Source organism: Indolivaga capnocytophagoides DSM 22835 (assembly GCF_000426485.1).
Classification (GTDB): domain Bacteria; phylum Bacteroidota; class Bacteroidia; order Bacteroidales; family Dysgonomonadaceae; genus Dysgonomonas_A; species Dysgonomonas_A capnocytophagoides.
This window is the reverse complement of the sequence record NZ_AUFL01000018.1, coordinates 1-57671: the sequence shown is the minus strand read 5'-3', so window position 1 is coordinate 57671 and position 57671 is coordinate 1. Positions and strand designations below refer to the sequence as shown.

General features: G+C 37.6%; 53 protein-coding genes and 1 rRNA gene (1 of these 54 running past the window's edge). 28 read left to right on the top strand and 26 right to left on the bottom strand.

Annotated features, from left to right (window positions below; translation table 11 throughout):
* From speA to lepA, 3 genes are all read right to left on the bottom strand, one after another.
* Window positions 1-1003: the 5' portion of a biosynthetic arginine decarboxylase gene (speA, locus tag K322_RS0110755; RefSeq protein WP_026626899.1), read on the bottom strand. Its footprint begins 890 nt before the window's first position; only the first 1003 of its 1893 coding nucleotides appear in the window; it begins with the start codon at window positions 1001-1003; its stop codon lies off the left edge, out of view.
* 72 nt (window positions 1004-1075) lie between these two features.
* Window positions 1076-1585: a flavin reductase gene (locus K322_RS0110750; RefSeq protein ID WP_026626898.1), complete on the bottom strand. Its 510-nt coding sequence runs from the start codon at window positions 1583-1585 to the stop codon at window positions 1076-1078.
* A gap of 158 nt (window positions 1586-1743) precedes the next feature.
* The gene (gene lepA / locus K322_RS0110745; RefSeq protein ID WP_026626897.1) at window positions 1744-3531 is read right to left on the bottom strand and encodes a translation elongation factor 4; all 1788 of its coding nucleotides are present in this window, start codon (window positions 3529-3531) and stop codon (window positions 1744-1746) included.
* Between the two features lie 408 nt (window positions 3532-3939).
* Here lepA and K322_RS0110740 point away from each other — a divergent pair, with 408 nt between their 5' ends.
* Complete coding sequence (locus tag K322_RS0110740) at window positions 3940-4557, top strand: YhcH/YjgK/YiaL family protein (protein WP_035331906.1); 618 nt, start codon at window positions 3940-3942, stop codon at window positions 4555-4557.
* A 62-nt stretch (window positions 4558-4619) separates the two neighbouring features.
* Here K322_RS0110740 and K322_RS0110735 read toward each other — a convergent pair whose 3' ends face one another.
* From K322_RS0110735 to K322_RS19190, 8 genes are all read right to left on the bottom strand, one after another.
* Complete coding sequence (locus K322_RS0110735; protein WP_026626895.1) at window positions 4620-5444, bottom strand: ROK family protein; 825 nt, start codon at window positions 5442-5444, stop codon at window positions 4620-4622.
* Between the two features lie 519 nt (window positions 5445-5963).
* Window positions 5964-8087, bottom strand: a complete 2124-nt coding sequence (locus tag K322_RS0110730) for a M3 family metallopeptidase (protein ID WP_026626894.1) — start codon at window positions 8085-8087, stop codon at window positions 5964-5966.
* Between the two features lie 101 nt (window positions 8088-8188).
* Window positions 8189-8695, bottom strand: a complete 507-nt coding sequence (locus K322_RS0110725) for a hypothetical protein (protein ID WP_026626893.1) — start codon at window positions 8693-8695, stop codon at window positions 8189-8191.
* 60 nt (window positions 8696-8755) lie between these two features.
* Complete coding sequence (gene era, locus K322_RS0110720; RefSeq protein ID WP_026626892.1) at window positions 8756-9637, bottom strand: GTPase Era; 882 nt, start codon at window positions 9635-9637, stop codon at window positions 8756-8758.
* A gap of 220 nt (window positions 9638-9857) precedes the next feature.
* Window positions 9858-10856 carry a beta-ketoacyl-ACP synthase III gene (locus K322_RS0110715; RefSeq protein ID WP_026626891.1) on the bottom strand — a complete coding sequence of 333 codons (999 nt, stop codon included), beginning with the start codon at window positions 10854-10856 and terminating at the stop codon, window positions 9858-9860.
* Between the two features lie 67 nt (window positions 10857-10923).
* Window positions 10924-11109, bottom strand: coding sequence for a 50S ribosomal protein L32 (rpmF, locus tag K322_RS19195; protein WP_035331904.1), 186 nt, complete (start codon window positions 11107-11109; stop codon window positions 10924-10926).
* 77 nt (window positions 11110-11186) lie between these two features.
* On the bottom strand, window positions 11187-11765 hold the full coding sequence (locus tag K322_RS0110710) for a YceD family protein (protein WP_026626890.1): 579 nt from the start codon (window positions 11763-11765) through the stop codon (window positions 11187-11189).
* 213 nt (window positions 11766-11978) lie between these two features.
* Window positions 11979-13337, bottom strand: coding sequence for an MATE family efflux transporter (locus K322_RS19190; RefSeq protein ID WP_035331901.1), 1359 nt, complete (start codon window positions 13335-13337; stop codon window positions 11979-11981).
* Between the two features lie 341 nt (window positions 13338-13678).
* Here K322_RS19190 and K322_RS0110700 point away from each other — a divergent pair, with 341 nt between their 5' ends.
* Window positions 13679-14266: a DUF4294 domain-containing protein gene (locus K322_RS0110700; RefSeq protein WP_084158563.1), complete on the top strand. Its 588-nt coding sequence runs from the start codon at window positions 13679-13681 to the stop codon at window positions 14264-14266.
* Window positions 14267-14431: 165 nt separating this feature from the next.
* On the top strand, window positions 14432-15040 hold the full coding sequence (gene udk / locus K322_RS0110695) for a uridine kinase (RefSeq protein WP_026626888.1): 609 nt from the start codon (window positions 14432-14434) through the stop codon (window positions 15038-15040).
* Between the two features lie 8 nt (window positions 15041-15048).
* Here udk and K322_RS0110690 read toward each other — a convergent pair whose 3' ends face one another.
* The 3 genes from K322_RS0110690 to K322_RS20315 form a co-directional block, all read right to left on the bottom strand.
* Window positions 15049-15489, bottom strand: a complete 441-nt coding sequence (locus K322_RS0110690) for a putative signal transducing protein (protein WP_035331899.1) — start codon at window positions 15487-15489, stop codon at window positions 15049-15051.
* Window positions 15490-15543: 54 nt separating this feature from the next.
* On the bottom strand, window positions 15544-16626 hold the full coding sequence (locus K322_RS0110685) for a hypothetical protein (protein ID WP_026626886.1): 1083 nt from the start codon (window positions 16624-16626) through the stop codon (window positions 15544-15546).
* Window positions 16627-16721: 95 nt separating this feature from the next.
* Complete coding sequence (locus K322_RS20315; protein ID WP_051290757.1) at window positions 16722-17438, bottom strand: hypothetical protein; 717 nt, start codon at window positions 17436-17438, stop codon at window positions 16722-16724.
* Between the two features lie 279 nt (window positions 17439-17717).
* Here K322_RS20315 and K322_RS0110675 point away from each other — a divergent pair, with 279 nt between their 5' ends.
* The 8 genes from K322_RS0110675 to K322_RS0110645 all read left to right on the top strand — a co-directional run bounded on the left by K322_RS0110675 (window position 17718) and on the right by K322_RS0110645 (window position 25145).
* The gene (locus K322_RS0110675) at window positions 17718-18143 is read left to right on the top strand and encodes a MarR family winged helix-turn-helix transcriptional regulator (protein WP_026626885.1); all 426 of its coding nucleotides are present in this window, start codon (window positions 17718-17720) and stop codon (window positions 18141-18143) included.
* Complete coding sequence (locus tag K322_RS0110670; protein ID WP_026626884.1) at window positions 18140-18637, top strand: DUF2269 family protein; 498 nt, start codon at window positions 18140-18142, stop codon at window positions 18635-18637. Before K322_RS0110675 ends, K322_RS0110670 begins: the two co-directional genes overlap by 4 nt.
* Window positions 18638-19389: 752 nt before the next feature.
* Window positions 19390-20034, top strand: coding sequence for a hypothetical protein (locus K322_RS0110665; protein WP_026626883.1), 645 nt, complete (start codon window positions 19390-19392; stop codon window positions 20032-20034).
* A gap of 9 nt (window positions 20035-20043) precedes the next feature.
* Window positions 20044-21597, top strand: a complete 1554-nt coding sequence (locus K322_RS0110660) for a hypothetical protein (RefSeq protein ID WP_026626882.1) — start codon at window positions 20044-20046, stop codon at window positions 21595-21597.
* Window positions 21598-21608: 11 nt separating this feature from the next.
* Window positions 21609-22265: a hypothetical protein gene (locus tag K322_RS0110655; RefSeq protein WP_026626881.1), complete on the top strand. Its 657-nt coding sequence runs from the start codon at window positions 21609-21611 to the stop codon at window positions 22263-22265.
* Between the two features lie 283 nt (window positions 22266-22548).
* The gene (locus K322_RS0110650) at window positions 22549-24708 is read left to right on the top strand and encodes an elongation factor G (RefSeq protein WP_026626880.1); all 2160 of its coding nucleotides are present in this window, start codon (window positions 22549-22551) and stop codon (window positions 24706-24708) included.
* The gene (locus K322_RS20850) at window positions 24680-24868 is read left to right on the top strand and encodes a hypothetical protein (RefSeq protein ID WP_134436712.1); all 189 of its coding nucleotides are present in this window, start codon (window positions 24680-24682) and stop codon (window positions 24866-24868) included. Before K322_RS0110650 ends, K322_RS20850 begins: the two co-directional genes overlap by 29 nt.
* 46 nt (window positions 24869-24914) lie before the next feature.
* Entirely contained in the window at window positions 24915-25145 is a 231-nt protein-coding gene (locus K322_RS0110645) for a hypothetical protein (protein ID WP_026626879.1), read from the top strand.
* Between the two features lie 499 nt (window positions 25146-25644).
* On the opposite strand, the gene K322_RS20845 is transcribed toward K322_RS0110645, so the two are convergent.
* Window positions 25645-25803 (bottom strand): hypothetical protein, encoded by a 159-nt coding sequence (locus K322_RS20845; protein WP_157279428.1) that lies wholly within the window; start codon window positions 25801-25803, stop codon window positions 25645-25647.
* Window positions 25804-26104: 301 nt separating this feature from the next.
* On the opposite strand from K322_RS20845, the gene K322_RS20310 reads away from it, so the two are divergent.
* The 11 genes from K322_RS20310 to K322_RS0110585 all read left to right on the top strand — a co-directional run bounded on the left by K322_RS20310 (window position 26105) and on the right by K322_RS0110585 (window position 36153).
* Window positions 26105-26929 (top strand): hypothetical protein, encoded by an 825-nt coding sequence (locus K322_RS20310; protein WP_026626878.1) that lies wholly within the window; start codon window positions 26105-26107, stop codon window positions 26927-26929.
* The gene (locus K322_RS20305) at window positions 26926-27693 is read left to right on the top strand and encodes a hypothetical protein (protein ID WP_026626877.1); all 768 of its coding nucleotides are present in this window, start codon (window positions 26926-26928) and stop codon (window positions 27691-27693) included. The genes K322_RS20310 and K322_RS20305 overlap by 4 nt, the downstream gene beginning before the upstream one ends.
* A gap of 2 nt (window positions 27694-27695) precedes the next feature.
* Complete coding sequence (locus K322_RS0110625) at window positions 27696-28472, top strand: hypothetical protein (RefSeq protein WP_026626876.1); 777 nt, start codon at window positions 27696-27698, stop codon at window positions 28470-28472.
* A 169-nt stretch (window positions 28473-28641) separates the two neighbouring features.
* A complete protein-coding gene (locus tag K322_RS0110620; RefSeq protein WP_035331897.1) occupies window positions 28642-30294 on the top strand; it encodes a peptide MFS transporter in 1653 nt (550 codons plus the stop codon).
* A gap of 576 nt (window positions 30295-30870) precedes the next feature.
* Complete coding sequence (locus tag K322_RS20300) at window positions 30871-31743, top strand: hypothetical protein (RefSeq protein WP_051290756.1); 873 nt, start codon at window positions 30871-30873, stop codon at window positions 31741-31743.
* A gap of 26 nt (window positions 31744-31769) precedes the next feature.
* A complete protein-coding gene (locus K322_RS20295; protein ID WP_026626873.1) occupies window positions 31770-32570 on the top strand; it encodes a hypothetical protein in 801 nt (266 codons plus the stop codon).
* A gap of 11 nt (window positions 32571-32581) precedes the next feature.
* Window positions 32582-33448, top strand: a complete 867-nt coding sequence (locus K322_RS0110605) for a hypothetical protein (protein ID WP_026626872.1) — start codon at window positions 32582-32584, stop codon at window positions 33446-33448.
* Between the two features lie 132 nt (window positions 33449-33580).
* On the top strand, window positions 33581-34945 hold the full coding sequence (miaB, locus tag K322_RS0110600; protein WP_026626871.1) for a tRNA (N6-isopentenyl adenosine(37)-C2)-methylthiotransferase MiaB: 1365 nt from the start codon (window positions 33581-33583) through the stop codon (window positions 34943-34945).
* 237 nt (window positions 34946-35182) lie between these two features.
* Window positions 35183-35386 carry a YtxH domain-containing protein gene (locus K322_RS0110595; RefSeq protein ID WP_026626870.1) on the top strand — a complete coding sequence of 68 codons (204 nt, stop codon included), beginning with the start codon at window positions 35183-35185 and terminating at the stop codon, window positions 35384-35386.
* Complete coding sequence (locus K322_RS19160; protein WP_051290755.1) at window positions 35376-35759, top strand: phage holin family protein; 384 nt, start codon at window positions 35376-35378, stop codon at window positions 35757-35759. The genes K322_RS0110595 and K322_RS19160 overlap by 11 nt, the downstream gene beginning before the upstream one ends.
* The gene (locus K322_RS0110585; protein WP_026626869.1) at window positions 35749-36153 is read left to right on the top strand and encodes a hypothetical protein; all 405 of its coding nucleotides are present in this window, start codon (window positions 35749-35751) and stop codon (window positions 36151-36153) included. Before K322_RS19160 ends, K322_RS0110585 begins: the two co-directional genes overlap by 11 nt.
* Window positions 36154-36377: 224 nt before the next feature.
* Here K322_RS0110585 and xylE read toward each other — a convergent pair whose 3' ends face one another.
* The 9 genes from xylE to pyrE form a co-directional block, all read right to left on the bottom strand.
* A complete protein-coding gene (xylE, locus tag K322_RS0110580) occupies window positions 36378-37940 on the bottom strand; it encodes a D-xylose transporter XylE (protein ID WP_026626868.1) in 1563 nt (520 codons plus the stop codon).
* A 91-nt stretch (window positions 37941-38031) separates the two neighbouring features.
* Entirely contained in the window at window positions 38032-39351 is a 1320-nt protein-coding gene (gene xylA / locus K322_RS0110575) for a xylose isomerase (protein WP_026626867.1), read from the bottom strand.
* 43 nt (window positions 39352-39394) lie between these two features.
* Entirely contained in the window at window positions 39395-40873 is a 1479-nt protein-coding gene (locus K322_RS0110570) for a xylulokinase (RefSeq protein WP_026626866.1), read from the bottom strand.
* A gap of 214 nt (window positions 40874-41087) precedes the next feature.
* Window positions 41088-41807, bottom strand: coding sequence for an NUDIX hydrolase (locus tag K322_RS0110565; protein WP_026626865.1), 720 nt, complete (start codon window positions 41805-41807; stop codon window positions 41088-41090).
* 574 nt (window positions 41808-42381) lie between these two features.
* A complete protein-coding gene (locus K322_RS0110560) occupies window positions 42382-43023 on the bottom strand; it encodes a LysE family translocator (RefSeq protein WP_026626864.1) in 642 nt (213 codons plus the stop codon).
* A 298-nt stretch (window positions 43024-43321) separates the two neighbouring features.
* Window positions 43322-44545: a phosphoserine phosphatase SerB gene (gene serB, locus K322_RS0110555; RefSeq protein WP_026626863.1), complete on the bottom strand. Its 1224-nt coding sequence runs from the start codon at window positions 44543-44545 to the stop codon at window positions 43322-43324.
* Window positions 44546-44555: 10 nt separating this feature from the next.
* On the bottom strand, window positions 44556-45899 hold the full coding sequence (gene argH / locus K322_RS0110550) for an argininosuccinate lyase (protein ID WP_026626862.1): 1344 nt from the start codon (window positions 45897-45899) through the stop codon (window positions 44556-44558).
* A 114-nt stretch (window positions 45900-46013) separates the two neighbouring features.
* The gene (locus K322_RS0110545) at window positions 46014-46451 is read right to left on the bottom strand and encodes a hypothetical protein (RefSeq protein ID WP_026626861.1); all 438 of its coding nucleotides are present in this window, start codon (window positions 46449-46451) and stop codon (window positions 46014-46016) included.
* Between the two features lie 129 nt (window positions 46452-46580).
* Complete coding sequence (gene pyrE / locus K322_RS0110540) at window positions 46581-47210, bottom strand: orotate phosphoribosyltransferase (protein WP_026626860.1); 630 nt, start codon at window positions 47208-47210, stop codon at window positions 46581-46583.
* A gap of 437 nt (window positions 47211-47647) precedes the next feature.
* On the opposite strand from pyrE, the gene K322_RS0110535 reads away from it, so the two are divergent.
* The 5 genes from K322_RS0110535 to mnmD all read left to right on the top strand — a co-directional run bounded on the left by K322_RS0110535 (window position 47648) and on the right by mnmD (window position 54629).
* Window positions 47648-48268, top strand: a complete 621-nt coding sequence (locus K322_RS0110535; RefSeq protein ID WP_026626859.1) for a fumarylacetoacetate hydrolase family protein — start codon at window positions 47648-47650, stop codon at window positions 48266-48268.
* 177 nt (window positions 48269-48445) lie between these two features.
* Entirely contained in the window at window positions 48446-51964 is a 3519-nt protein-coding gene (porU, locus tag K322_RS0110530) for a type IX secretion system sortase PorU (RefSeq protein ID WP_035331892.1), read from the top strand.
* 263 nt (window positions 51965-52227) lie between these two features.
* Window positions 52228-53385: a type IX secretion system outer membrane channel protein PorV gene (gene porV, locus K322_RS0110525; protein WP_026626857.1), complete on the top strand. Its 1158-nt coding sequence runs from the start codon at window positions 52228-52230 to the stop codon at window positions 53383-53385.
* Window positions 53386-53463: 78 nt separating this feature from the next.
* The gene (gene ispF / locus K322_RS0110520) at window positions 53464-53946 is read left to right on the top strand and encodes a 2-C-methyl-D-erythritol 2,4-cyclodiphosphate synthase (protein ID WP_026626856.1); all 483 of its coding nucleotides are present in this window, start codon (window positions 53464-53466) and stop codon (window positions 53944-53946) included.
* A 5-nt stretch (window positions 53947-53951) separates the two neighbouring features.
* Window positions 53952-54629, top strand: coding sequence for a tRNA (5-methylaminomethyl-2-thiouridine)(34)-methyltransferase MnmD (mnmD, locus tag K322_RS0110515; protein ID WP_026626855.1), 678 nt, complete (start codon window positions 53952-53954; stop codon window positions 54627-54629).
* A gap of 17 nt (window positions 54630-54646) precedes the next feature.
* Here the strand turns inward: mnmD and K322_RS0110510 are convergent, their stop codons facing one another.
* A complete protein-coding gene (locus K322_RS0110510) occupies window positions 54647-55606 on the bottom strand; it encodes a hypothetical protein (RefSeq protein WP_026626854.1) in 960 nt (319 codons plus the stop codon).
* Window positions 55607-55651: 45 nt separating this feature from the next.
* The gene (locus tag K322_RS0110505) at window positions 55652-57091 is read right to left on the bottom strand and encodes an MBOAT family O-acyltransferase (RefSeq protein ID WP_026626853.1); all 1440 of its coding nucleotides are present in this window, start codon (window positions 57089-57091) and stop codon (window positions 55652-55654) included.
* 487 nt (window positions 57092-57578) lie between these two features.
* Here K322_RS0110505 and K322_RS0110500 point away from each other — a divergent pair.
* A 16S ribosomal RNA gene (locus K322_RS0110500) occupies window positions 57579-57671 on the top strand; the annotation flags it as partial.

Below are 57671 nucleotides of genomic sequence, written 5' to 3'. Positions count from 1 at the left end.
CTGTGATAATATTAGGATGAGGCAGATTATTTTTATCGGCTGCATCTACAATGGTCGATATAGAGTCATTTACATACTCCTGTATACTGTAGTTTACGCTGCTTTCGCTATGAGAAGAACGAGTTCCGTCATAATCTATACCCAATCCTCCGCCAATGTCAACGAATTCAACATTAAAGCCTAACGAGTGTAATTGTACATAAAACTGAGAAGCTTCCCGTAGAGCTGTTTTAATACGGCGTATTTTTGTTATTTGACTACCTATATGGAAGTGAATCAGACGTAAAGCCGACTGCATATTGTTTTTTTCGAGAAAAGCCAGAGCTTCTAACAGTTCACTGGAATTTAATCCGAACTTACTGCCGTCTCCTCCTGATTCTTCCCATTTACCGCTACCACTGCTTGCCAGTTTGATACGTATACCAATGTTAGGAGCAATTTTCAGGCGTTTAGCTATTTTAGTAATCAGAGATAACTCGTTAAGTTTTTCTACAACGATGAAAATACGTTTGCCCATTTTCTGTGCAAGCAAAGCCAGCTCGATATAGCTTTCATCTTTGTAGCCATTGCAGATGATAAGCGAATCGGGGTCGGTATTAATTGCAATAACAGCATGAAGTTCAGGTTTAGAACCTGCTTCGAGTCCGATATTGAATTTTTTGCCGTGACTGACCAATTCTTCCACGACGGGGCGCATCTGATTTACCTTGATGGGGTAAATTATATGGTTTTGAGCCTGATAACCGTATTCTTTCGATGCTTTCTGAAAGCACGTCGAAATCTTTTCGATACGATTATCCAAAATATCCGGAAAACGAACTAATACAGGGGCTGCCACGTCTCTTAACTGCAACTCGTCTATTAATTCTTTAAGATCAACTGCTACACCATCTTTACGTGGGGTAACGATGACATTACCTTTGTCATTGATTGAAAAATAATTAACACCCCAACTAGTGATGTTGTATAATTCTTCCGAATCTTCAATACGCCATTTTCTCATTATTGCAAATAGCCTCCTCTTTTTAAAATGAATAAAATAAGGTCATAGACCTGTTTGTTGTATAATATTTTATTAAATGCTTTTTTCCAGAACTTTGGTTATCTCTGCAATATACAGATAGTGAAAATCTTTTGCAGGATACCAATGCCCGATTATTCCTTTGTCAAGGAAAGAGTCTTCTGTAATAGGTTGCACAAATAATTTTTTGACAAAAATACTTGTGTGCGCTTCCTCAAAATAGGGTATACCATTATCATGTACGATCGTTAATTCGGCTTTAGCTATTTTATCTTCGTCCCGACCTGATGTATTTCCCAGATAAGAGAGCTTTTTCTTGAATGATTTATCGAAAAAAGTCAGAGAAAAAGAACCTGTTCCGTCGATAAATTCTTTCGTATAACGTTGGGGACGTATAACAACAAAAGCAACTTCTTTGTTCCACATGATACCCAATCCGCCCCAACTGGCAGTTAAAGTATTCACTTTGCCGTCTTTCTCGGCTGTAACCAACATCCATTCGTTTTTAAGGTCGAATGGGGTGAATTTTAAATCTTTTACGCTAATTTCCTTAAGAGTATTCATTATGTGCCTCCTCTATTTATATCTTAGGCCTGTTTTGTCAATTGTATCCTTTTCTTATGATCTGAACTTTTAGTATAGATAAAAAACTAGATAGCCCTAAAAAGGGCTTAATAGCCGTCCGGCAGCCTTTTTTGCATAGTTATTGGAGTATCCCCCCCTTAGTCTAGTTTCAGTACAGCTAAGAATGCTTTTTGAGGAACTTCAACATTTCCGACCTGCTTCATTCGTTTTTTACCCTCTTTTTGTTTTTCGAGCAGTTTCCGTTTACGCGAGATATCACCTCCGTAACATTTTGCAGTAACGTCTTTACGTACAGCTTTAATTGTTTCACGGGCAATGATTTTTGCTCCGATAGCTGCTTGTATTGCAATATCGAACTGTTGACGAGGGATAAGTTCTTTTAACTTCTCACACATACGCCGACCGAAGTTTACAGCATTATCTATATGGGTAAGTGTCGACAAGGCATCCACCGGTTCTCCGTTCAACAGGATATCCATTTTAACGAGCCTAGCTTCACGATAATCGTGCATATGATAATCGAAAGAAGCATATCCTTTCGATATACTTTTGAGCTTATCATAGAAGTCAATCACGATTTCACCCAGCGGGATATCGTAAGTGATTTCTACACGGTCGCCCGATATGTATTCTTGCTTCAGAAGAATACCTCGTTTTCCGAGGCAAAGAGTCATTATCGGCCCTATGTAAGTTGTATTGGTAATGACCGATGCCCGTATATATGGTTCTTCAATATAGTCGATAAGAGTAGGGTCGGGAAGTCCTGACGGATTGTGTACCTCTTTCATGTTACCCTTTTTATCATATACCAGATAGGATACGTTGGGTACTGTGGTGATTACATCCATATTGAACTCTCGGTCAAGTCGTTCCTGTATAATTTCCATATGCAGTAATCCTAAGAAACCACAGCGGAAGCCGAACCCAAGAGCAACCGACGATTCTGGCTGGAATGTCAGAGATGCATCATTCAATTGAAGTTTTTCCAAAGATGCCCGAAGGTCTTCAAAGTCTTCACTTTCTATCGGGTATACTCCGGCAAATACCATGGGTTTGACTTCCTCGAATCCATCAATAGCTTTTTCACAAGGGCGTTTTACGTGGGTGATGGTATCGCCCACTTTTACCTCTTTAGAAGTCTTTATACCTGAAATGATATAGCCTACATCTCCACAGGTTACTTCGTCTCGTGGCGACATGGTTAGTTTCAGGATGCCTATTTCATCCGCATCATATTCTTTGCCTGTTGCAAAAAACTTAACGAGGTCTCCTTTGCGGATACTTCCGTTTACAATTTTAAAATAGGCTATAATTCCACGGAATGAATTAAAAACAGAGTCGAAGATCAACGCTTGCAGCGGAGCCTCAGGATCTCCTTTTGGAGCAGGTACACGATCTACAATCGCACCTAATATATCAAAAACACCTTGACCTGTTTTTCCGCTTGCCCGTATTATTTCTTCTCGTTTACAGCCGAGCAATTCTATAATCTGGTCTTCTACTTCGTCGGGCATGGCACTAGGCAGGTCTATCTTATTAAGAATCGGGATAATCTCCAGATCATTATCGATAGCCATGTACAGGTTGGAAATAGTCTGAGCCTGAATTCCCTGTGCAGCGTCAACAATAAGTAAAGCCCCTTCGCATGCAGCGATGGAACGTGATACTTCGTATGAGAAGTCAACGTGTCCCGGGGTATCTATCAAATTCAGAATATAGGTTTCTCCATTGTGCTGATATTGCATCTGTATGGCATGACTTTTTATCGTAATACCACGTTCACGTTCTAAGTCCATGTCATCAAGGACTTGTGCTTGCAGATCTTTTCCTTCCACTGTTTTTGTGTATTCCAGCAAACGGTCTGCCAGAGTACTTTTACCATGGTCGATATGTGCAATGATGCAAAAATTTCGTATTTTATTCATTCTTAAATTTTCTAAGGTCCCAGACCTTTTGTAATCAATTAAATCTTGAAAAAAGTGAAGTCCTTTCAATTCACAACTTTCAATTCAAAAACTGTATAGTTTATCTAGTGGAACTTTACAGCTTTCCGTGTTCTTTATATTAAAGAATGGCTATTCTAAGCCCAATTTACGGAATGCAAATATACATAAAGAATTGTTCTTCCGAAATGCTGTAAAGCAGAATTGTTTAGAGTCTGTTTAAATTTTACGGCGAAGAGTTATATAAGTAAACAAGTAGACCTGTTAATAGGTAAGCTAGCCTGAAAATATACATCGACCTATTTACTGAAATAGTTAATAAAAAGGTCTGATACCTTAGCCGGAAAATCTTACATTTGTTGCGAAGAAATATACCAGACTCTAATCAAAATGAAAAAAGAATTTAGAAGTATTATTTTGGCTTGCCTGTTTCTCATAGGATTTAGCATGCCAATGGTTGTGGCTCAGCAAAATGGAGATAAAGCATCGAAAAAAGATGTTGAATGGTTTAATTCGAGAAAGTGGCTCGAGGGGTTACAAGCATCTCCGGATCCATCTATTGATATTTCAACATTTGCGAAGCATTATAAGAAGCATCCCGAAAGATGGGCTAAGGCTTTTGAGTTTCTGAAAGAGAACGACCTGAAATCCCTGCCCACAGGCAAACAGACTTTATCCGAAGGGTTAACTGTAAGTGTAGAAGAATATACAACACGAGAACCCGGTAAAGAATGGCTCGAAGGGCATAAGAAGAATATCGATCTTCAGTTTATAGTTGAAGGATGTGAATTGCAGGGATATGCCAAAATACAGACCGCAGCTGAAATTGTAAATCCTTATACCGACAAAAAAGATGTTGGTCATTATTTAGTGCCGACTATAAATTATCATGTCATAAGACCGTATCAGTTTACGATATTTTTCCCGGACGATATTCATATGACGAATATTCAGTACGGTGAAAAAGCCAAGGTTCGAAAAATTGTTTTTAAAGTCGCGGTAGATTAAAACCGGGGCTAAGTTACATAATCGGGCAGGAGTAAAAAACTGCCCTTATTTGTTTATCAGAATTACGGAATAAGGGCGGCAGCACCCAGCAATCCGATATCTTCTTTTTTTGAAAAGAGTATTTCTACATTCTTAATCATGTGAGGGTATAAAAATGTACTTAATTGTTTATACATCGCTTTATCGAAATAGTGTCTGGCTTTGGCTATGCTTCCACCTATGACAATAGCTTCGGGGTCATACGTTAATAATATTGCTTTTATAAGATTACCGACATGATATCCGAATATGCCCCATACAGAAAGAGCTTCCTGCTCACCATCTTTGGCTCTCAGATATAAATTATACCCTGTTGTTTTGTACTTATCGAAAAAATTAGAGGCACAATAGTTTTCGTAATCACTGTCGAGATATGGCAGGCTGCCTATTTCTCCGGCACTGGTATTCATCCCTTCATACAGCATATTGTTGATGATAATACCTGCTCCAAGACCTGTGCCGAGAGTTACTCCAACGATGTTATGATAAATGGTTGCTTCTCCATAATACCGTTCACCGAAAGTAAAGCAGTTACAGTCGTTATTCACGATGACGGGTACTCTAAACTCGTGTTCGAGTATTTCTTTGAGGTGTACCTCTTTCCATGAAGGGATATTTACTGCGTTGTATACAATACCGTGTCTGGTATCGACAATCGAGGGAACTCCTATTCCAATACCTTTGATATTGGAATTCATGATTTTCCTGATAGCTCCGATTAAGCATTTAATTGTGTCTTTCTCTGGCTTGTCGTGTGGGAAAGGCTCCGTTATCATTCTATAGATAACACCAGCTTCAACTATTCCTGCACGAATGTTTGTCGCTCCTAAGTCTACTCCTATTCTCATTTCTTATTATTGAATAAAAAAGAGTTCTCAAAAAATCTCTTTAGCACTGACGCTATCTGTTGTATTCGGGTATATTGAGGTCCGAGTGTTGGTCTTCTTTTTTTCTACTAATATAGTCAAGTAGCGTGTTTTAGTGCCGAGATACAACTTCTAAAGAGGCGAGAACGCTTACTGTCTCACATTTAATCTATTGCAAATATAATATTACGAAATCATATATCATAATCTATATAGCATATTTTTCTAGATTTATAGAAAAAGAGCATGTTTGTAAAGCACTCATCAGCTTTATTGTATGGTTTTAAGTTACAGAACGCATTTTATGATATATTTTTAGTTTATGGCTGCCTGTTATTATTACACTTACTAAAGTCTCAAACGGATCTGAGACCTTAAATTCAAAAAAGCTGTCCCAAAAGTAAAAGGGGACAGCTTTTTCCTAAAAAAACGGATATTAACACGTTTACTTGTTTACTCGTAGACTGGTTTATTGAAAGGTCAATAAGTCGGTCTGAGTTCTTATTTTACAAAACCTCTGTTTTTTAACAGATATATGGGGTTTGGTTCTGCACCTCTAAATTTTTTATATAATATCATTGGGTCTTCCGATCCGCCTTTCGATAATATATTGTCTCTGAAAGATTGACCTGTAGTGCGATCAAAAACACCTTTTTCAACAAAGGCTTCAAAAGCATCAGCATCTAGCACTTCCGACCATAGATAACTATAATATCCGGCAGAATATCCGCCATCGAATATGTGCGCAAAATATGTGCTTTTATATCTGGGGATAATCTCTGATATAAGTCCTATTTCATTCATCCGGTCTTTTTCGAACTGATCAACATCGAATTCTTCTTTTTCTGATATTATATGCCATTTCATATCCAAAATGGCTGCAGCCACTAATTCGGTTGTTTCGAATCCCTGATTGAAGTTTGCAGCTTCTTCCATTTTCTTAACAAGGGATTCGGGAATAGTTTCTCCGGTCTGATAATGTTTTGCATATACTTTCAGGACATCGGGGTGTAATGCCCAGTGTTCGAATATTTGCGAAGGTAGTTCAACAAAGTCACGAGAAACGGCTGTACCTGATAAACCATTGTAATTGACATTAGACAATAGTCCGTGGAGCCCGTGCCCGAATTCGTGGAATAGAGTTGTAACCTGTTCAAGTGTTAATAACGAAGGTTTATCTTCGGTTGGCATCGCAAAATTTCCAACGTTGTATATAATCGGGTGAATAAATTCGCCGTTCTTGATACTTTGTTTCTGAAAACTACTCATCCATGCACCGTTACGCTTTCCGGGACGAGGAAAATAGTCCAGATATAATACTCCGATGTACGATCCATCTGCATCAAGAACTTCGAATACCTGGACATCTTTTTCATATACCGAAACATCTTTGAATGGTTTAAATGTGATCCCGTATAATTTGTTAGCTACATAAAATGCCCCATCTCTTACATTATCAACCATAAAGTAAGGGCGGATAGACTCTTCATCTAAAGAATATTTTTCTTTACGTAGTTTTTCTGTATAGTACCACCAGTCCCATGACTCGAGTTTGAAGTTACCTCCGTCACGATCTATCATCTGTTGTAGGTCTGCTGCCTCTTTTTTAGCTTGAGGTAGAGCATATTCCCACAATTTATTCAATAGACCAAAAACATTCTCGGGCGTTTTAGCCATTGTTTCGGCTAGTACATAATCTGCATGGTTTTTATATCCTAACAGGTTTGCTTTTTCGAGACGTAGATTTACGATGTTGCTGATGACCTGCTTGTTGTCGTACTGATTGTTATTATTGCAACGGTTATACATTGCTTTGTATAATTTTTCTCTCAAAGCTCTGTTATCTGCATACTGAAGGAAAGGCAGCCAGCTTGGCTTACTTAGGGTGAATACCCATTTCCCATCAAGTCCTTTTGATTTTGCTGTCTGAGCAGCTGTTTGGATAACATCATCGGGCAGACCTGCCAGATCTTGTTTGTTATCTATTACCAATTGGTAGTTATTTGTTTCAGCAAGAAGGTTTTTTCCAAATGACAGAGACAACAGGCTTAGCTCTTTATTGATTGCTCTAAGGCGGTCTTTTTCTGCATTATTCAGCGCAATACCAGAGCGGATGAATGCTTTGTAGTATTTATCTACAAGGCGTTTCTGTTCGGTTGTCCGGTTCGAGCTGAGGCTGTCATCATAAACTGCTTTTATACGTTTGAACAATTTTTCGTTCAGGTATATATTATCGTTATGCTCCGATAACAGAGGGGATATCTCTTCCGCTATTTTTTGAATATCGTCATCGCTGTCTGCTCCCCGTATAGCCCCGAATACAGAAGATACACGGTCTAGTATTTCGCCGCTTTCATCTAAAGCCAATACAGTATTGTCGAAAGTTGCAGCCGATTTATTATTGACAATAGTATTTATCTCTTTAGCCTGTTCGGCTATACCTTTAACAAACGCTGGTTTGTAGTTTTCTTTTTTGATAAGATCGAAGGGAGGAGTTCCCTTTGGTGTTTTGAACTTCTCGAAAAAGGGGTTTTTTGCATCCATTTTTAGATTGCTTGGGTTGTCTTGTGCATTGCTGTAATAGGTACACAAGGTTAAACTAAGTAAGAATAAAAATTTCTTCATAAATACAATATGTAAGGTCTCAGACCCGTTTGTGACTTTAGTAAGTAAATAGACCAAAGCCGGTTATAAACTAAAAGATAATAATAATTTCTTGTTCTTGGCTATTCGTTCTGTTCTGCTTGTGCTTTCTGAACAGACTCGGAGTTAAGTTTGTCAATTTCGTTATCTGGCAACCACTTATCTTTACTCGACATGTATGTGAATTTTGTACATGTAATTCCTCCATCAATGTCATTACAGCTCTGTAATGTCAGTTTGTCGGAGTTAAGTTCGAGTATTTCCATCAGCTGAGCTGATCCGTCGTCAGGACCGACCATTACAAAATGGGTGTCGTCTACTATCTTCCAGTTATCTTCCATAACATCATTTCCCATCTTGGTATATACGGTATATACTTTGTCCTGATCGAAAAAGATGCTAGATACATCGTCTTTTTTGAAAAATTCGATAAGGGAAATCTGCTCGTTGTCTGCTATCTCTGTTATCTCTGTTGAGGACAAAAACCATACACCCTGATTGATTAATTTTTCGGATGTATCTTGCTGTCCGTATATATACGAAGAGCAGATCATAAGCACAAGAATTAATGTCGTTCTGAAGTGTTTCATTATATTTGCGGATTTGTTGTTCTCTTGAATAATAACAGCACGTATTGACGGTAGGAGACCTTAATCGAGTCGATAACCGAAGTTTCGGAGAATATTGTCCCGGTTTCGCCAGTCCTTTTCCACCTTAACATACATTTGTAAAAATACTTGCTTGTCGAAGAATTTTTCGATGTCTTTTCTCGCCATTGCTCCTACTTTTTTCAGGGCAAGACCTTTATTTCCGATTATTATTCCCTTTTGAGAATCTCTTTCTACAATAATCAGGGCACGGATATTTATGATATCTTTTTCTTCTTTGAATTCTTCAACTACTACTTCAACCGAATAAGGAACTTCTTTCTGATAGTATAACAAGATTCGACCTCGAATAATTTCGGTTACAAAAAAACGGGCGGGACGGTCTGTCATCGCATCTTTTTCGAAATAAGGGGGGGATTCGGGTATCAGTTCCAATATGCGGCGTTTTACATTGTCAATATTGAACTTATTTAATGCCGATATCGGATAAATTTCGGCTTTCGGTAATAGCTTCTTCCATTCATCTATCAGTGTTATCAGGTCTTTCTGGTTTGTCTGGTCTATTTTATTAATAAGCAGTAAAACCGGAGCATCTATGTTTTGTACCTTATGAAGGAACTCTTCGTTTTTTTCAGTTTTCTCTATAACATCCGTAACATATAGCAAAACATCAGCATCCCCCAAAGCTGATTCTGAAAAATTCAGCATCGATTCCTGTAATTTGTAATTAGGACGAAGTACTCCCGGAGTATCCGAATATACGATCTGATATTCATCGGTATTTACGATACCCATAATTCGGTGTCTTGTGGTCTGTGCCTTAGATGTTATAACCGAAATCTTTTGTCCTACTAATTCATTTGTCAATGTGGATTTTCCTACGTTAGGATTTCCTACAATATTTACAAAACCTGATTTATGCATTAAATAATATTTTTATTCTGGAGTCTCTAGATTATTACAAACCTAAAGTCATTTGTATACAAATATATAAATAAAAAGTATGACTTGATATCATATGGTTAACAAGTTAAGAAACATACAGCCGTTAGTTTCTTAACTATCGATAGATAATATCTTGTATCTAATAAAAAAACGCACCTTCTAAAGATGCGTTTTAATATATGGAGAGATGTGTATCTCTTTATTTCTGATCTCCGTCGTAAGCCCATTTCAGGTAAACAGATCCCCAAGTGAAACCTGCACCAAATGCAGCAAGGATGATATTGTCTCCTTTTTTGAGTTTACTTTCCCATTCATTGAGACACATTGGGATGGTGCCGGCACTCGAATTTCCGTATCTTTCGATATTAACCATTACTTTGTCTTTGGTAAGTCCCATACGATTGGCTGCTGCATCTATAATACGCAAATTCGCCTGATGAGGAACAAACCAGTTAACATCGTCTTTGGTTAAGTTATTTTTTTCCATGATTTCGGCAGAAACATCAGCCATACGTGAAACCGCATGCTTGAATACAACCTGACCTTCCTGATATACATAATGCATATCCTTTTCTACCGTTTCAATACTCGCAGGATAAGCCGATCCTCCTCCATACATATGCAGGTGAGGTGTTCCGAATCCATCGGTGTGTAAAATAGTATCTAATACACCGTAGTTCTCTTCGGTTGGCTCGAGCATTACTGCTCCTGCCGCATCGCCGAACAGAGGGCAAGTGGTTCTGTCTTTGTAATTGGTGATTGACGTCATTTTATCGCCGCCTATGACAATTACTTTTTTATATTTTCCTGATTTGATAAAATTAGTTCCGATCTCTAATCCGAAAATGAATCCGGAACAGGCAGCTTGTATATCAAATGCGATAGAGTTTTTAACACCGCAATTATGGGCAACTAAGGCTGCTGTAGAAGGGAATGGATAGTCGGGAGTAGTTGTTGCGCATATAATCACATCAACATCTTCCGGTTTTGTATTAGTTTTGGTTAAAACTTGTTTTACGGCTTCTGTAGCCATAACGGAAGTACCTTTGCCTTCACCCTTCAGGATATGACGTTCTTTGATTCCGACGCGTGACATAATCCACTCTTCGTTGGTATCAACGAATTTTTCGAGGTCTTTATTTGTAATAATATCCTCGGGAGCGTATCCTCCAACGCCGGTTATCGCTGCTTGAATCATAATTTCACTCAAGTTTGTTTATAAAAAAAATGCCCTATTTGAGGTAGGGCTTTTATTGTTTGGGCAATTAAAGAGCTACTTCTTTTTCAATAGCTAATTTACCTCTATAATGACCGCATTCTCCACATACTGTGTGGTATACATGCCATGCTCCACAGTTAGGACATACAGCTAAAGTCGGAGTTAAAGCTTTGTCATGAGTTCTTCTTTTTGCTGATCTAGACTTTGATTGTCTATGTTTAGGATGTGCCATTTTATCTAATTATTTTTAATTTAAATTACAATTTTATGATATAAGAGTCTGTGGCTCTTATTATATTTATTATGATTTTATTCTTCTTCAACCAATCCTTTTAAGGCATCCCAGCGAGGATCTGTAACTTCTTCTTCTTCGATGCTGATGTCGGGTGTGTCAAACTCTCCTTCTTCCTGATCTTCATCAGAACTGACCGCCTTATGCTTGTTCAGTTTAGACGACATTATCTTGTTGCATTTTCCGGGGGCATGTACCCGTTTCATCGGAATACTCAGTGTGACAAATTCGTAAAGAAACCAAGCAATATTGATTTCTCCTTCTTCTTCAGGAATGACTACAACTTCATCACTTTCTTCCGAATATTCTCTTCCGAACTTAACGATAAGCTTGTTTTTCGAATCTAGCTCGATAAGCATATCATCAAGGCATCTGTCACACGGAACAGTTACTGTTCCCGAGAGAGAAAAATTAAATTCGAATGTAGAAGACACGCGCTTAACCGTAGCCTCTACTTTAACTTGTCCTTTTCTTACATTATCTGAATCAGCATCGCCAATCAGTTTGAAATACTGATTGTCAAGAGTGTATTCCAATTGATGGATACCCTCAGTTAAATTCCGTAATGGAACGTTATAGAGACTAAATTTTCCCACTTTTTCTACTAATATTCTATTAAATAAAACAGAATGGACGCAAAGATAAAAACTTTTTTCCTAATTCCCTCATATCCGATTATTAAAAAAAAGCCAATGATAATATTAAGGTCTAAAGACCTGTCTGTTGATTTATTCAATCATAGTATTACAAGACAGCCATTTTTTGTGTAATACCTACTATTAGATGCTTTCCGCTCAGAATAAAGGTCTTTATGCCGGATTTTGCATTTCCGATTCTAAAGTTATTAGTTTTTTTCGGTATCTCCAATAAAAAGGTATAGCAAAAAGCAACATTGCGCTCCAGCCTATTGCACAGGAATATGCTATTCCGTTTATACCCATCGATGGTGATAATATGTAGGTGAAGATAACTCTCAATCCGGTTTGTATGGCTGTTCCTATTAATGTGAGGCTCATGTTGCCCATTCCTCTGAAGAATCCCTGTACTCCGTTTGTAAATGCCGGAAACAGATAAAAAAAAGCCATCAGTCCAAGATACTCCGTGCCCAGTGTGATGATGGAGCTGTTGTCACCTGTCACAAAAAGGTTCATGATAGGTTCTTTCAGAATTAGGATGCAAACACAGATCAAAGACCAGTAAACGAATTCTAGAATCATTCCGTTCTTAAATCCGTTTAAGATGCGATCGTACTTTTGGGCTCCTCTGTTTTGAGCGGCAAATGTTGTTATCCCGTGCGATATACTTTGTTGCGGGGTAAAGGCAAAATCATCTATACGGTTGACGGCATTGAAGGTGGCTATCATATCTACACCGAGCGGATTTACTGCTCCCTGGATAAGGAGTTTGCCTATGGGCTGACACGATTGTTGTAAAGCTGTGATGCTGCCATAACTCAGTGTCTTTTTTAATAATGGTTTATCTATTCTGAATTCTCGCCTTTGCAATTGCAATATAGGTATTCTTTTATATACGTAGAATATGCAGAGTAAAGCTGACACAGCTTCGGCAATAACCGTTGTGGTGGCGGAGCATACGATTCCGAATTTGAATATACCTATAAATATAATGTCTAAGACAGCATTGAGGATTGCCGCGAATGCGAGAAACTTGAGAGGCGTCTTTGAGTCTCCTATACTTTTCAGGGCTGCAGCAATCGAGTTATAAAAATACGTAAACGGAACTCCCAGATAAGTTATCTGTAAATAAGTGGTTGACATATTCATGATTTCATCCGGAACACTAAGCAGAGCGAGTAGGGGACGGGCTGTGATTATACCAAGTAAGGAAAGTGCTAAAGAAAATAAAAGCCCGAATACCGAAGTCGTGGCCATTTCTTTTTTGAGCATTTTGTAATTTTTCGCTCCGAAAAATTCACTCATCAATACGGATGCACCTATACAAATTCCGGATATTCCTAAAATAATAATGTTAACTATAGGACCTGTGGTTCCTACTGCGGCAAGGGCATCTTTTCCGATAAATCGCCCTACTATAATGGAATCTACAGTGTTGTATGTTAGTTGAAATAAATTGCCTAAAATCAGAGGAATGGAATATGTAACCAATTGTCTGGAAATATTACCTTCCGTCATGCGCATCATTGCCATCGTTTAAAACTTTAGTGTAGTTCTTTATCGGGATAACTCTAAAATCAGAATACAAAGATAGGTCTTTCCCCGCTGTTCGATTAAGGATTACGGCTTCAATAAGGATATGATTGTTTATTTTACTTAAAATGATATTTTAAATTTATAATAATTGTTTGTTTTTCAGATTTAATATGTTTATTTCGTTGAATGTTTCATTTATTTCTAATAATGCTCTCTAAGCTCATTTAGGTATTGAATAACAGAAAGTACTAATGATATATTTTAGTTTATAACCGGCTTCGGTTTATTTACTTACTAAAGCCATAGATGGGTCTGAGACCTTATTTTAATCCGGATGTATGAAATGCACTAATTTGCTAATCGTATTCTTGCTCCTGAATATCTGTGCTGTCTGGGGGCAGGGGCCTAAAAAGGTTATATATTATACCGCCACTTTCGAGAAAGGCGATACAATATATAATGCTTATCTGCCAGAAACGATTGTATTCGGTCCTTTGAGATTTAAAAATGATAAGGAACGCATGGAATATACAAAGTTGGTGCGTGATGTGAAGAAAGCATTGCCCTATGCGAATATGGTTTCGCAGAATATCATAGAAACTTATGAGATGATGGAGACTCTTCCGGATAAAAAAACAAAACAGAAGCACTTAGAGCAAGCCCAGAAGTATATTATGGCTGAATATAAGCCTAAAATGAAGAAACTGACTAAAAATCAAGGAAAGATATTGGTGAAATTAATCGACAGACAGACTAACAGTTCTACGTACGATATTGTGAAATCTTTGGTTGGCCCTTTCAAGGCTACGGTTTATAATACATTTGCCGGATTGTTTGGAAATAATCTCAAAACCGAATATGATCCGGGCGGTAAAGATCAGATGATAGAACGCATTGTAATAGAGATCGAACAGGGTAAATTATGATTTACCTGAATTTTATCGGTAAATTGTTCCATCGTTATGAATATATAGAATACTTTTGCAGAAAAATATAGTTAAGGTCTCAGACCGACTACTTATAACTTTGGTAGGAAAAACAACCAAAGCTGGGTATAATCCAAATAGATCATTAAATATTTTCATTTACTTATGTATGTAATAGGCATTGCCGGAGGTTCCGGATCAGGAAAAACAACACTTGTAGAAGCTATTTTATCACGTATTCCCCGGGAAGAGATTGCTATTCTTCCTCAAGATGCTTATTATCGAGACAACAGTCACATTCCTCTGGAAGAAAGATTTAAATTGAATTATGACCATCCCGATTCGATAGAATGGGAATTGATGCACAAGGATATACAAAAGTTGAAAGCAGGTGAAATTGTGGCATGTCCTACTTATTCGTATCTCACTTGTACCCGTTTGGAAGAGACTGTGCCTGTAGCACCCAAGAAAATTTTACTGGTTGAAGGAATTCTTATTTATACGTCGCAGATGATTTGTTCTGAATTGGATATGAGGATTTTTCTTGAAGTGCCTGCCGATCAGAGATTGACTCGTATTATTCAGCGGGACATGGAGTCAAGAGGACGCACAGCTTTAGAAGTTATTGACAGATATTATAAAACTGTCCGTCCCATGCATGAAGAATTTATCGAACCGTCTCGCCAACAGGCAGATATGCTTGTAATGGGTGGCGGTCTGAATTGTAGAGCTGCCGAATTTATAGCAGCCTCTATTTTAGAAAAGTTGAAATAAACAGGCCGTTACTGCTCCTTTTTGATTCTCCATTCTCTCTGACAGTCATAGCAATAGTATGTCCTTTTTAGAAAAGGAATGGGGAATCCTAACAAAAGTATACTGAGAGCAAAAGTATATCCGGCCATCTTTTTCTTTGTGATGTTTGTACTCTTGCAATATGGGCATAAAGTTTTGTATTCGGCAGAAAAAGATTCAATAGGAGTCTTTTGTTCTTCTGCGTTTTTTATGATGTATCCGGCTTCTTCGAGTAATGATAAGGCTTCTTCCGCTTTTTCAGTTTGCACCATAAGTTTGACACCTCCCAATGCATTCGAATAAAGATTATTCACCTGTACGGTAAGTTCATCTTTAATAATGACTTCAATATCCGATGCTTCGAGAAATCCCTTAGCCATATGTGCTTCGTGTGGATATGTGAATGATATAATATTTACCCAGTTTTCCATTAAGATCGCAGATTTTTATTGTTTTGAAATACGTTCTTGAATACTTACAGTTATTTATCTGTATAAATATTCGGGTTCTACGCCGAAAATAAAATTCGAAAACCCGATTTCTCCCAAATAAGCATATTCGGATAGTACGTCTTTTGCAATTTTCATAAAGGCTTCTTTATCATAAATGACAAAATCTATATACGAAAAGTAAAAGCCTGTACCTCCACCTATTGGGTCAGCTACCTGTTCTTCTTTTACGATAGTAAGTATTTTATCTTCAATCTGTCCTCTGAAGGTTACACTCTCGTCTTTAGGTATATTTACACTTTTATAAAACAAAAATCCGTATATAATACCGTCTTGCTCAAATCGTTTAAACAATTCGTCTGTCTGGTTATAGAAGGCATTTAAAACAGGAATACAGCCTGTGTATCCTATAAATATGTCTTCACGTAGCTGCCAGTCTTTGGATTCTGATGGCTGCATCTGGTAACTGCTCCATTTTTCTAAGGTACCATCAGCCGGAAACCATTTGTTTTCTTCGATATTCTTATCTATTAGAGCTTTTAGATCCCCAATGTAAATAGCTGTTTGGTTGAGTGGCTTTTCGATAAAGTCAATCGACCCGATATATTCCATTGTGTATAGTTCCCCTATAAACTGGTCGAGGAATATGAAAAACATATTGTATCGTTGGCTTTCTTCCAGAGCTAATAACTCGGGAGAATATATTTCTAAATCTATTTTATGATTCTGTGTATTGATGCTGTAATATATGCTGATGTTTTCTTTGCCGATAGACGTATCGTACATTGTCATGCTAAAACTTCCGTCAGGTTTGCCAGGCTTTGAAGAGTAGAAATTCCAAGTTTTCTTTAACGCTTCCGGGGCGGCTTGTCTCCAATATTCTAATGGGAATAGAGCGGCTCTGTCTCCTTCGGGTGTGAGTATCAGTTCGTATTTTCCTTCTTCGTTTTTACCCAGCTCAAAGTATGGGTTCTTAAAAGCATCTGATAGTGCTTCATTGATTTTATCAACAATGATTTTCCCTTCTGTTTTATTATCTATCATTTCACGGATTGCCGATTCTTCTTTGATGAATCTTTTCCAAAATTTATCTACTCCTTCTTTAAATGAGTTATTCATATAGTTATATGTGTTGTAAATATTTATAGTTCAATTGTTGTATTAGTCGTTTTGCGAGACTCACCATAGTTTAAACGAGTTTGACTCTGTTCTCGCTACCTAAAACGTTCCTTATTAAATATCAGTTGCATTGCTATGAATATGGGCTTGGATCCACTTTGCGGGTTTGCTATCCATTTCGGCATATTCTTGATTAATGCGTATGCTTTGCGGTCTAAATCATTATTGCAGCTGTCTATTATCTTTATATACCCTAAAGTTCCGTTTTTTTCGACAATAAAGCAAACGATGAGGTAGGGGTGGCTTGTCAGGATATCCTTGTTTTTATCAATGATTGAAGCCGGAAAATGATCATTCAGATACTGAATCATAGCATGGTAACCTCCGGGAAATATAGGTCTGAAATTGCCGGCAGGGATAGGTGTATATTGTTTATCTAAAGTGATAAATCGTATTTCATTGATAAGTTTAGCTTCTGTATCCGTACCTTGTAATATAATAGCCGCAACTTTTTTCTTTTCTGTAGCCGAGTAATGTGGATCATTGAAGAGGAAACTGAATTTATCTTCTTCTCCATCTTTGTACATGGGGAACTCCGAAACTATAGGGATATAAGTTATCAGCTTTTGTTCCGAATAGTCATATATACTTTTATCTATACCCAAGGTTTGAGCCAGAGAGTCGCGCTGAGGTATGTCCTTATAAGTGAAGTAGACAGAGGTGCTGATAGAATCACCTTCATGTTTTATCTGGGCTTTGGCTGTTGTCAGGCAAAGCAACGAATATATAATAACAAAGAGTACCTGTTTCATAACAATGCTTGTTCTTAGTTGTGTCTCAAAGATATAAATATATGAAAAGAGTTTGGATTTTCAGTAATAAGTATAATGATTTTGTAATGTAAACAAGTATACCGGTAAACATGGCATAGCCTTGTATTAATAGGTTTACATAGTTTGAGAGTGAATTTATTAGTATACATTAATAAAAAGGTCTGATATCTTGCTTATAATGTTATTTGATTGTTTAAAAAAATGCCTAAATATTGATTAGTCAATATCTTTTTGTATTTTTGTGAAAAAGATTAATATATGGACAAGCTATATTCTTTGGGATTTCTTCTGAATAGAACTTCGGTTGCATTAGGTAAAACATTGAATAATAAATTGCAGGAGGCTGATATCGATTTGCCGCATTCGCAGTTTGTGGTATTAAGATGTATTTATTATAGAGACGGACTGAGCCAGTTGGAAATATCCAATCTGCTTTTTAAAGATGCAGCTGCCATAAAGCGGACTATTGATAATCTAGAAAAGAAGGGATATATAGAACGAAGGCAAGTGCATTCGCAAAAGAATAGTATATTCATTACCGAACAAGGTAAATCAGTGTTGCCCGAGGCTTTTAAAATTGCAGAGGCAGTAGCTGGCATAGCTCTGAAAAATTTTAGTGAAAAAGAAGTTCAAAACCTGATGAATGCACTCAATATTATATATGAAAATGTAGAAAAGTCATGAAAAAATTAAGCGCAGGTCAGATTAAAATACTTAAAGTATTTCATCTGGTATTCGTTATGATGTGGGTTGTGGGTGTTGCTGCAATGGCTCTGTTATGCCTTATAAAAGCCAATTCGGGAGACGAGCTTTTTATGGTTTTTCATATTACCCGGTTTATTGACGATGTATTTGTTATACCCGGCGCGATACTTACGGTAGTTACGGGTATTGTATATGGGGCTTTTTCAAACTGGGGCTTTTTCAAGCATCGTTGGATTACGGTCAAGTGGATATTGTCTATACTTATTATTGTTATCGGTACATTTTATTTTAGTCCATTGCTGGATAATACGCTGACAATGATTGATCACTCGAGAGATATAGCTTTTGGAAAACCTCAGACCGAAGAGAATATCCGGACTATATTTATAGGTGGAATCTGTCAGGGAAGTGCACTCGTTTTTCTGGTTGTAATCTCTGTCTTGAAGCCTTGGAAACAGAAAAAACAAGCGTAAATTTACAAAGGTAATTTAGACTCGGGTTTTGTAGTAAACATAATTTCTCTTGCATTTGGATGTGTTTGCTATATTAAAAACAATGCTTATATTTGCCTTTGAAAACAATCTTTTAACAATCGAAAGATGTCTGAAAATTTCACACATAAAAACTTTGAATCCGAGCTGAATTTTAACTATTCAGGTTTGGCTGTGTCGTGTGAAATATTAGAGAGAGAGAGAGAGAGAGAGAGAGAGAGAGAGAGACGCATCTAGCGTAATAATCAAACAAAAAATTCTATTGTGTCAAAATGACGGAGCATTTTTTTGTGTTTCGGTATTCGTTATACTATTACTCCGTTTATTCTTTATCACATCTGCTAATCAATTAATATATACCAATTTAATTATAAGCCGGAAGGACAGCTTATATAAGGCAGTCTTGTTGTTTTGTTGTCGTTCTGAATCTGCTTTTTGCATATCCTCGTCCGATATCCGGTTTCATTATGCAGTAGAGTGCAGCGGATGCACTTTACTGCTTTTTTCAGCTATTAGTCTACAGTCAATAGCTTTCAATAATCATTTAAACATAAAAGATAGTCGTAGGGGCGTATTGCATATGTCCGATTATTATAACTGCAAGATATTTATAGACGGGCGTATTCAATACGTCCCTGTAGCATGTATAAAAAATGGGTCTGTGATCCTAACAACTCGAAATATAAACAACAATAAGGTCTCTGACCTCAAAAACAACAATCAACGATATAGTCATGAAAAAATTTTATCTATCTATTTTCGGCTTATTATCAGTCGGCTTATTACAAGCACAAGTAGGAATCAACACCGACACACCAAAAGCCACTCTACATGTAATGCCCCAGACTACCGGCGCAACAACGGCCGAAGGTATTATTGCTCCGAACCTGACCAGATCACAAGTAATCAGCAAAGATTCTCAATATGGAGTTGATCAGAAAGGCGCATATATATATGTTACAACTCTGGACGGAACACTGACAACAAAAACAGCTAAGATCACAATCGGAGGGTATTATTATTTCGATGGTGCAATATGGCAACCCATGGATTATATTCCTGAATTTTTGTATCTGCCATCATTTAATTTGCCGGTAACATTAGTAGGAACAGGTAAAACTTATGATTTGTATACTAATGTCTATAAAATGCAATTTACAAAATCAGGTAATTCAACCTTTGTCAGCAGTAATAATTCTTTGACACAGATACCTACTATATACAATGCAAATCAGCTGGATTTTGTGGTAACTTATTATGATAATACCATCATTAAGGTGAATAGTATTTCTAATACCGGTGTAATGAATTATGATGTACTGAATACGAACCCCGACAATAATTCATTTATCAATATTGTTTTAGTTGTGAAAAAATAAACAGAAAGTATGTATAAAAAAATAAGTATAACAGTATTATTAATATCGATTACATTTCTTTCTTATGCACAAAAGGAAAACAGTAATTGGTTTTTCGGTTATAATGCAGCTCTAACATGGAAAAATACAACTAGTTATGCTGCAACCGGTGTATATGGTACAGCTAATGCTACGCTCTCTAATATGCCAGCTAAAATAACAGGGTCACCTCTGGCTACGTATGAAGGATGTTTTGCCATATCTGATGTAGATGGAAACCTGTTGTTCTTTTCAGACGGAATGACAATATGGAATAAAAATATGGCTGTTATGGCAAACGGATCAGGGTTGACTGGTCATAGCTCTTCTGCTCAATCAGGAATAATCTTCCCATATCCATATAGCACAACCCAATATGTTGCAGTAACCTTAGGTATTAACAATACAAATAATCTATCGTATTCCATTGTAGATATGAGCAAAAACGGAGGGCTCGGAGAAGTAGACTTAACCCGAAAGAATATTCTTTTATCCGGGCAATCTGGAGCATTGGGTGAGTCTGTTGGTGCTGTAAGACATTCCAACCGAAATGATTTTTGGATAGTTGCTCCCGGTCGTACCACTACAAATAGCTATTTGAATGTATGGAAAGTAACTTCAGCAGGAGTACAGACAGCTCGACACAGCGTTGTTACCGTAGGCATGGCAACTACTCCAACAGCTCCCGGTGGGTATATAAAATTCACATCTGACGGGCAGCATTTTGTATGGATCGATTTCAGTAATAAGTTTTTTGCCTATGGAGATTTTAATCCCTCAACAGGAATCATCAGCAACTTAAAGGTTAGAACCGGAGCTTTATCAACCGGAGGTTATGGATATGGTGTTGATTTTTCTGCTAGCGGTAAATATGTATACCTGACATATGCTCCCGGAAGTGTAAATACAAATAATACAACAGGTTTACTCGTTTATGATTTTAATGCATTACTGACAACTTCTACTCCTAATACAATTAATCCTATAAAATCAATAGTCAATCCGGTATCCTTGACAAATGGAGTTACCGACCATTTCGGAGCTATACAAACAGGACCGGATGGACGAATGTACCTTCCTCGGTTTGGTTCCACAGGAATATTTGTAATAGACAACCCCGAAGATCCTTCAAATATGAAAATATATAAGATTAATAATATTTTACCTGGACTTGCTTTCTGGGGATTACCCAACTTTGCAGCTCCGTGGTTCAGAATGGAGATCGATCCTCCTACGAACTCCGAAGGTTGTGCCGAAATTACAACATCTTACAAACTGAATATACATAATGGTATGGGATTTAATAATGTGTCTAAAATAGTATTGGATTTCGGAGATGGTACAACAGGTGCTGTGAAAATATATACAAGCCCATCGATAGGCACCTATACTGAAAATTACGCATATAAGAAAGCCGGAACTTATACTATTACTATAACAGCTTATAATTCGAGCAATGGTGTCGAATTATCGACAAGTTCTGTGATGAAGATAAATTCATGTGCACTTCGATGTAATCCTCATATCAGAGGCCTTAATAAATAAAAGAAATAATTATGACAACAATAATTAAATGTTTACTATTTAGCCTGACAATACTCATATCTCACAATATTATTGCTCAGGTGGGAATAGTAACAGGTACTGCAAAAGCCAGTCTTCATGTAACACCTGTATCCACAGGGAACTCTACTGCTGAAGGTATTATTGCACCTAATCTTACACGCTCCCAATTAATAAGTAAAGATGCTCAATACACAGCAGCGCAAACAGGGTCTCTTATATATATTACTACAATAGATGGAACAATAACAACCAAGACGGCGAAAGTTACACGAGTTGGATATTATTACTTCGATGGATCTTTATGGCAAAGCATAGATCAACCCGGACAGTATTTTTATCTTCCTGTTTTTGATCTCCCTACATCTGCTATCGGTACAGGCTATACATTCGATCTATATAACAATGTTTATAAAAAACAATTTATACAATCAGGAAACAGCCTGTATAAAACAAATAATGCAGCTTTAAGTATGATACCTTCAGCACGATATACGCCAACCGACATCGATTATGTAATAACTTATTACGATACGGATGTTGTTAAGATTAACAGTATTTCCACATCAGGAGTAATAAATTACGATGTTAAAAGCACTCTATTAGGTCCCAATTCATTTATAAATATAGTTTTTGTAACAAAAAAGTAAGATCATATCATTCAGCTCAATATTATTCGGGTAAATAAGATTGCTTTCTTATTTACCCGAATTTGTGAATTCTCATCCATACAAGAAACACAATAAGCAAATAACAAAAGAGTCTTTTCATGCTCAAAAACATATAAAATAGAAGCAGTTAACAATACTAGATCAACGGAACATTTCGTAATTTTGAGAAAATCGTATTTCGTTTACTTGTCTACTTGTAAACATGTTTACCGGATATCAGTAAAAAGGTCTATGACCTCGTAACCTATAAATATTTTGTACCATGAAGACTTACCAAACTAACGAAATTAAAAACATTGCAATTTTAGGGAGCTCAGGCTCCGGTAAAACGACATTGGCCGAAGCTATGCTTTTCGAGGCCGGAGTAATTAAACGCAGAGGAAGTGTGGACACGGGAAACACCGTTACCGACTATTTTCCGGTAGAAAAAGAATACGGATATTCTGTATTTTCGAGTATATTTTCGGTAGAATGGATGAATCGAAAGCTCAATTTTATAGATTGCCCCGGAGCCGACGATTTTATAGGTAACGTGGTTACGTCTCTCAATGTGATGGACACTGCACTAATGGTACTGAATGCACAATATGGGTTAGAGGTAGGCTCAATAAATCAGTTGAGATATGTAAGAAAACTGCAAAAACCGGTGATGTTTGTGATAAACCAACTCGACCATGAAAAAGCGGATTTCGATAATACTGTATTACAACTGAAAGAAAGATACGGAGAGAAAGCGGTAATCGTACAATACCCTCTCAACAGCGGCGAAAACTTCAATGCCGTAATAGATATCCTGAAGATGAAAATGTACAGATGGAAGCCCGAAGGGGGTGTTCCGGATGTTTTAGATATACCTGATGAAGAAAAAGACAAAGCTGAAGAACTTCATCAAAAACTTGTAGAATCAGCTGCTGAACATGAAGACTCTCTTATGGAGAAATTCTTCGATCAAGGATCTCTAACCGAAGAGGAAATGCGATTCGGCATACGCTGGGGACTGGTTAAGCGAGATATTTATCCTATTTTTTGTGTCTGTGCATCAAGGGATATGTGCGTGAGACGTACTATGGAATTTCTCGGAAACGTAGTTCCCTACGTAGTGGATATGGCAAATCCTGTCAATACCGAAGGGGAAGAAGTGAAGCCCGATTCCAAATCACCAACCAGCCTTTTCTTCTTCAAATCAACAATAGAACCCCACGTCGGAGATATTTCATATTTCAAGGTAATGAGTGGTACAGTTAAAGAAGGAGACGATTTATACAATTCCGACAGAGGATCAAAAGAACGTATCGGGCAAATATTTTCGGTAGCGGGACAGCAGCGCACCAAAGTCGATGAAATGGTAGCGGGAGATATCGGGGCAGCTGTAAAACTGAAAGATGTAAAAACCGGTAATACTCTGAATGGAAAAGGAGCGGATAATAAATTTAATTTTATAAAATATCCCGATCCTAAATACCGCAGAGCAATAAAGCCAGTAAATGAACGGGATGCCGAAAAACTGAATGAAGCTTTGCAGCGGATGCATGGAGAAGATCCTACATGGCTTATCGAAAATTCGAAAGAACTGAAACAAATGATAGTTTCGGGGCAAGGCGAGTTTCACCTCAAAACTCTGAAATGGCGTCTTGAAAATAACGATAAAATAAGTATTGCATTTTCTGAGCCGAGAATTCCGTACCGAGAAACGATAACAAAGCCATCGAGAGCCGATTACCGACACAAAAAACAATCGGGAGGAGCCGGGCAATTCGGTGAAGTACATCTAATCGTAGAACCATATACAGATGGTATGCCTATGCCCGACAGTTATAAATTTAATGGGCAGGAATTTAAAATACAATCACGTGATGTGCAGACTTTTAATCTTGACTGGGGAGGAAAGCTTGTGTTTGTCAATAGTATAGTAGGCGGCTCTATCGATTCAAGGTTTATGCCTGCTATTATTAAAGGTGTGATGGCAAGACTAGAACAAGGCCCTCTTACAGGTTCATATGCACGTGATGTGCGTGTAATCGTATATGAAGGCAAAATGCATCCTGTAGATTCTAATGAAATATCATTCATGCTCGCCGGACGAAATGCGTTTAGTGAAGCTTTCCGAAATGCAGGTCCTAAAATTCTTGAACCGGTGTATGATATAACAGTGTTTGCTCCTGCCGATAAGTTAGGAGATATAATGAGCGACCTTCAAAATCGCAGAGCTACCATTCTTGGTATGGAAAGCGATAACGAAATAGAAGTACTCAATGCCAAAGTTCCGCTAAAAGAAATGTCTAATTATTCAATAACACTTAGTTCTCTGACTGGAGGGAGAGCTTCATTCATTATGAAGTTTTCGAGTTATGAGCTTGTACCATCTGATGTACAAGACAAACTGTTGAAAGCATATGAAGCAACTCAAACAGTTGAGGACTGACTCTTCCTTCTATGCACTAAAACGAGGTATCTCAAAAGGATACCTCGTTTATGTTTCTTATTACATGCGGAATATAGAAATAGAAGGAGATATCATCCCTGTATCATTAATAACCCAAGTTTGTTCGCCCGAAGATGGACCTATTCTAATCTCAAGTTGATCCCCCGAATTATAATTAGTGGTCTCAGGTAAATTTGGTAAAAGCCATGTCCATAACCGAAACAGGTAATTATCTGATAACAATTTGTTGGTGGGGTAAAACCAGTAGTGTATACCTTAGTGCTATAAGTGCTTATTTCTATCTTTTAAAAAATGGCTCTATGGTGGATGGTATAGAATATTATGCTCCTACAGCAGTAAATATCCCGTTTACTTTAACAACAGTACCTGATTGTAAGGGTGGGTTGCTTCACTTGGAATTGGAATATTATAGATAAATCTTTCCAATGAGGGCTGTTGGAGATAACATCCAGACACCGACATTCCCGTTAGACGTTATTTTGACATCATCAACAGCTTCCGCTGTCGATATACTTCCTCAAAAAGGACTGTAGTGTGAGCTCCGCTCGATATTTCCCTCCAACGGATATATACCAGAAAATCCTAAATACTGTGCCTCTTGTGATATAATGTCTTAAAAGTCTTATAAATAATTCTGTATTTTTGTTAAAACCAAAACAATCACTATATTTGTCAACCCAACAAGCCTTTAGCTCATAGTTTATGTTCAATTATTTCACACATAAAAACTTCGAAACAAGCTTAATATTTAACAGTTTAAGCTTGGCTATGTCATGTGAAATATTAGAGAGAGAGAGAGAGAGAGAGAGAGAGAGAGAGAGAGAGAGAGAGAGAGAGAGAGAGACGCATCTAGCGTAATAATCAAAACAAAAATTCTATTGTGTCAAAATGACGGAGCGTTTTTTTATGCTTCGGCTATTCTTGTGTTATATTTCTTGCACCGACAATTCGCAGGGATGGGATTCTGTTATACCCGTATTTGTGGGCAACGAGCGAATGATGATTCTCTCCTGCGAGGGCAGATTGTTGCCTTTTTGTTCCGGAGAATGGAACTTCTTTGTCACTTTTCGCCATTCTTAATTAATTACAAAGAACTATATACCAATTTCAAGATAAGTTGGCTCGGCAGGCTGTGCCGGTTAGAGTTGTTATATCGTTGTCGTTCAAATACCGGACAATACAATAGATTGCCTGTAAGCCAACTAATATACACATCAGGGTGCCAGGGATTGCACCTTGATGCGTATCTCTATTAATAGGGATTTGTTGATAATTGTTAATAATAACTCAAAAACAGATACACCAAAAGGGTCTATGACCCCAATTACTCGAAATATAAACAACAGAAGGGTCTATGACCTTAAGAACAACAACAATGAAAAAGAAATTTTTATTATTAATGGGGGGATTCTCTATTGGCATCCTCCTGCATGCTCAAGTGGGTATAAATACTCAGAACCCTCTAGGGGTATTCCACATAGATGGGGCTTCGACAGCAGCTTCAACCAATCCAGGCAGTGGAATCCCCAATGCAGTACAACAGTTGGATGATGTTGTAATTCTCAACAATGGTAATATGGGGATAGGAATGATAAATCCGTCTGCCAAGGTTGTTATAGAAGATGGAACAACAAGTTTATCTCCTAAAGCCGTATTGAAAATTGTAGACCCAAATGTAAAAAAGGGCAGAATAATGACTGCTGTGAATGCTAGCGGACAAGCCACATGGAAAGATTATAAGTATATGGGTAAAATAGGGCAGGTATATGGGACAACATCTCTACCCGCACAGAATTTTCCTGCTGGAGTGATTACGACTATAAAAAAAGATGCCTCCAATGTCTGGAGTTTCACCGTTCCCGAAGAAGGATATTATGCCTTCGATATAAGATGGTGGGCTACATACCCTGCTAACGCTCCAATGGTTCTGTCAAATACAGCAACCCATTTTTACCTGAATCTACTAGGAGTTACTGTCGACCAATACGAAGTATATGTGACGATTAATACTGTCGACTCCAATCGTTTGACTGCCTACTTTGCACTCTATTATTCAGCAAGTACAGCTGATGTAAATAAAACAATCACAATAGCAGTCCGTCCGGGAATTGCACCAACTGCAGCTGGTCAAAGCACAAATAACAATGCCTCTACACCATGGACAATTAGCAAAATAACCGTAAAACGAATGGATATATGAAAAATATTTTAATAACTATAGCCACTATAATAAGTATTCCTGCGATTGCCCAAATTGGGATAAATACCGAAAATCCGCAAACATTATTCCATGTCGATGCTCGGTATACAACGGCAACAACCAATCCGGCAACTGGAGTTCCGACAGCTATGCAACAACAAGATGATGTGGTAATAACGAAGGATGGAAGAATGGGAATAGGTACAATTAGCCCACAAGTAAAGCTCGAGATAAATACACAAAATGTATCAGGAGTTTATCCTCTGCAAATAGTAGATACAACCGATCCCACCGACAAGATATTAATTTCGGATGCGAATGGCAATGCGTTTTGGGAAGCACCTCAGCCCCCCGTCGGACAGGTATATCCAATGCAAGATATAACAACTGCAACATTGAGCCCCAAAGGAGTAGATATCTTAGTACCCAATAGCTCGTTTACAATACCTCACGATGGCTTTTATTCTTTCGAAGTTCGCTGGTGGTCATTTTATACAGCCAGTTATAGCTCTATCGGCCGAATAAGTATTGTTTTAAAGCTCAAAATTAATGGTTCTACCACAGTAGACTCTTACCGATACCAATGTCCTTTCCTAAACAGATCCATAACATCCTATATACCATTGTACACTAAAGCTAAAAAGAACGACGTTTTGTCCCTTTATATAGAATCAATAGAAGCTCCGGGTGATGTGCAGGTAGCTCAAGCTCAACAGTGGACAACTTCGAGAATCTTGATAAAAGAACTACAAGTAAAATTTTAAATATGAAAGTAAAATATATCACAATCATACTGGCTTTATGCAGTTATAGTATAGATATGCACTCCCAATCGGTGGCTATTAATACTCTCAATACTATATCAAATCAGATTTGGATAATAGACGGATCCGGAGATAATTCAGTAATACCTACAGCTTCGGAAATAAATAACGACATAGTTATAAATTACAAGGGAAATGTAGGTATAGGTACGCATACTCCTCTGTCTAAACTAAGTATCGATGCCGGAACAGGATATCCCTTACAAATACTGGACGGATATCAGACAAAAGATAAAATGCTCACTTCTGACGATGACGGCAATGCCACATGGTCATCTGTAATGCCATCCACAGGTAGTATAGAAGCTATAATTGCATTACCCACACAGTTGATAGAATTAGGCAATTATACAATTCCCTTAACAGGTTCTGAATTTACAGTTCCGTCTGACGGATACTATATATATGAAATTCGCTGGTATGGAAAATACACAGTAGCAGCAACCAGGCAAACCATGACTACATCTCATCTCCGACTTACTTTAGATGGCACGGTTGTAGACGAATATGAAGCTTATCAGGATGTAACTACAAATATAACTGATGCAATCACTTTTTTTACGTCCCTTGCCACTAAAGCTGCCAAAGGACAAAAACTTGCCTTGATCAACAGATTAGGATATAATCCGGGAGCAGGATCAAAGATGCAAATTACCAACTATGGAGATCGTGACCCGATGACAACAAAAATTATAGTGAAACGGTTAAATATGCAATAAGGTATCAGACCCATTTACTATTTTGATAAAAGTAATTTAATTAAAAAAATATTATCCTGAGAGAAAAGACATTTTTACTTTAGTAGATTGTCTTTTCTTCTTTTTTGGCAGATAAGCATCATAATTCTATCTTTACGGTTTTCAAACATCTAAATACATATCAGAATCTATGGCAGAATCAGTATCGACTCCGACCGAAAAAGTACCTCATCCCAAAGGGTTGAAATATCTGTTCCTCACCGAAATGTGGGAACGTTTTGGCTATTATCTCATGCTCGGCATATTTCTTCTTTACCTAAAAGATGGCAAAGGTATGGGGTTCAGTCCATCCAAAGCAAGCGACATTGTCGGCACATATCTGGGCTTAGTTTATCTCACTCCTTTCCTCGGAGGACTCATTGCCGATAAACTGCTGGGATATCGTATATCAATCATTATCGGAGGATTACTGATGGCTGCGGGTTATTGTCTGCTTGCTGTTCCCGGCGAATCGGTTTTGTGGGTATCTATACTACTTATTATTATAGGTAACGGATTTTTTAAGCCGAATATCTCTACTCTGCTCGGTAATTTGTATTCAGATGAAAAATACAAATCAAAAAAAGATTCGGGATACAGCTTCTTTTATATGGGTATTAATGTAGGGGCGTTTATCTGTAATTTTGTTGCTGCATATATGCGTAATAACTTCGGATGGGGATACGCATTTCTGGCAGCAGGTATAGGAATGCTGGTCGGCTTAATTGTCTTTCTTATAGGAACACGGCATATAAGGGAAGCTGATATAACTCAGAAGTCGTCCAATTCGAATTCAGATATAACCAAAGTACTCCTATATGTTTTTCTTCCGGCTATAGCTTGTGGCGGATTGGCGTGGATGATCCCCGGTAATATTTTCGGATCAGATTCTAACGATGCCTTTTTATTCGGATGTATACCGGTGATTGTATTTTATGCGTCACTCTTGTTCCGGTCTAAGAAAGAAGAACGGGCACAGATCAAAGCCCTGCTCAGTATATTCCTTATTATGGTTGTATTTTGGGCAGTATTCAAACAAAATGCGACAGCCTTGACCACTTTTGCCGAAAACTACACAGCTCGGGAGATACCCGAGACCTCAACTAAATACCTGAAACCATTGGGCATGGTGCAGGAATTAACATATTCGAAAGATTCTGTACCTTTGATGGATGAGAAACTCCGGACGGCTGTCGATGAAAATCACAACGTTATTAAATCATATGACTATCCCTCATATTTTATAAACCAGCCAAAAGAAAAGCTGCCCGAATATGGTGAAAAAGTCAGCCTTATATCTACCGAAATATTCCAATCGATCAATCCATTCTTTATTGTAATACTAACACCAGTAGTTCTTGGTTTTTTCTTTCGGCTCAAGAAGAAAGGGAAAGAACCCTCTACCCCGGCTAAAATGGGATGGGGATTACTTATTACCGGTCTATCATCATTGGTGATGGCAGCTGCCGTTTTATATACAGATATCTATACAGATAAGGCGACCGCATTGTGGCTCATCGGGACATATGGTGTAATAACAGTGGGTGAGTTGCTTATCAGCCCCATAGGCCTGTCTCTTGTGTCGAAAGTCAGCCCTAAAGAAATAACATCATTCATGATGGGCGGGTGGTTTTTGTCTACATCTATCGGAAATAAGTTAAGCGGTATGGTCGCCGGAATGTGGGATTTGTTCGATAACAAATCGTATTATTTTTTAATGAATTTTATAGCCTGTGTTATAGCTGCTGTAATTATCATGCTTTTGGTCAGATGGCTTAAAAATATTATAAATCAGCATGCCTGAATAAAATAAAACACTTTTATTCACAGATATAGCAAACAAGGATACCACAAAATCTTTGTTTGCTATATTAAAAACAATCACTATATTTGCCAACAGAACAACTATATTATTTAACGTATAACGGATGCTCATTTATTTCACACATAAAAACTTCGAAATAAACTTAATATTTAACGATTTAAGTTTGGCCATGTCGTGTGAAATATTAGAGAGAGAGAGAGAGAGAGAGAGAGAGAGAGAGAGAGAGAGACGCACCTTGCGTAACTAATCATTTTTTTAACAAAACAAAATTTCTATTGTGTCAAAATGACGGAGTAGTTTTTCGTGTATCTATACCTCAATTAATATATATCAATTTTCTTACTGAAATCCGGTGCGGCAAACTGTTTATCAAGGCAGTTTTGTTGTTGTTTATTTGTTGTCGTTCTGAACTTGCTTTGAAATTATATCAGTACGCCAACCGGTTTCATTATGCAGTAAGGTGCAGCGAATGCACTTTACTGTTTCTTTTGCCACCAATTATAACTCAGAATAATAACAACAAGGTCTATGACCTCAATATTCAAACAAATGACAATGAAAAAAATCTATTTATGTGTATTTGGGCTTATTTGCTTAATACCACTATTCTCCCAAGTAGGTATTAATACTAAATTTCCTCAAGGAGTGTTTCATGTTGATCCATTGGGAAATACTAGCTCAACAGGGACAGCCGGATTTGCCGATGATATACTTGTAACTAAAGATGGATCTATAGGCATAGGAACATTAAACCCTTCATCACACGTACATATTGATAAAGGTGCAGCTAATTCTTTTATTCGTATCGAAGATACTTCGGAAGGTACAGGTGATAAGTTCTTAGCTTCAGATTCGGAAGGTAGAGGTTCCTGGATTCCGGCCATAACGCTTAACGGTAAAGTTTATCGAATGAATTCGCCAGGAAAAACAGCGGTAATCTGTAATTACAATGTAAATACCGTAGTACCTTTTAATTTGGTAAAAGAAGACAATGGAACATTAAGCAGCAATCCAACTCCAGGCGTACTAACAATTCAAGCTGATGGAACCTATGTTTTTAATTTTCGTTGGTGGGGTAGTATTAATGGAGGTACGACAGTTGTTTCAGATGCTTTTTTTACACCCAAAGCTTATGTCCGACTTTATAGAATAACGGTATCGGGCGGTACACCTGTAATATCAGGAAACCCTGTTGATGAGATTTTAGTATTTGATAGGGTACGGACAGATGTAGGTACAGGTACTTTTCGTAGAAGTACATTTATTACATCTCTGTATGGTGTCGACTTAAAAAAAGGTGATTTATATGCTATAACGGTTACTCCGGCTGACAATTCGGGAATAACTTGGCAAATGGGGCAATCTCTTGCAGCAGCACAGTATCCTAATATTATTTATTTTCCCAGTGTTGCCGTATATAATATATAATGGTTTTATTGTTAAGATTTTGAAGTATGAAAAAAATAAAAAAGCAATATCGTTTGATTCTCTTTTATTTTATGTTGATCTCTTGTGGGTTAAAAGCTCAGGTTGGTATTAATACAGAAGATATAAGAGGAGTGTTTCATCTAGATGCTGCTGCGGATAATAATCCGATTATAAACTCTTTATCTGAATCTAATGATGTGGTCATAACCTCTGATGGTAATATGGGAGTAGGAACAATAACTCCCACCTCTCGATTGCATATTAAATCAGACGCACCTTATTCAGCATTTCGTTTGAGAACCTCGACATCGACAGGGGCTGTATTGTTGGGTGATAGCAGTGGTAATGCATTTTGGGGGATAACTAAAGGGAATGGAGGACGCAAATTTTCCTTTTTGCCCGTAGCCACTACTATAAATAACAACACAACAAAGCAAATATTGCTTGATACTGAGGATAGTAATGGGATAAAAGTTCAATCTGACGGATCTTATGCCGTTATTGTCAGATGGTCTCCGGCTCTTCGTTTTACATCAAAGGTGAGACGCTCGGTTCAGATTCGTTACGAACTAAAGCGAAAAAGAGTCGGTGTCGCGGATATTGTTTGTCAGGCGGTTACAGATCAACCCTCTATGGAAACGAATCAGTATTCGACTACATTTATGAGCCTTGTAGCTCAGGATGTACTTAAAGATGATATACTTTATATCAATGTGACATTTACTGGTGTTTCCGGAGAATATCTTTACATGGATAGAACCTGGACAGGTAATACTTCTTCTGCAAAAACATTTGATACTCAATCTGTCATTTTTTACAAATTATAGATCATTAAGCAATGAAAAAAAAATATATACTAGTCCTTATCTGCAGTTCTATATTACCTGTAATGTTTAATCAGGTTCAGGCACAAGTGGGTATCAATACAGAATACCCTCGTTCGGTATTTCATATTGACGGAGCAGGGGATAATCCTCAAGATTTAACAAGCCCATTATCGGATTTACAACAATCGAACGATATAGTTATCTCTAATGATGGAAAATTAGGAGTAGGAACAATTACTCCCGGAACAAAATTGGATATAACCGATAATAAAAGTATAACTGGACAAGAAGCTTTAAAGTTAACTCCGGCACTAGGTGTTCCCTCTATTTTGTATTTAGAGGGAGATGGTCAGACAACGACATGGCGTCCAGCTCCGAACATTGGTATATTGGGGCAGTTCAGAGTGACTTCAACTTCTTTTCCCTCCCGAGTAGCTACATATGCAGGACTGGTCAGCATGGATGGGACTATGACTGTAGAGGGTGGATATAAAATACGTGTTCCTGCTAATGGACGGTATTTTGTGACATTAAATATATACGGGACTAACAATTCAACTTCTTCTACTCCTGGAAGTTCGATTCAGAGCCTATATGTTTATCTGGCTAAAAATGATACACAGGTACAATCAATGGAATATGATGCGTATTATTCAGGCATAGGTTCTAATTTGGCTGATGTAATAGAATATTATCAGGCGACTCCCCTGTCTACAGGGGCGAGAATAAATTCCTTTACAGTATCGTTATATGCCGGTTATTGTGTAACTTCTGATTATTTGGTAATACGATTTGCTCCGGTTGTAGGTTACTCAACGACATCCAGCTTTACCCCGAATACGCTTAATCCTATAACCATAACTATATATAATATATAAATAAAAATTACTTTATAACGAGCTAGGTAGTAGTATGGAGAGGATATAAATTTCACTCTTTTTTCAAGTATAGGGCAAAAGAATTATCTTTGCCCTTATTTTTATTGTATATAAATATAAAATTAAAAAATTATGATCAACGAACAAGGACTGGACTTTAAATCCACGACTGACCGAAAATTGTTCATCGAAACTTATGGTTGTCAGATGAACGTAGCAGATAGTGAGGTAGTAGCCTCTGTAATGGAAATGGATGGCTATGTAATGACCGATAAGCTGGAGGATGCAGATGCCGTGTTTGTTAACACTTGTTCCGTAAGGGATAATGCCGAACAGAGAGTTATTCAGCGTCTGGAATATTTCAATGCTATTAAACGCAAGAAAAATAAAGACCTTATTATCGGAGTATTAGGCTGTATGGCAGAACGGGCTAAAGAAGAACTGCTGGAAAAGCATCATGCTGATGTAGTTGTAGGACCCGACGCATACCTTGATTTGCCTAATCTGGTCGGAGCTGCCGAGCGAGGCGAGAAAGCAATTAATGTAAAATTGTCTAAAACAGAAACTTACAAAGATGTAATCCCTTTAAAAATCGGGGGAAATCATATTTCGGGTTTTATATCCATTATGCGTGGATGCGATAAAGTCTGTACTTATTGTATTGTACCTTATACCAGAGGTCGTGAACGAAGCCGTGATCCTCAAAGTATATTGAATGAATTAAAAGATCTTAGAGAAAAAGGTTTTAAAGAAGTAACCTTGCTCGGTCAGAATGTTAATTCATACAAATTTGAAGACGAAGGTGGTAAGGTTACCGATTTCACGGCTTTGTTGGAATTAGTAGCATTAGCAGCACCTAAAATGCGCATTCGTTTTACAACATCATATCCGACCGATATGACTGATGACACTTTGGAAATGATTGCCAAATATGATAACCTGTGTAAATTTATACATTTGCCTGTACAATCGGGAAGTACCCGTATGCTTGGCATTATGAAACGTAAATATAACCGCGAATTGTATTTGGATCGCATTACTGCCATAAAACGTATTATTCCGGGTTGTGGATTATCAACCGATATAATGTGCGGATATCATTCCGAAACAGAAGAAGATCACCAGGAAACTTTATCTTTAATGAAGGAGGTTGGCTTTGATTCTGCTTTTATGTTTAAATATTCGGAACGTCCCGGCACATATGCCGCAAAAAAATTGGCAGATGATATTTCGGAAGATATCAAAATAGAACGTCTGCAGCAAATTATAAATCTACAGAATGAATTATCGCTCGAAAGCAATAAACATGATGTAGGTAAGACTTTCGAAGTTTTGGTCGAAGGATTTTCGAAGAGATCTAAAGAGCAACTATTCGGAAGGTCATCTCAGAATAAAGTGATTATTTTTGATAAAGGTAATCATCGTATCGGAGAGTTTGTGAATGTGAAAGTCACAGGTAATACTTCGGCTACATTATTTGGAGAAGCTCTGGATTAGGCCGCAGTCCTTTTGGTTAACTTTCTGGGTATAATATCAACAACTAGTTAGTATTTCAGAATGAATCACTAAATGCTTTTGTTACTTGGTCGCATATTAACAAAGGTTAATTATAGGTGGATTTTTATAGTAATATTCTCAAAAAATATTACTTTAGGCGAGTGCCAAAAACAAAAGAAACATATCTTTGTTAAGAATATATCAATAAATTGTTATTAACATAATTGAACTATAAAAATGGGAAAATCAAATTCAAATTTACTATTTCTGGCAATCGGTGCAGCCGTAGGTGCAGCCGCCGGATATGTTGCAGCTTCTGATAAAAAAGAAGAATGGCTTAAAGAAATCAATAAATTAGTTGAAAAAGTAAAAAGCAATGTAAAGGGTTCAGCCTCGAAAGCCGAGGAGGCTCTGGAAGATCTGGTAGAGGATGAAGATTGATAACGAAAAAAACGAATATCAAGACTTTTCGGAACTCATCGACGAGTCCAAAGCTGATTTATCAAGCTATATAGATAAGCGTATAACCTTGGCTAAGCTCAAGGTTTACGAAAAGGTGGCAAGTACATCTTCTTATATTATATATAGCTTGATAATAGCTGTTTTGGCGTTGATTTTATTTGGCCTATTCCTTTTTGGTATTGCTCTTTTTATCGGAGAAGCCTTACATAATTATTCTGCCGGATTTGGAATTCTTATAGTTATTATTTTATTAATGCTGTTAGGAGTATATGTCTGTCGAAGATTATTACGCCGTTACATTGTAAATATGACTATCCGTACAATTCAGAAAATAGAAGAAGATGAAGAATGAACTGACTCCAATAGAAAAACTTCGTGAAGAAAAGGCTCGTCTCACGTGTGAATGTGCAGAACAGGAACAGCATTTATTGGAGAGAGTCGGCTATGCCCGTGAAAATTTTGGACGTTTATTGATAGGTTCGGTTTTCTCTTCTACGAAATCAGGTTTTGGCGATATATTCTCTTTATTTACAGGTGGAAAGAAGTCTCGAACGAGACAGAAGGAGGATGAAGATATTGAAGAAGAGTCCTCTATATCTAGATTTGCTCCAATGCTTATGGGGGCGGCTCCTTTAATTTGGGAAGTAGTGCAGCCTATGTTAATAGGATTAGTAGTAAAAAAAATAAAATCGCTTTTTACTAAAAAGAAGAAAAAAGTGATCAAAAATAAGAAAGCCTCGGAATAAAATTCTGAGGCTTTCTTATTAGTTACTGACTCTTTTGTAATCGGATTTTACCTCTAAAGAAAGTATATTTGTAGATTAAAGAATTATAAGTTAACCTTGCCCGACAGAGCTATTACGTTCAATATTGAATAAGATAATAACTAAATAGAATTACTGGTTTTTCTATATTAAAAACAGGCTATTGAGAAATATAGCCTGTTTTCCTATTTATAGTGTTAAGAATATTACTTTTTCCAAAGATTTTCCATGTCTTCCAGAGTCTTACCTTTTGTTTCGGGAATTTTTTTCCAAACAAATAAGGCAGCAAGGACAGCCATTGCGCCATATACCCAGTAAGAGAAACCATGGTTAAAAGTACTGATAAGCGTTTCATTTTTATCCATTATAGGGAATGTCCATGACACAAGGAAGTTTGATACCCATTGAGCTGCAACAGCAATAGACATAACAGCCGAACGTACTGAGTTTGGAAATACTTCTGCAAGCATAACCCAACATACAGGTCCCCATGACATGGCAAAACCCGCAGTATAAGTCAGCATAAAGACGAGCTTAAGTCCACCAGGAAGATCTGCCGCAAAAGAAGAGCCTAATCCCAGCATCGATACAGCCATAACCAACGCTCCGGTTATAAGTAAAGGCTTACGGCCGAATTTATCTACTGTAAGAATTGCCAATGTAGTAAATGACAGATTCACGATTCCGACAATGATAGTCTGTAATAAAGAACTGTCTGTGTCTGCACCCATACTCTTGAAGATTTCGGGAGCGTAGTACAAAACGACATTGATTCCGACAAACTGCTGGAATGCAGATAGTAAAAGCCCTGTGATGATAATGGCAAAACCATAAGATTTGATCGGTACGACAAGTGCGATGAGGAAACTGAAGATCATTGCTATTTCAAGCCCACTAGATACTTGACTAAATTGAAGAACAAGATATCCGATAACGAATAACACTAACCATGTCATCATGAATTTATAGTATGGCTTAAGTGATGATTCTTGTTCTTTATCGAAACTATGCTTGATTTCTTTAATTTCCTGATCGGCTTCAACAGAACCTACTAATTTTGATAGTATATTGTGAGCTTTATCTGTTTTTCCCTTCATAACCAGCCATCTGGGTGTTTCGGGAGCAAAGAATAAAAGCAGGAAGAATAATCCCGAAGGAATCGCCAAAGATGCAAACATATATCTCCAACCTACAGAATGTAGCCATTCTCCGGTTCCTGAATCTTGTTTGGCAATAAAGTAATTAACAAAATATACCACCAGCATACCAAATATAATAGCGAATTGATTTAAAGCGACCAAACTCCCTCTTTTCGACGGTGGGGCTATTTCTGCAATATACATCGGAGAAACCATAGAAGCTATACCTACACCGATACCTCCTAATATGCGGTAAAATACAAAATGATACACGAATGTATGATCTCCTGCATCGGGCATATGATAGCCGATTTCGGGCCATGCTGATCCTATAGCAGCAAGGAAAAATAAAACAGCAGCTGCAAATAGAGCAGGCTTACGGCCAAAGTGCTGGCTCAGCCATCCGGCAATGGCTGCACCGACAATACATCCGATAAGTGCGCTGCTGACAACAAAGCCTTCCATTGCACTAGCCTCGAAAGGAGATAAATTCATGGGATCGATGAAAAAATGCCGCAGCGATTCTACAGTTCCCGATATGACGGCTGTGTCGTATCCGAAGAGCAAACCTCCGAGTGTGGCGATGAGCGTGACACCGAAGGCGTATGATTTACTTGTTTCGTTTTTCATGAAGTGGAATTTTGGTTTGGTAACCAATTGATTAAAGTTAAAATAGGTGCAGCTGCCTTTGGGGATAACTGCACCTGTTTTCAGAGTTGAATTATTTTGTGTACATATTTACAATGGCTTCATAAAGCTCTTGTTTTCCACTGATTTGTTTAGGTTCGCCTGCTTGTTTAGCGTATGAAACAAGATCTTCGAGTTTTAGTTTTCCTGTTTCGAAGTCTTTTCCTTTACCTCCATCAAATGAAGCGTAACGGTCTTTCAGCATTTTGCTGTATGGAGAATCATTCAGCAGTTCAGCAGCATTTTCCAAAGCACGAGCCATTACATCCATACCTGTGATATGGGCGATAAAGATATCTTCCAGATCGGTAGAGTTGCGGCGGGTTTTAGCATCGAAGTTTGTACCTCCATTACCAAGTCCACCATTACGGATAATTTGGATATATGCGTGAACAAGTTCAAATTGGTCGATGGGGAACTGGTCTGTATCCCAGCCGTTTTGATAATCTCCACGGTTTGCGTCAATAGATCCGAGCATACCGGCATCTACAGCACAAGCCAATTCGTGTTCGAATGTATGTCCGGCCAATGTTGCATGGTTTACTTCGATATTGATCTTGAAGTCTTTATCCAAACCATAGTTACGAAGGAAGCCTATAACTGTTTCAACATCATAGTCATACTGATGTTTAGTTGGTTCCATTGGTTTGGGTTCTATAAGGAAAGTTCCTGTAAATCCTTTAGAGCGTGCATAATCACGTGCGATAGTCAACATTTGAGCCAAATGTTCTTTTTCACGTTTCTGGTCTGTGTTGAGGATTGACATATAACCTTCACGTCCTCCCCAGAATACATAATTTGTACCGCCTAGCTCAATTGTAGCATCAATAGCATTCTTAATCTGAACGGCAGCACGTGCAACAACATCAAAATTAGGATTAGTGGCAGCACCGTTCATATAACGCTTATGACTGAATACGTTAGCTGTTCCCCACAATAATTTGATACCTGTTTCAGCCTGTTTTTGCTTTGCGTATGCAGTAATTGCTTTCAGGTTAGCTTCATATTCTTCAATGGTGTTTGCTTCGTCTATAAGGTCTACATCATGGAAACAGTAATATTCGATACCGATCTTTTGCATAAATTCGAAACCTGCATCCATTTTTGCTTTGGCTTTATCTAAAGCAGAGGCTCCTTCGCTCCAAGGAAATGTTTTGGTTCCGGGACCAAATGGGTCACCACCTTCAGCACATAGAGTGTGCCACCAAGCCATCGCGAATTTCAACCAATCTTTCATTTTCTTGCCATTTACCAGTTTTTCCGGATCATAGTAATGGAATGCCATTGGATTTTTGCTGTCTTTACCTTCAAATTTGATTTTACCGATACCCGGAAAAAATTCTTTTGTAGCCATTGGTTATTAGTTTAAATTTTCGTTAGTAATAAAATATTTATGTTTACTTGATTATCAATGATTTCCATTTTTCATAAGCATCTCTGTATTGAGCTTTTTTATTGATTTCGGGCTCTATGACCGCAATTTTAGTCAGTGATGAAAAAGCCTCTTCATTTGACGCATAAATGCCTACCCCCATTCCTGCAGCTTTTGCAGCACCGGCAGCACCATCGGTGTTGAATAGTTCTATGGTTGCACCGCTTACACTCGCCAAGGTTTGAGCAAATACAGGACTTAAGAACATATTAGCATGACCGGCTCTTATCAAATGGATATTCATACCCATTTCTTTCATTATCTCCATACCGTATTCATATGAAAAAACGATACCTTCTTGTCCGGCTCTTAATAAGTCTGCCTTGTTGTGTATATTGAAATTGACACCATGTATGGAGCAGTTAACTTCTCTATTCTCGAGTACACGTTCCGCCCCGTTTCCGAATGGAATGATAGACAACCCCTTCGCTCCGATGGGGGATTGTGCCGCGAGGTTATTCATATCGTTATATGACAGCCCTTCGACAGCCAGATTACGTCTCAACCAGGAGTTAAGTATTCCGGTTCCATTAATACACAACAATACTCCTAAACGGGTTTGATCGGGTGTATAATTGACATGGGCAAAAGTGTTGACTCGGGAGCGTGTGTCGTAGTCTAATTTATCGAGTACACCATATACAACACCTGAAGTACCTGCTGTAGAAGCTATTTCTCCCGGATTGAAGACATTTAACGATGCAGCGTTGTTAGGCTGATCGCCTGCACGGTATGTAATAGGAGTACCTTCTTTCAGTCCAAGTTCTTTTGCGGCTTGAGCGGAAACTTCAGCCTGAATGCCGAATATTGGTTTTATCTCAGGAATAAAGCTTTTAGGAATGCCGTAATAATTCAAAACATCTTCAGATACCGACTGATTTTTGAAATCCCAGAACATTCCTTCTGATAAACCTTCGATAGTCATGGCAATATCCCCCGAAAGTTTCATTGCTATGTAATCGCCCGGAAGCATCAGTTTATCTATTTTTTCGAAAATATGAGGTTCATGTTCTTTTACCCAGGCAAGTTTCGATGCGGTAAAATTTCCTGGTGAGTTTAGCAGGTGTGATAAGCATTTTTCTTCACCTATAGCCTTAAATGCCTTTTCACCGTAAGGCACAGCACGGCTGTCGCACCAGATAATGGAAGGGCGTAATACCTGTTGGTTTTTGTCTACTAAAACCAATCCGTGCATTTGCCAGGTGATTCCAATTGCCTTTATATCTTCAGCTTTTACACCCGATTGTTTGATGATAGACTCATGAGCCAGTTTCAGGTTTTTCCACCATTCTTCGGGAGCCTGTTCTGCCCATCCTGCTTTTACTGCGGTAATCTCCATTTCTTCTTTTGGGTAGAAATCAGAGGCAACTATCTTTCCTGTGTTGGCTTCTACCAAGCAGGCTTTTACAGATGAACTTCCTATGTCGTATCCTAATAAATACATATGATCAGATATTTGTTATTTGTTATATATTTTTCTTTAGGTGTTACCTTTTTTGTTATTGTTTTTCAGTTGTTTGTGTTTAAAAGGTTACAAAAGTTACACTCTTTATGTTCGTTTTCATTAGTTTCCTTTTTCAGTGTCATTTAAAGACCGTTTTATAAGAAGAGCTGTGACCCTTTTCTTTATAGATAAATATCTTTCAAACTGATTGTTATCATTGTATATTGGTCTTACGCCTGTTGTACATCACTTTATCGAATTTGTAATAACGGGCTGCACGGTGTGAAACCCCTTGTTGTCTTTCTTCCAAAGCTGTGATATACTGCATTGTTCCAATCTTCTTATGAAAATTGCGAATATCTATTTTCTTGTTATAGACCGCTTCATACAGTCTGTGTATCTGGCTGATTGTAAATTTTTGAGGCAATAGTTCGAATATGGTTACGGGTTCAGCTTCTATCCATTTTCTGATTTCAGCTAATGATGCTTCTACAATTTGGTTATGATCGAAAGGCATATCGGGCAATTTTGTTACCGGACACCATTTTGAATTTTTATATTTTGAGATATTATTAAGTTTACGGTCAATCTTGCATAGAGCTAAGTAAGCTACAGTAATCAACCGGTTTATATCCGGTTTATACTCTTTATCCAACCACTTTATATCATTCGGATTATTTGCCCTATCGGGAGATGAAAAACAACGGAATTGCTTTAATGTCATTTTTTTTATTCCGGTAAGTTCGAATAGTACACGTTGAGCGGCATCGTCAACATCCTCTTCGTCATAAATAAGGCTTCCAGGTAATTTCAGGTCAGTAAGGCTATCTTCTTTCTCGCCTCGTTGAACTAAAAGTATATTGAGCTGGTCGTCGTCAAATCCAAAGACAACACAGTCTACTGATACGTATGTATGTATAAAGTTCGTTTTCATGGTACTTTAAGTAATAGAAAGTATTTGCCTCGCCTTCGCTTCGGCGATTGTTTATTAAAGACATATTTTCAAGCGATAACCTGCTCTTGCAGGTATGCTTGCAAAGTCAACATTTCAAGTAGATCCAAAATTTATTTTGACTTTGCCGAGTCGTGAGAAATGCCTCATGAAATAGAATTAAAAGGTCTCAAACCTTATTGGTCATAGGCAAATATAGAAAACAAAATTATATCTGTGAAATTAATTCGAATAAAAATGAAGTTAATTAATTGAAAATCAAAATATTAAATATCATGTATTATACAATAAGATAGAGGATTTATATTGTATAATATACATTAAGATATGGCTAATTATCAGAGACTTTAGTTAAAGATAGAGTGTAATAGAAAGCGGAATATTTCCGGTTAAATTTTACAATAACGGGAGTAATTTTTTTTTCTTTGCAAAAGATGAGAATAAAGTAATAAGAAAAGATAGGGCAGGAGGGGGAATAAGTAGTCGATATTATGTATTAGAAAGGTAAATGTCAGTGTTATTTATACTTGCCAATAAAATGACAAGTTTAGTTACTTTAAGCTAAGTGTTCTATGATACTGACTGTTCCGGTTAATAAACCTACGAGTCCTATGACAATGAGTATAACACCTAGTATATTGTTGAATATCTTGAGTCCACGAGGATTAAATCTGTTTCTAACCTTGTCTACGACCGTAGATACTGCCAGCCACCAAATGATTGTACCTAAACCTATCGAAGCAATGCCGACAAAATTTTTAGTAGAGTCTACAGGGTCGATAAAGTTGAATCGGGCAAACATAGCTATAAAAAAGAATAGAATACCGATATTTGCAAGGTTGATAAAAAAAGAAGATACGAAATCCTGCCAGAAAGGAGATTGTTTTGCTTCACCCTGTTTTTTTAAGGTTCGGGCCGGATTCGATTTATATATGTAATACCCTGCGGCAACCAAAAGTATGCTGCCTGCTATTTGCAGAGGATGATGATTGGCCTCTATAAAGTCGAGTATAAAACTGATACCTAATCCGGTGATGCAGGCGTACACCATATCTGATAAAGAAGCTCCGAGACCAGAGATAAATCCATGAGCACGCCCCTCGTTCAATGTACGCTGAACGCATAATACTCCGATAGGTCCCATTGGAGCCGATACGAGTATACCGATCAGTATTCCTTTTAGTACTATATCTAACATTTATATAAGCTATAGTGAGGTCTTAGACCTTTTTACTTTCTGTTATCCATTAGCAAAGATAATATCAAAATGCTAGAAATCAATAAAAATGAGGATTCCATTAGGCTATATTAACGCATGAAAGGTGCTATATCTAAATTTATATATGTTTAAATGTTAGATTTTTATATTTATAATATAGCCAGATACCAATCTTGTAACTTCTAACTAATTAAGTAAATGAAAGCATTTAATGATGCATTTTCGAGTTATAATATGCCTGGGTTCTTATACTTGACAAACAAATAGGTCTGTGACCTTAATAATCTCCTTCCAGCATAGAATCCCTATATCCCAAGAAATAAAGTATTCCATCCAATCCTACAGTCGATAGAGATTGTTGTGCATTGGCTTTTACCTTTGGTTTGGCATGAAAAGCTATTCCTAATCCTGCGGTAGCAAGCATTTGCAGGTCATTAGCCCCATCTCCAACGGCTACGGTTTGTTTCAGGTCTACTTTTTCAACTTGAGCTATGAGCCGCAACAGCTCCGCTTTGCGTTTGCCGTCTACAATGTCTCCGACATGCTCTCCGGTAAGTTTACCATCTACAATTTCCAGTTCGTTGGCATATACATAATCGAACCCGTATTTTTCTTTCAGGTAGTTACCGAAATAGGTAAAACCTCCAGACAAGATTGCAATTTTGTATCCACTCTTTTTTAAAATACGAACCAGACGAACCATACCATCGGTAATAGGCAGATTTTCTGCGATCTCTTTCATAACCGATTCGTCAAGACCCTTTAAGAGACCTATACGGCGTTTGAAACTTTCGGAGAAATCAATCTCTCCCCTCATTGCCGATTCGGTTATAGCTCTCACTTCTTCACCTACTCCTGCACGGTCGGCAAGTTCATCTATCACTTCGGTCTGAATAAGGGTCGAATCCATATCGAAGCAGATAAGGCGGCGCATCCTGCGATACATACTCTCTTCCTGAAAGGCTATATCTATTTGATGTTGAGAAGATAATCTCATAAATTCTTTTTGAAGGTCTTTGAAGTTATCCACTGTTCCCCTGATGGATAGTTCTATGCACGAACGTCCTATACGGTCGGTCTTATTCAAAGGTATCCGTGCAGTAAGCCTGTTTATCTTTTCGATATTCAGTTTATGAGCAAGTAATACTTGTGTAACCAGAGATATCTGAGTTCCGTTCAGTTCTTTTCCTAAGATGGTAACGGTGTATCTGTTTTTACCCTGCAGGTTTACCCAAGTCGAGTAATCTTCTTTACTGAGATGCGAGAATCTGACGTTTACACTTAGCTCATCTGCTTTGAATAGCAAATCTTTCAGTATATATCCCGATTGTGTAGTTTCTGATTCGAAAACGATTGCCAGCGAAAGTGAATGATGTATATTCGCCTGACCTATATCGAGTATAGTTGCATTGTAGTGTCCTAAAATAGCAGTAAGTGCCGTCGTCACACCCGGACGGTCTTGTCCGGTAATGCGAACTAATATTATTTCGGTTTTTTCCATCTCGGGAGATTTATTTGGCTGAATTTAAAAGTTGAGTTTCCGCAGCTTCTATTGCAGAAAAATCAAATTGATCGATTACTTGTTGTCTTAATATCTCAATCTGATCATTGCATAAGTTGCCTATACTACCTTCGTGAGTATGGTGTACTGTACGGTCGTGGTTGAATTTTCCGGCTTCGATATCCAGTCCAACCTTTTTGTAAGCATCACGGAATGGAACACCTTCTTCCAGAACGAGTCTGTTTACTTCTTCTACACTGAATATATAGGTATATTTATCGTCTTTGATAATATCTTGATTAACTTTTATTTCGCCGATCATTCTTCCGATCATTGATATACAGTTATTCAGTTCGTCGAACGAGGGTAAAAATATTTCTTTAATTAACTGCATATCCCGAAAATATCCTGATGGAAGATTATTCGTGATAAGAGTTATTTCGGTTGGTAATGCCTGGAGTTTGTTGCATTTAGCACGGGAAAGTTCAAATACATCAGGATTCTTTTTGTGAGGCATTATGCTCGATCCGGTGGTGTATTCATCCGGAAGTTTTATAAATCCGAAATTCTGGCTGTTGTACATACATGCATCAAAAGATAGCTTCGATAGGGTTGCGGCGATACCGGCTATTGCAAAAGCAACGGTACGTTCCATCTTTCCCCGTCCCATTTGAGCATATACCACATTGTAATTCATCGAATCGAATCCAAGAAGGGTAGTAGTCATCTGTCGGTTGAGCGGAAATGATGATCCATATCCTGCGGCTGAGCCTAAAGGGTTGCGGTTGCATATTTTGAATGCTGCCAGTAATAACTGCAGATCATCAACGAGACTTTCTGCATATGCGCCAAACCATAATCCGAATGATGATGGCATGGCTATTTGTAAATGTGTGTATCCGGGGATAAGTACATTTTTATATTTTTCGCTTTGAGCAAGTAATATATCTATAAGTCCCGATACAGAATCGACGATTGTTTTTATCTGTTCTCTGGTGAACAGTTTCAGGTCAAGAAGAATCTGGTCGTTTCTTGAACGTCCACTGTGTATTTTTTTTCCGACATCGCCGAGTTTCCGAGTTAACATCAGTTCGACCTGAGAATGCACGTCTTCAATATCGTCTTCAATAATGAATCCGCCTTTTTCTATGGTGTCATATATCGACTTTAATTCTTTAAGAAGAACTGTTAGTTCGTCTTTGGTTAATAAGTCTATAGATTGCAGCATGGTAATGTGAGCCATAGATCCCAGTACATCGTGCTTTGCCAGATATAAGTCCATTTCACGGTCTTTACCTACGGTATACTCTTCTATATCTTTATTGACGAGTGTATTTTTTTGCCAGAGTTTCATTTTTTAAGAGATATATTTCCCGGATTTTATTGTGATGGTACTATTCAAAAGTGAATAGTTGTGTATAATTCTAATGCAGGATTCTCCATAAAAGAGAAAAATAAGGATTGATCCTTATTTATTTATTAATTCGCTGTATGGCAGTGACGCTAGCATATCAGCCATTTTATTAAGTCCTTCCTGCAATGGTTTTGATACCATTGGCTTTAGGAATGGGTTGAGATTTGCGTTGACTACCAGAGCTAGATCTGTCGATTCTTTTTGCTGGTCTGTGTTTTGCTTTAATTCGATAGTAAGGTTTAGCTGAAAGGGTAGTTGTTCGGCTTCGAATTTTATTTCCGAGTGAGGTTTCCTTTCCACAATCACAAACCTTATATTTCCGATAGGACTCACATTTACACTGCAGGAATCCTGATCGTATGTAAAATCTTTGACCTTGTCGGCGGGTAATTTATCCTTTACCAGATCAAGTTTTCTAAGGTCGGATAAAACTTCAAATATATCCTTATCGGAGTAAGGGATTGTTTTAATGTCGCTTGTATATTCTGTCATCTTGTTTGTTTTCTATTGCACCAAGGTATGTTTTGTCTGACAGACACGACAACCTTGTATGCAATTCCTGCAATTTGTTTTCAGTTAGATATTTAGATGCTAACTAATTTACAAAAGGCCCCTTAGACCTTATTTCCATTTAGACGGAGCTTTTCTCCATTCCTGAAGAGTTTCCAAGTCAGACTCTACGATATAATCGATCTTTAATGCCTGTTCTAAAACAGCATCGTAATTGGTTAAAGTCGATAATTCAATATTTGCTTTCTCGAAATTCTCTTTAGCCAAAGGAAATCCGTAATTGAAGATAGCTACCATACCTACTACTTCCGAACCGTCGCGCTTGATAGCTTCCACAGCTTTCAGGCTGCTTCCTCCGGTTGAAATAAGATCTTCGATAACTACTACTTTACTGTTTGGTCTCAACTCTCCTTCTATCAGATTCTCCAAGCCATGGTCTTTCGGTGTAGAGCGTACATATACGAAAGGCAGTCCTAATGCGTCGGCAACCAAAGCTCCCGGTGTGATTGCACCGGTTGCAACTCCGGCAACAGCATCTGCATCGGGATATTTTTCGATTACTATACGACTCATTTCCAGTTTTACGAAATTACGTATTGCCGGATACGAAAAGAGTTTCCGGTTATCACAGTAGATCGGTGATTTCCAGCCGGAAGCCCAAGTGAAAGGATTAGATGGTTGAAGTTTGATAGCTTTGATTCTCAAAAGCTTTTCAGCCGTCATTTTTTCTAAATTACTCATTGCTATTATAATATATAATGTTGTAAGATACCAATAGAATAAAGGTGGAAACCCTTAATATTTTAAGACAAATATAGGTAATCTGTTAGACATGCGTAATAGATTTAATGTTTTTTTTGTTCTTTATGCTATTCAGGTCTGATAAACGACTATTATAAAGTAATCGGAATGATTTAAAGAAACGGATCGTGATATTATCCCGTACAGAATCAAATTATTTTTATCTTTGCCAAAGATTAAGGTCTTAGACCTTTTTGTAGTCTATCCAAGATTACAGCAACAGCCGGTTATCGCTTTAAAATAGGTCATTAATACTTTCGTTAGTAAGTATTTAAATGTCACTATTAAATTGAAAACTGATCGTTGAAAATGTTTTTGTTTTCGATATTTAATTGAATGTAAACAGGTCTAAGGACTTAAAATCAAGTATCTAGGTAATGAAGATTATTTGTGTAGGGCATAATTATCAGGAGCATAATAAGGAAATGGGGCGTAACGGCATTGATTCCGGAGAACCTGTATTATTTATGAAGCCTGATTCGGCATTGCTCAAAGACAATAAACCTTTCTTTATTCCTGATTTTTCGAACAATATCCATTACGAACTGGAGGTGGTAGTTCGCATAAACAGATTAGGGAAAAATATAGCGGAAAGGTTTGCCCACAGATACTATGATGAGTTGACTGTAGGCATTGATTTTACAGCACGTGATCTTCAGTCGGATTTGAAACAGAAAAGCCTGCCTTGGGAAATATCCAAAGGTTTTGATAATTCGGCGGTGGTAGGAGAGTTTGTACCGAAAGAGATTTTACAGAAGAATGTGGATTGTCTTGATTTCAGTTTATTAAAAAATAACGAGATTGTCCAGAAAGGCAATACTTCAGACATGATTCATCGGGTAGACAAAATAATTGCTTACGCCAGCCGTTTCTTTACATTGAAGATAGGTGATATTTTATTTTCGGGTACACCTTCCGGTGTCGGCAGGGTCGAAATAAATGATCATCTGGAAGGTTTTCTGGAAGGACGAAAGCTTTTTGATTTTTATATTCGCTGATACATATTAAGTAATAGTAAGTATTAATGTTGTATTTTAAAGTAATAACAGTCTATTGCAGTTATCTAGGATAGACTACAAAAAGGTTTGGAACCTTAATGTTTAGGGATTTTATATTCAACGGATATAGGCTAGCTTTAAGTAATAAAGATGTCTGTGACCTAAATACGGATATTAGTGCGAAAAAAGTTATTTATATTATTCACTTTAGTATTATGTGTTTCGTTTCGATTGTCAGCAGTCGATAACGATGGTTCTCGTTATGCGAAAAATTCGGTTTTATCCCAAGGGAAGTGGTACAAGATTAAAATTTCGGAAACAGGAATATATAAACTGACATATAAAGATCTGAAAAAAATAGGTTTGTCCAATCCTCAGAATGTAAAAGTATATGGTTATGGAGGATGGATTATCAACGAAGATTTTACTAAGCCATATATAGATGATCTTCCGCAGGTTTCAATCTGGATGAATCGGTCGAGAAACGATTTCAAAAATGAAGATGATTATATTCTTTTTTACGGGAGAGGGAATATAAAGTGGACATATAATAAAATAACAACAGAGTTTGAACAAACTCAAAATCCTTATTCCTCCGACAACTATTACTTTATAACGGAGTCGGACGAAGATCCTAAACTGATAGGAATACAAGGCTCTCTACCGTTAGCCGATAATGTTGTTAATTCTTACAACGATTATGTTCTTCATGAACAGGAACTTATTAATCCGGGCGAAACAGGGCGGGAAATGCTAGGCGAAAATTTTCTGAAAACGTCTACTGTAAATGTACAGTTAAATACCGAAGGAGCGACTACGGACCCAGCTGTTTTACGTTGTAGTTTTATAGCGCGTACAGTTTTTACTTCCGGAAAATTAACTATCGACTTTAACGGCAGTTATCTCGATGCACTTTCGACCTCAGTACCGTTAGGCGATAATACATATCTTATAGCAACACAAATGAGTTCGCCTTTATCGGTTAACGCATTGCAGAACCAGAATACTGTAAAGCTGACCTATACAAAAGGGTATACTTCCGATAAGAATGTATATCTGAACTATCTCAGACTAAACTATAAACGAAATCTGAAACCTTATGGTGCAGTAACGCTCTTCAGAAATACGACACTTGCATCTAATCTGGGTTTTAAAATAGCTTCTGCATCGTCTGATCTGCTTGTATTTGATGTGACATCCAATACTGCCCCCGTTCGCATAGATGCTCAATTGTCCGGTTCGACATTACAATTTGCCGCGGATAACAATACAATCAAAGAATATGCGATGGTCGATCTGGCGAAACTGAGCGATATACCCACACCCACGTACGAGGGAAAAGGTCTCGGTGCAATTGCCAATCAAAATCTGCATGCTTTGGAGTCTGCCGATATGGTGATTATTGTTCGAGATTTTCTGAAAAGTTATGCACAGCAGTTAGCCGATCTGCATAATAATGAGTCCGGTTTAACCTCAATTATAGTCAGTCCCGAAGATATATACAATGAATTTTCGTCAGGAAAACCTGATGCCAGTGCCTATAGGCGTTTTATGAAGATGTTTTATGACAGGGCTGACGGAGGAGAAAACCGACCTCAATACTTGATGTTATTCGGAGGTGGAACATTTGATAATCAATTGAAACAGGATTGGGCAGATGAGGCTTCTAAGTCGATGTTGCTCACATATCAGTCCGAGAACTATCTGACAGAAGTAGGGTCTTATGTTTCTGATGATTATTTTGGATTGCTTGACGATAAATCGGTAGTGAGGACAGAAGAGCCGATAACTTCCACTAATCCTTTCGATTCTATTTTTGATCTGTCTAAAGCTAAGTTGGATATCAGCATCGGACGTTTACCGGTAAGGTCGGCAAGTTCTGCCGCAAACACAGTTGCAAAGATTGCTGCTTATATCGAAAATAAGAATAAAGGTATCTGGCAAAATAATATAACTTTTGTCGCTGATGATGCCGTTGCCGGTAGTAATTCGACAGAAAGTGAGCGTGAACATATGCAGGATGCCGAGAGGTTTTCTGCTGGTATAACAGCATCCTATCCTGATTTTGTTGTTTCGAAAATATATGAGGATGCCTACGAACGGGTTATCGAGAGCGGCGGTGCTCGTTATCCGGATGCAAACAGGGCATTACTAGACCGAATAAATAAGGGGACGCTGATGTTGAACTTTATAGGACACGGTTCTACTACATCATGGACTCATGAGTATCTGCTGACAATGGCAAATATAGAGTCACTCAACAATGATAAACTGCCATTATGGATTACCGCAACTTGTGATTTCGGACGATTTGACGCTAATGCATCATCAGGTGGAGAAGCAGCATTATTAAAAGAAGAAGGTGGAGCTATTGCCATGATGACTACCGTGCGTGCTGTTTATATTCGGAATAACAGGACGATGAATGAAAGCCTGATGAAGTATCTCTTTAAGAAGAAAAATGGGAAAAATCCCCGTTTGGGAGATATTTTACGAGAGGCTAAAAATGACGCATTACTTTTTGAAGACAGCAATAAACTGAGATTTGTATTGTTGGGTGACCCAGCTTTGACTCTGGCTTATCCCGAAGATACATATAAGGTGAGGATTACCGAAATGAATGACAGGGATGCAGATGCAGACGATATAAATATTCAGGCATTGGACAACACCGTAATTAAAGGTATTATCGAAAATCAAAATGGAGACGTCGCTGAAGATTTTAACGGAACGCTCGAATCATTGGTATTCGATGCTAAACAAACTTTGCGTACCAGAGGTAATACTTCTTCGGGTACGCCCAATCCCGATAAGATTGCTATAGATTATACCGATTATACGAATACACTTTTTGCAGGAAAGGTTGATATTATGAATGGAGAGTTTGTTGTCAATTTTGTTGCGCCTAAAGATATATTATATGCCGACGACAAGGGTAAAATGAGTTTCTACGCATATGATAATTCGGATTCAAAGAAAAAAGCTCAGGGTTCTTTTTATAATTATACGATAGGAGGGACAAACACCAATATGCCCGAAGAGGAAAATCCGCCTGTTATTTCAAAAATGTTTTTAAATAATGAGCAGTTTAAAGACGGCGGTTATGTCAATTCAACTCCATTGTTCTATGCCGAAGTATCGGATGATACCGGAATAAATTTATCTAATGCTATCGGGCATAATATATCGTTGGTGTTGGATGGGATTACGACTTATGATTTATCTTCTTATTTTACTAATAAGGGTGGTTCGAATAAAGAAGGAAGCATTTCTTTCCAGATGCCGCAAATGTCGGAAGGTGAACATAAAATAGAATTCCGGATCTGGGATGTTTTTAATAATTCAGCTGCAGAAACTTTAAGGTTTGTTGTTACCGACGATTATGCTCCCAGTATATATTCATTTGAGATTTGGGGGAATCCGGCAAAAGACGCTACACGGTTTGTAATTAATACAAATACTCCTCAATCGAATGTCGATATTATCCTCAGAGTGTATTCTCTCACAGGAGCGTTGGTGTGGATGACGCAGAAGAATCAGGCTGCCGATACCCTCAATCGTTATATATACGAATGGGATCTGAATACGAATGGAGGACGACTACAGCCCGGTGTATATATATGCTCGGTGCAGGTGAACATAAACGGCCGTTTGTCTTCGGTAAAGGCTGAGAAACTAATTGTAACAGCACGGTAATTATTTTATCTATAATAGTGTTGTAATATGATAATATAATGAAAAAATGTGATAATAAAATAAGAGATAAGGTTACTGATGAAAAAGAACATAAAGAGAGCCACTTTTGTTACCTTTTTCGATGATTTGTTAATTAATAGTGAATAATTAACAGTTTCCAGTTGATAACTGTTGATTGATGATTCATCACTGATTTTGTAACCTTTTTGATTAAACAAGAATATAATAAACAGGTCTGAGGCCTTTAAAATATAATAAGGTAAATGAAAACAACAATGAAATACATTTATTCGGGTTTGTTGGTATTGACGAGTTTGTCTTTATCAGCGCAGACAGGTACAATGGTTACCGCCGTGCCCTCTTTGTCTATTGCTCCGGATGCGCGCGGCGGCGGTATGGGAGATGTCGGAGCCGCTACTTTACCCGATTTTTACTCTCAGTACTGGAATCCTGCAAAACATGCTTTTCTTACGAGTAAGGCCGGAATGACAGTTTCTTATACACCTTGGCTGAGGAAAATAGTACAGGATATTGCTTTGGTTTATGCTTCGGGTTTTTATAAATTCGGAAATGAGGATAATCAGGCGGTAAGTGCTTCTATCCGCTATTTTTCGATTGGAGATATTCCGGAAAGAGATTTGGAAGGACAGCTTATGTCTACAGTGTCTCCTTATGAAATGGCATTTGATATAGGTTATTCGCGTAAGTTGACCGAAACATTCGCCGGAGGTGTTACATTGCGTTATATCCGCACCGATTATTCAACATCATCTGATGAAAATACATCTGCGGGAAATGCTTTTGCTGCTGATATTGCCGGATACAATGAGTCTTATGTTAATATAGGGAGTGTAGAAAGTATTTTGGGATTGGGTTTCAATATCTCGAATGTCGGTACAAAAATATCTATGGATGATGGGCTAAATGATTATTTTTTACCGGCAAATCTTCGTCTGGGAGCTTCTTTGACTTATCCTTTGGATGATTATAACACATTGGCGTTTAATGTGGATTTAAATAAGCTGTTAGTTCCTTCACGTCCCCGACAAGAGGATGGGGAAGATGATGATGTTTATGCAAAACGTGTAGATGATGTTCGTAAATCATCAGCTATAAGCGGAATATTTAAATCATTCAGCGACTCTCCCGATGGTTTTAAGGGAGAATTAGAAGAAATAACATGGTCGGCAGGTATGGAATATGCCTATAATGATCAGTTTATGCTAAGAGGTGGTTACTACAACGAAAGCCAGAGACAAGGAAACCGTAAATACTTTTCTTTTGGAGCAGGTTTCAAAATGAGTTCCTTTCAGTTGGATGCGGCTTATCTGATATCAACAGCCGATTCTAATCCTTTGGATCAAACTTTGCGTTTTTCATTGGGCTTTAATATGGAAGGCTTGCGTAATTTATTTAAGTAATATCGGAAGTCTTTTGTTACCTTTGTTACTTGAAGTTATTAAGATAAAGGTTTGAGATCTTAAAAATGAGATATATTTATGAAGATTAGAGTAGGGTACGGATATGATGTACATCGTTTGGCAGAAGATCGAGATCTATGGTTGGGTGGTATCAAAATAGAACATACAAAAGGTTTATTGGGGCATTCGGATGCCGATGTGCTTATACACGCTATTTGTGATGCGCTATTGGGAGCTGCTAACCTGAGGGATATAGGCTTTCATTTTCCCGACACTGCAGGCGAATATAAAGATATTGACAGCAAAATTCTTTTGGCTAAAACATTGGAAGTTCTTTCCGGCAAAGGATACAGAGTCGGTAATATTGATGCTACAATTTGTGCGGAGCGTCCTAAGATCAATCCGCATATTCCGGCTATGCAAAAGGTAATGGCAGATATTCTGCAGATTGATATTGATGATATTTCTATCAAGGCAACTACATCCGAAAAAATGGGATTTGTAGGACGGGAAGAAGGCTTTGCTGCTTATGCTGTTGCATTGATCGAAAAGGATAAATAGTTGATATGGATTCAGATCAAGATCTTGTAATAGAGTCTACTGCGGATGGATCGCATACCCTTTTTGTTCCGGCAATGAATGAACATTATCATTCGGTGAATGGAGCGAGGCAGGAGTCGGAACATATTTTTATAAAGACAGCATTCGATTTTTGCACCAAAAGCCAGATCAATATTTTGGAAATTGGTTTTGGAACGGGATTGAATGCATATCTGACTGTACTGTCCGCGCGGGATCAATCTAAACATGTTAATTATACAAGCCTTGAACTTTATCCCTTGTCACAAACGGTTACTGATAAGTTGAACTATGCAGACAAAGATTCTACCAACGATAAAGTATTATTTCAGAAACTGCACTCTTTGGATTGGAATATTAAATGTGAAGTTACAGCGTATTTTTCTTTGACTAAAATACATACAGACTTTACTAAACTGGATTGGAAAATAGACCAATTGTACGATATTATTTATTTCGATGCTTTTGCTCCTGACAAGCAGCCGGATATGTGGAATCAATCTGTTTTTGATTATTTATATGCTAACACAGCACCCGGTGGAATATTAACTACTTATTGTGCAAAAGGCGTTGTCCGGAGAATGATGCAACAATCAGGCTATCGTGTCGAACGTTTGCCCGGACCTCCCGGAAAGCGCGAAATGTTGCGGGCTGTAAAACTCTGAGGTCGCAGACCTATTATTTAATTTGCAGATTGTATCTTTTCTTTCTTATCGAGAACCTTTACGATAGAGTCAAGTTTTACCGAAAAAGTTCTTGCACCCAAGTAGCTGAGGTGATCCGCATCGTGAAAATATTTAAGACTTGTTTCCTGATCTTCTTTGGTAAACTCATGTAGGAAATTATAGTAAAAGACAGTTTTGTTATCTTTTAGTTTGTCCATCGTTGTGTACAGAAGATTCAACTGATCAGGGTGCAGACGTTCCACAAATATTTCGTGTCCCGGTATTGTAACGAATATTACCTTCGCATTTTTCTTTTGGGCTATATCTATTATTTTCTTGAGATAAGATACATTTTCATCATATAGTCGGGTCAGGTCGTCCGTACTATGTGCCGCAACAACTTGGTCGATCGTTGAATTTATCCAACCCAAATTAGTTTGAGAAGGAGTGACAGCTAAACCATACGGAGTCAAATCGGTATGTATCGGTTGGTGGTTATAGTAGTAGTCTTTTATGATTCTTAAATCTTCGTGAATAGTTTCGTCAAGAAAGATAAGCTCTTTTATGGGGTTCTGTTCAACTCTGAAACCATAATATATATTGTAATACTTTTTTCTCCATTTATGAGCATGCAAATCTATCTTAGTCCATAGTGAGTGATAAGATACAGGCAAAATAATGTATTCTAAAGAATCAAGCCGATCCTGATACAGGTTCAGTATATTATAATCTCTATCCAGTGATTGTGCATAATGGGCACAGTTATAGGTGTATTCCGAAAAACAATCAGGATCTATCGCAGTGATTCCATGGGAACTACCCAATACCAATACCTTAATTCTGGAAGCATTGGCATTCATGAAGTTCGATTTTATCATATATTCATTTGGAATTCCTCGCAACATTGTTTCTATCCATATTGTAAGGATAATAAATGGAAGGATAAATATAATGGTGAGTATGATTGACTTTTTCATTTCTTAAGCAATAAGAACGTATTTGATGATATAATTTCTGAGACCTTAAAATTGAAAATATATAAATGCTTGTTTATGCCCCGAGTAATAGAATACGAGGAATGCAATTACATAATAGAACATCCACCGGAGAGGCATCGACTTAATTTTGCTTTTGATACCTTCTATGCCATAATTACCTTCCCGTCCGATCCATTCTATCAGGAAGAAAATAATTACCAATAGTATGATAGACCCCGAATATACCTGTGGCATGCTAAATAAATCGACAGTAAATAGGTCTATAATATAATGGTAAGCCTGAGTTATACTTTCCGCTCTGAAAACAATGAGTGAAAAGGCAAACAGGCAAAAAGTCTTTATGATTTGGTAAACCTCCTTCGGAGTCGGTAGAATTTTTCCTTGGGCTACAATCTCTGTATATTTAGTTGTCCTCTTTTTTAGTATTGATGGCATCACATATAAAGTATGTATTGCACCAAAAGCCAAAAATGTCCAGTTTGCACCATGCCAGAATCCACAAGTGAGGAATACTATAGCAGTATTGCGGATTGTTTTAGCCATACCTTCTCGGCCTCCACCCAAAGGAATATAAAGGTAATCTCTTAACCAATATGATAAGGACATATGCCATCTGCGCCATAATTCCCTTATATTCCGGGAAAAGTAAGGGAAATTGAAATTCTTGAGAAGTTCAAAACCTAATAAACGAGCCGATCCTAATGCTATATTCGAATATCCTGCAAAATCGCCATATGCCTGTATCGTGAAAAATATAGCACCGACAACCAATGTACTTCCGCTGTATTTATCAGATTGGTTAAATACGGCGTCGGCTAGTTTGGCACAATTATCAGCGATGACTATCTTCATAAATAATCCCCAAAGGATTTGTCTTAGCCCGTCTTCGAATTTTTTGAAATCAAATACTCTTTTTCTTTCAATTTGAGGAAGTAAGTGCGTAGCCCGTTCTATCGGTCCAGCCACTAATAAAGGGAAGAATGATACAAATAAGGAATAGTTAACTAAATTTTTTGTAGGTTTAATTTTATCATGATAGATATCAAAGACATATGATAATCCATGGAAAGTATAAAATGATATTCCTACAGGTAATATAATATTAAGTGTTGAAATATGGGGTGTCAATCCAAATAGACTGAGTAATTCTGCAAATTGTTCAACAAAGAAGTTGTAATATTTGAAGAATCCCAAAAAACTGAGATTAACTCCCACGCTTAACCATAGCCAAGCTTTTCTTATTTTTTGATTTGATGAATCTGCAATTTTCAGTCCTGTGAAATAATCTAAGAATGTCGAAAACATTAATAGGAATAAGAACCGCCAATCCCAGCATCCATAAAAGAAATAGCTCGATGCAAGTAAAAATATGTTTTGTAGCTTTATATTCTTTCTTAGAATGAACCAATATATGATAAATACTAATGGTAGAAATAGTGCGTATTCAAAAGAATTGAAGAGCATATTAAATATATATAATATTATTAGAATCCCTAAATTCGAGTGCAAAGATAAATATTTTGATTAAATGATCAATTTTTATACCGTTAAACAGAGTCCTTCCACGCCGATTTTGTCTTTCGCGGGAAGACCACCGAATTCAGTGTTGACGGGGTATTGCATATATATCGAGTAATTGGTTAAAAAAAAGAATTAGTATAAGTAGTTGTAAATAATGTTGTTGAAAGGAAGTTCTAAAAATATTTTAAAAAAAGGCATAAAAATATTTGGAGTGTATAGTAAAAGGGACTACTTTTGCACTCGCTTTAAGACCGAGAGACGGTCACTAAGAAAAGCGAAAAAGAGAAGCGATCTTTGAAAGATTTGAAAAGGAACAAAAAAATATAGCATTAGACGGGTGATACGGTCTTTACGACCGGTATCAACTCTAAGTCAATACCTAGAGTCAATAAAGAGGTTAGAATAATTCTGAGAATATAAAAAAAGATATACAAAGAAGAGTTTGATCCTGGCTCAGGATGAACGCTAGCGACAGGCCTAACACATGCAAGTCGAGGGGTAGCATGAAAGTAGCAATACTTTA

What these genes read in the sequence shown, in the direction of transcription:
- K322_RS0110690 (WP_035331899.1), bottom strand. Translation starts at nt 15,489, where the DNA reads ATGGAAAACTGGGTAAATATTATATCATTCACATATCCACACGAAGCA.
- mnmD (WP_026626855.1), top strand. Translation starts at nt 53,952, where the DNA reads ATGGATTCAGATCAAGATCTTGTAATAGAGTCTACTGCGGATGGATCG.
- K322_RS0110655 (WP_026626881.1), top strand. Translation starts at nt 21,609, where the DNA reads ATGACAACAATAATTAAATGTTTACTATTTAGCCTGACAATACTCATA.
- pyrE (WP_026626860.1), bottom strand. Translation starts at nt 47,210, where the DNA reads ATGAGTAATTTAGAAAAAATGACGGCTGAAAAGCTTTTGAGAATCAAA.
- rpmF (WP_035331904.1), bottom strand. Translation starts at nt 11,109, where the DNA reads ATGGCACATCCTAAACATAGACAATCAAAGTCTAGATCAGCAAAAAGA.
- serB (WP_026626863.1), bottom strand. Translation starts at nt 44,545, where the DNA reads ATGGAAAAAACCGAAATAATATTAGTTCGCATTACCGGACAAGACCGT.
- K322_RS20315 (WP_051290757.1), bottom strand. Translation starts at nt 17,438, where the DNA reads ATGAAACAGGTACTCTTTGTTATTATATATTCGTTGCTTTGCCTGACA.
- era (WP_026626892.1), bottom strand. Translation starts at nt 9,637, where the DNA reads ATGCATAAATCAGGTTTTGTAAATATTGTAGGAAATCCTAACGTAGGA.
- K322_RS20845 (WP_157279428.1), bottom strand. Translation starts at nt 25,803, where the DNA reads ATGGCGAAAAGTGACAAAGAAGTTCCATTCTCCGGAACAAAAAGGCAA.
- K322_RS0110545 (WP_026626861.1), bottom strand. Translation starts at nt 46,451, where the DNA reads ATGACAGAATATACAAGCGACATTAAAACAATCCCTTACTCCGATAAG.
- K322_RS0110735 (WP_026626895.1), bottom strand. Translation starts at nt 5,444, where the DNA reads ATGAGAATAGGAGTAGACTTAGGAGCGACAAACATTCGTGCAGGAATA.
- K322_RS0110645 (WP_026626879.1), top strand. Translation starts at nt 24,915, where the DNA reads ATGTCCATAACCGAAACAGGTAATTATCTGATAACAATTTGTTGGTGG.
- K322_RS19190 (WP_035331901.1), bottom strand. Translation starts at nt 13,337, where the DNA reads ATGGCAATGATGCGCATGACGGAAGGTAATATTTCCAGACAATTGGTT.
- ispF (WP_026626856.1), top strand. Translation starts at nt 53,464, where the DNA reads ATGAAGATTAGAGTAGGGTACGGATATGATGTACATCGTTTGGCAGAA.
- K322_RS0110650 (WP_026626880.1), top strand. Translation starts at nt 22,549, where the DNA reads ATGAAGACTTACCAAACTAACGAAATTAAAAACATTGCAATTTTAGGG.
- K322_RS19160 (WP_051290755.1), top strand. Translation starts at nt 35,376, where the DNA reads ATGAAGATTGATAACGAAAAAAACGAATATCAAGACTTTTCGGAACTC.
- K322_RS0110660 (WP_026626882.1), top strand. Translation starts at nt 20,044, where the DNA reads ATGTATAAAAAAATAAGTATAACAGTATTATTAATATCGATTACATTT.
- argH (WP_026626862.1), bottom strand. Translation starts at nt 45,899, where the DNA reads ATGAAACTCTGGCAAAAAAATACACTCGTCAATAAAGATATAGAAGAG.
- K322_RS0110625 (WP_026626876.1), top strand. Translation starts at nt 27,696, where the DNA reads ATGAAAGTAAAATATATCACAATCATACTGGCTTTATGCAGTTATAGT.
- lepA (WP_026626897.1), bottom strand. Translation starts at nt 3,531, where the DNA reads ATGAATAAAATACGAAATTTTTGCATCATTGCACATATCGACCATGGT.
- K322_RS0110740 (WP_035331906.1), top strand. Translation starts at nt 3,940, where the DNA reads ATGAAAAAAGAATTTAGAAGTATTATTTTGGCTTGCCTGTTTCTCATA.
- K322_RS0110725 (WP_026626893.1), bottom strand. Translation starts at nt 8,695, where the DNA reads ATGAAACACTTCAGAACGACATTAATTCTTGTGCTTATGATCTGCTCT.
- K322_RS0110535 (WP_026626859.1), top strand. Translation starts at nt 47,648, where the DNA reads ATGAAGATTATTTGTGTAGGGCATAATTATCAGGAGCATAATAAGGAA.
- K322_RS20300 (WP_051290756.1), top strand. Translation starts at nt 30,871, where the DNA reads ATGAAAAAAATCTATTTATGTGTATTTGGGCTTATTTGCTTAATACCA.
- K322_RS0110505 (WP_026626853.1), bottom strand. Translation starts at nt 57,091, where the DNA reads ATGCTCTTCAATTCTTTTGAATACGCACTATTTCTACCATTAGTATTT.
- K322_RS0110730 (WP_026626894.1), bottom strand. Translation starts at nt 8,087, where the DNA reads ATGAAGAAATTTTTATTCTTACTTAGTTTAACCTTGTGTACCTATTAC.
- K322_RS0110570 (WP_026626866.1), bottom strand. Translation starts at nt 40,873, where the DNA reads ATGTATTTATTAGGATACGACATAGGAAGTTCATCTGTAAAAGCCTGC.
- K322_RS0110675 (WP_026626885.1), top strand. Translation starts at nt 17,718, where the DNA reads ATGGACAAGCTATATTCTTTGGGATTTCTTCTGAATAGAACTTCGGTT.
- K322_RS20850 (WP_134436712.1), top strand. Translation starts at nt 24,680, where the DNA reads ATGAAGCAACTCAAACAGTTGAGGACTGACTCTTCCTTCTATGCACTA.
- K322_RS20295 (WP_026626873.1), top strand. Translation starts at nt 31,770, where the DNA reads ATGAAAAAAATAAAAAAGCAATATCGTTTGATTCTCTTTTATTTTATG.
- K322_RS20305 (WP_026626877.1), top strand. Translation starts at nt 26,926, where the DNA reads ATGAAAAATATTTTAATAACTATAGCCACTATAATAAGTATTCCTGCG.
- K322_RS0110605 (WP_026626872.1), top strand. Translation starts at nt 32,582, where the DNA reads ATGAAAAAAAAATATATACTAGTCCTTATCTGCAGTTCTATATTACCT.
- K322_RS0110510 (WP_026626854.1), bottom strand. Translation starts at nt 55,606, where the DNA reads ATGAAAAAGTCAATCATACTCACCATTATATTTATCCTTCCATTTATT.
- K322_RS0110595 (WP_026626870.1), top strand. Translation starts at nt 35,183, where the DNA reads ATGGGAAAATCAAATTCAAATTTACTATTTCTGGCAATCGGTGCAGCC.
- K322_RS0110665 (WP_026626883.1), top strand. Translation starts at nt 19,390, where the DNA reads ATGAAAAAATTTTATCTATCTATTTTCGGCTTATTATCAGTCGGCTTA.
- K322_RS0110565 (WP_026626865.1), bottom strand. Translation starts at nt 41,807, where the DNA reads ATGAAAACGAACTTTATACATACATACGTATCAGTAGACTGTGTTGTC.
- K322_RS20310 (WP_026626878.1), top strand. Translation starts at nt 26,105, where the DNA reads ATGAAAAAGAAATTTTTATTATTAATGGGGGGATTCTCTATTGGCATC.
- K322_RS0110715 (WP_026626891.1), bottom strand. Translation starts at nt 10,856, where the DNA reads ATGATTCAAGCAGCGATAACCGGCGTTGGAGGATACGCTCCCGAGGAT.
- K322_RS0110685 (WP_026626886.1), bottom strand. Translation starts at nt 16,626, where the DNA reads ATGAATAACTCATTTAAAGAAGGAGTAGATAAATTTTGGAAAAGATTC.
- xylA (WP_026626867.1), bottom strand. Translation starts at nt 39,351, where the DNA reads ATGGCTACAAAAGAATTTTTTCCGGGTATCGGTAAAATCAAATTTGAA.
- miaB (WP_026626871.1), top strand. Translation starts at nt 33,581, where the DNA reads ATGATCAACGAACAAGGACTGGACTTTAAATCCACGACTGACCGAAAA.
- porV (WP_026626857.1), top strand. Translation starts at nt 52,228, where the DNA reads ATGAAAACAACAATGAAATACATTTATTCGGGTTTGTTGGTATTGACG.
- K322_RS0110670 (WP_026626884.1), top strand. Translation starts at nt 18,140, where the DNA reads ATGAAAAAATTAAGCGCAGGTCAGATTAAAATACTTAAAGTATTTCAT.
- K322_RS0110700 (WP_084158563.1), top strand. Translation starts at nt 13,679, where the DNA reads ATGAAATGCACTAATTTGCTAATCGTATTCTTGCTCCTGAATATCTGT.
- K322_RS0110585 (WP_026626869.1), top strand. Translation starts at nt 35,749, where the DNA reads ATGAAGAATGAACTGACTCCAATAGAAAAACTTCGTGAAGAAAAGGCT.
- K322_RS0110620 (WP_035331897.1), top strand. Translation starts at nt 28,642, where the DNA reads ATGGCAGAATCAGTATCGACTCCGACCGAAAAAGTACCTCATCCCAAA.
- K322_RS0110560 (WP_026626864.1), bottom strand. Translation starts at nt 43,023, where the DNA reads ATGTTAGATATAGTACTAAAAGGAATACTGATCGGTATACTCGTATCG.
- xylE (WP_026626868.1), bottom strand. Translation starts at nt 37,940, where the DNA reads ATGAAAAACGAAACAAGTAAATCATACGCCTTCGGTGTCACGCTCATC.
- udk (WP_026626888.1), top strand. Translation starts at nt 14,432, where the DNA reads ATGTATGTAATAGGCATTGCCGGAGGTTCCGGATCAGGAAAAACAACA.
- K322_RS0110750 (WP_026626898.1), bottom strand. Translation starts at nt 1,585, where the DNA reads ATGAATACTCTTAAGGAAATTAGCGTAAAAGATTTAAAATTCACCCCA.